The sequence below is a fragment of the Mycobacterium sp. E3251 genome, from assembly GCF_001666835.1.
Classification (GTDB): domain Bacteria; phylum Actinomycetota; class Actinomycetes; order Mycobacteriales; family Mycobacteriaceae; genus Mycobacterium.
The window spans coordinates 1-57342 of sequence record NZ_LZJF01000168.1 but is presented as its reverse complement, the minus strand read 5'-3'; the positions used below and the strand labels follow the sequence as shown (position 1 = coordinate 57342).

The window sequence follows — 57342 nt, the reverse complement described above, 5'->3', positions numbered from 1 at the left end:
TTGGTGCCGCCACCGGTCTTGATCAAATCGCCCAACCGTCCGGTGAACTTGATCCAGCCGTCGTCGTATTCGATGCCGCAATCGCCCGTTCGGTAGTAGCCGTCGGGCGTGAACACGTCCTCGCGCTCACATTTGTGCAGCCGTTGCATCAACGAATACCCGCGAACCCATATTTCGCCGGGCGTGCCATTGGGCGCCGCCTGTCCCGTGTCGGGGTCGACGATCAGGTGGTGCAGCCCTTCGATTGGTGGGCCGCCGGTTTCGGACCGATCGGGCGTTTGCGGCAGATACGGATCGATGCCGAGGTGATTGCCGCACAGCTCGGTCATTCCCAGGCCGCTGGAGCCCTTGGGCTGATGGAGGGGTGGCACCATCGCGGGCATGCTGGTGCGGTGCACCGAACTCAAATCGCGTGCTGAGAAGTCGGGATGCTCGGACAGCGTCTTACCCTGCTGTGGCCAGCCCAGTGCGATGGTCGCGTGGTGTCGCTCCATGAGTTCCAAGGCCCCTGCTGCATCGAACGCGGGCTGAGTGATCAGTGTCGCGCCGTGATGGATTACCGCATGCAATCCTGTGATCAGCCCGCCCACCCAGAAGAAGGGCATGGACGTGAACATCACGTCGTCGCGGGTGACGGCGTACATGAAGGTGAGGTTGTAGGTGTGGCGGACCAGCGTGCCATGGGTGTGCACAGTCCCTTTCGGGTCGCCTGTACTGCCCGAGGTGTAGATGATCATCACCTCGTCGGCCGGTGTCACACACGATTCCACATCGACGAGGAAGTCGGTGTCGGCTGCGGACAGCGCGTCGTCGGCGTTGATCCTCGTCGTCCAGGCCCGATCGGACGGCCCCCACACCGCGACGGTCCGCAGGAACGGCGCCTTGCGCACCATGATGCGACCTGGCCGGTCCTGACCGGCGAGACCCGGCAGCGCATCTTCCAGCCGGGTCAAGAAATCGTGGTTGCGGAACCGCGACCACGTCAGGATCGCTCTTAGGTCAGCATGTCGGGCGGTCCAGGCCAGTTCGGAGGCCTTGTAGAAGGTGTTGAGGGGAACAGCGACCGCGCCGATGCGTGTGGTGGCAAACCACGCCAGTGCCCAGTCGACGCTGTTGGGCATCAGGATTCCGACATGGTCGCCCTTGCTGATGCCATGCGCCAACAAGGCAGTGGCCAGCGCGGCTGAACGCCGGTCGAGGTCGGCATAGGACAAGCTCCGCCCGTCGGCGATGAGGAATGGCCTGTCGCCGAAGCGCGCTGCGCAAAACCTCACCAGTGCAGGGATCGTGGGCAGGATCGTCGGAAAGGGCATAAGCGCAGAATAGTAGCCTTTCCGATAAACGAGAACACGGGTTCTCATTCACCGGCGTCCGCCTACGATATTGCCATGGCCACTGGATCGAAGAGTTCAGCTACCGATGACAGGTTGGACCGAGTGGAGTCGAGTCTCGCGATCAGCCAGCTTCCCATCCGGTATGCAATGGCACTCGATGCCCGTGATCTCGACGCGTTGGTGGCGTTGTTCATCGACGATGTCGATGCCGGGGCCGAGGGTCGCGGCAGGGAAGCGTTGAAGCGTTGGTATGACCGCGTGCTCCGGCGGTTTTACCGCAGCATCCACCTGGTGTGTGGGCACCAGTTCGACTTTATCGACGCCGATCACGCGACCGGAGCCGTTTATTGCCGCGCCGAACACGAGGAAGGCGATGGGTGGTACGTGATCACGATGCGTTACGACGATGTCTACGAGCGTCGCCGGGGCCAATGGTGTTTCGTCAAGCGACGGGAGCACGCCTGGTATTCGGTCGATGTGACGGAGCGTCCGGGTCCGGAATTCATGCGCTGGCCGGGCGACGTCCGGTTGCGTGCGGCCATGCCCCAGCGGATGGCGACCTGGGAGGCCTTTTGGGCCAAGGGAGATCCGGCGCTGCCCGAACGGCTGTCGGCGCGTCCGTGAGCGTTCGCGGCCGGCCACGCCGATGCCATCCCGGTTTACAATCGGTTCTGAAACTGACATTCTCGGACATGCAAATACGCGTTATCGCCATTGCCAACCCGTTAGCGCGCTCGCACCCGTGCACTGTGACCCAATGGAGGCCGTCATTTCCGTCGACAAAGTACTCAGTGGTGTGCGCGTGCTAGAGGTTGCCGCGTGGACCTTCGTACCGTCGGCAGGCGCCGTGCTGGCGGAGTGGGGTGCCGAGGTCATCAAGGTCGAGCCGCGCGAGGGCGGGGACCCGCAGCGTGGCCTCGTGACGATGGGCATCGTGGACGAGGGTGGTGGCCAGGTCAACTACATGATCGAAATTCCGAATCGTGGCAAGAAGTCGATCGGCGTCGACCTGAGCACGCCCGGTGGCCAGGACGTCATCCGCAAGCTCGCGGCCGGCTGCGACGTGTTCCTCACCAGCTATCTGCCCGGCCGTCGTAAGAAGCTGGGCATCGACGTCGACGACATCAGGGCCGCCAATCCGAGCGTCGTCTATGTGCGGGGGTCGGGCCACGGACCGAAGGGACCGGACTCGGACAAGCCCGGCTATGACGGCGTCTCCTACTGGGCCCGCGGCGGCATCGCCACCATGCTCACCGAGGACGGCGACGAGCTGGTGCGCTCACGGCCGGCATTCGGAGACCTGCTTGGGGGCATGGCGATCGCGGGCGGGATCGCGGCCGCGTTGTACAAAAAGGCAACCACCGGACAGGGATCGGTGGTCGACGTCTCCCTGCTCGGGTTGGCGGCCTGGAACCTCAGCCCCGATGTCGCAGTGAGCCAGATCCACGGCGGCACATCCATTCCCAAGTACGGACACGCCGACGCGCCCAACCCCTTGGTCGGGACCTACCGCACCAAGGACGACCGCTACGTTCAGCTGATGATGCTGCAGCTCGACAAGTTCTATCCCGAAACGATGCGCGCCATCGGCCTGCCCGAATTGGTCGAAGATGAGCGTTTCGCCTATCCCGCAGCACGTTTCGCCAACCGGGCGGAACTGATCTCGCTCATGGACGATGCGTTTGCCCAACACACCCTCGCGGAATGGCGTGAGCGGTTGGCATCCGTCTCCGGGGCGTGGGGTGTGGTGCAGACGCCGGCGGAGCTGTGCCAGGACCCGGCGGTGACCGCGAACGGCTATGTCGCGAACACGACGACGATGAACGGCGCGCCGTACTCGTTGCCCACCAACCCCGTCCAATTCGACGAAAAGGCCGTTATCCCTCTGGGCGCGCCCGAGCATGGTCAGCACACCGAGGAGGTGCTGATGGAAGCGGGCCTGGACTGGGACACCATCGAAGCCTACAAAGAGGCCGGAGCGATTCTGTGACTCCTACTACGCCACAACAGGTCTCAGAAGACGATGCCGAATTCGATCCCTTCTCTGAAGATTTCTTCAACGGGGCGTACGACACCTACCGACGCCTGCGCGACGGTGCCCCCGTCTACTACAACCCAAAGTGGGACTTCTGGGCGCTGACCCGCTACGACGACGTGGCGCCCGCCACCAAGGACCACGAAACGTATTCGTCGGCAAAGGGTGCGACGCTGGATATGGTTCAGGCGCACGACGACGCGATACCGGTGCCCAAAGTGATCATCTCGATGGATCCGCCCGAACACCAGAAGATGCGCAGGCTGGTCAGCAACGTGTTCACGCCCCGCGCCATCGCGGCGTTAGAGGACATGGTGCGCGAGAAAGTCTACGAACGCCTTGACGCGCTCGACTCGTCCTCGTTCGACGTGGTGGCCGATTTCTCGGCGCTGTTCCCGAATGAGGTCATCACCACCATGCTGGGAGTGCCCAAGCAAGACCGCGACCAGATCCGCATTTGGCTGGATCTGCTCCTTGAACGCCACCCGGGTGGGATCGCCACCACCGCCGCCGGTCGAGAAGCGTCGATGAAAACCGGGCTCTACTATTACGACCTCGTCCAGCAGCGCCGCGCCGAACCTCGTGACGACATGATCAGCCGGCTCATCGAGACCGAGATCGAGCGGAACGGGCAGGTGGAGAAGCTCACCGACGTCGATATCACCGGATTCGCGACCATGCTTGGGGGAGCGGGCGCCGAGACGGTGACGAAACTCGTCGGCAACGCCATGGTGGCCTTCGCCGACTTTCCGGATCAGTGGCAGAAGCTGCGGAAGGACCGCAGCAAGGTGCCCGCCGCCGTCGAAGAATTGTTGCGCTATGAGGCGCCCTCCCAGTACCAGGTGCGCACCGCCACCCGCGATGTGGCGTTGCATGGCAAGGTGATTCCCGAAGGGGGTGCCGTACTGCTGGTCACCGGTTCGGCGACGCGTGACGAACGGATGTTCCCCGATCCCGACCGGCTGGACATCGACCGGGAGCGCAGGATGGGCTTCAACCTCGCGTTCGGGTATGGCGTGCACAGTTGTTTGGGGGCAGCGCTGGCGAGGATGGAGAGCCGTATCGCGCTCGAAGCGCTGCTCGATCTGCTCCCTGACTACGAAGTCGACCGCGACGGGCTGCGGCGGGTGGCGATGGCCAACGTTTGTGGGTGGTCCAATGTGCCCGTGCGCAGGAAGGGAGAAGCGTGATGTCCGATCGAGTGGCTCGGCACCGAAGGATCGCCCACGCGAAATGGGAGGCCTACGCCCAGGCTCCGGAGACCCAGAAGATCACCTACGGCGAGGAGTGGGTGTACGCCCCGGACGCCGTCATGATGTGTCCCTTGTTCAACGGCGGTACCGACCACGTGATGGCCGACCTCGCATCGGAGCAGGTGCTCGAAGCCATACAGCAGTATGCCCCCGGTGGAGATATGCTCACGTGCGAATTTCGCATGTGGTGGAAGCACATGCCTGACTTTCGAATCGTCACCCCCTTTGACTGCAGGGCCGCCGATTGGGGATTTGCGGTCCGCGACACTTATGCGGGGACGCTGGCCAACGGGACGGTATTAAACCTCCACGAATGGGATTATGTCTGGGTCAACGAAGAGGGGCAGATAACGCGCTGGGATTGGTTCGTTGATTCGGCGGAGTGGTTTCCCTTTCTCGACCTCATTGGCCTACCTCGAAACGGCGTGACTTACCAGGACTACACCGTAAATTTTCTGCGCCAAGGCAGCCTGGTGGGCTGACGTCGGGGCGACCCATCGGCCGCTGGGCCGCGGTTCGTCGCCGCGCGCCAAAGACGTCCTACGACCTCCCGCGCCGATCGCCCAGAAACCCCCGCACCACGTGGTTACGCACGAACTCGGCCACCGCCGCGTCGTCGCCGATGTCGATGTAGGGCGACGGAGTGGTGAACAGCGAAAACAACATTCGCGCGAACCACTCGGTTGCGGAGCGGATGTCGAGGTCACTGCGGACCTCTCCCGTCAGGCGCGCCGCCGAGACATATGGGGCGAAGAACTCGCTGCATTCCTGCAATAGGGTCGCCGCGTTCTTGGTCAACATCAAGTTGACCTCTTCCCGGTCGAAATACGACTCGGGCTCCACCACCCGGCGGGCCTGGGCGACGAAAACGCTTGCGCGAACCAGTTTCTCCTCCAGGGTGCTGCCGCCGTCATTGTCGATCGCCCTGGCCATTTTGCGGTAGAATCGCTGTGACGCCGCCTCCGCGCAGGCCTCGACGATCGTTTCCTTGTCCCGGAAGTACTCGTAGAACGTGCTCCGTGACACCTCTGCGGCGCGTGCGATGTCGACGATCGTGGTCTTCTGTAGCCCGTGCGTACGGAAGCAGGCGAACGCGGCCGAGATGAGCGCCGCGCGGGTGTCGACAGCGGTAGCCTGTGTCATCGGCCTTCCTCGCCCAACGTGTTCAGTGATCGGGAGCGAGGATCAAGCCGCTGGTCGGGACGCCGGTGCCCGACGTGACCAGTACGTGTTCGACGTTGTCCACCTGATTGTGCGACGTGCCGCGCACCTGACGAACACCCTCGGTGATGCCGTTCATGCCGTGGATGTACGCCTCGCCGAGCAGCCCGCCGTTGGTGTTGATCGGCATACGGCCACCGAGTGACAGCTCGTCGACCGAGACAAAGTCCTTGGCCTCGCCCCGGCCGCAGAATCCCAACTCCTCGAGTTGCGTGAACACGAACGGTGTGAAGTGGTCGTAGAGGAACGCCGTCGATATGTCCTGAGGTTTGAGGCCGGAATCCCGCCACAGCTTGTCGCCCACGACTCCCATCTCGGGCAGCCCGGTGATGTCCTCGCGGTAGTAACTCGTCATCACCTCGCCGTCATAGGCGGCGCCCTGAGCGGCGGCTGTGATGACGGCGGGCGGCTTGGCGAGGTCTCGCGCCCGCTCCACGCTCGTCACCACCATCGCAACGCCGCCGTCGCTTTCCTGACAGCAGTCGAGCAGCCTGAGCACCGGTTCGATGATCCACCGTGACTGCTGGTGCTGCTCAAGGGTTATCGGCTTGCCATAGAACCAGGCGTCTGGATTGTTCGCGGCGTGCTTGCGGTCGATGACGGAGATCTTGCCGAAATCGGCGTTGGTGACCCCATAGGTCGTCATGTAACGGTGGGCGTGCAAGGCGACCCAGGCAGCCGGCGTCATGAACCCGAACGGCGCGTAGGGCGCCATCCATAGCGGTGTCACGCCGGGCTGACGGCCAGCGCCGCCGAAGCGGAAGCCGGAGCGCTCGTTGAACGCGCGGTAGCACACCACCGCCGTCGCCGCGCCCGTCGCGACCGCCATGGCGGCCTGCATGACGGTTCCCGCCGCCGCCCCACCGCCGTGCGGGACCCTTGTGAAGAACGTCAGGTCGCGGATGCCGACATTGCGCGCAACCTCGATCTCCTCGTTCTCGTCGACGCTGAAGGTAACCATGCCGTCGATGTCGGCGGGCCGCAGGCCGGCGTCGCGGATCGCGGCGATGACCGCCTCACAGGCGAGCTGCATCTCGGTGCGACCCGATTCCTTGGAGAACTCGGTCTGGCCGATTCCGACGAGCGCCGTCTTACCGCCGATGCCGTCGCTCATGCATCGACACCCTGACGCAAGCTGAGTACTGCGGTCGCCGAGACGTGATCACCCAGGCTGTTGGTGCCCTTGAAGGTGACCTCGACGAGTCCTTCACCGTCGGCCTTGGACTTGTCCGTGACAGAACCCGTGAACCGCAGCGGATCGTTCGGGTAGGCCGGAACGCCGAGGCGGATGGACAATTTCTTGATCATCGCCTCCGGTCCCGCCCAGTCGTGCAGGAATTTCGCGCACAGACCGTTGGTCGTGAGGATGTTCAGGAAGATGTCCTTGGATCCTTGGGAATTCGCAAAATCCCGGTCGTGGTGGACCGGCATGTAGTCGCGGGATGCGATGGCCCCGGCGACGATCAGAGTGGTGGTAACCGGAACATCCAGCGGGGTTACTTCGTCGCCCACGTTGATGGAATCCCACGCCAGCGTGGTGGTGCGATCGACGGTGGAGGTCATCTGCTTCCTTCCGGGTAGGTCGCGCCCAGGCGGGCGAGTTGCTGGGGGGCCGCGCCGAGGGACAGCTCGATCTGCTTGGCCCACAAGAAATATCGGTGAAGCGGGTAGGTGATGTCGATGCCTATGCCGCCATGGACTTGTTGGGCCGACGCGACGACCCGCGCTCCGGCCTCAGCCGCCCAGAACTTCGCGATGGCCGCCTCGCGCGCCGCGGGCCGGCCCTCGGCGATCAGCCAAGCGGCGTGCCAGGTGGTCCAGCGGATTGCCTCGACGTCGATGAACGCGTCGGCCAGTCGTTGCTGCACGGCCTGGAACGAGCCAATCGGCCGGCCGAACTGCTCGCGCTCGCTGGTGTAGGAAGCGGCGATCTTCAGCGCCCGTTCGGTAACACCGATCTGCATCGCGCACAGCCCGATCAAGGCCCTGGTATGCAGCAAACCCACCGCGTCCGCGGCGCCGGACCCGTTCAGTCGGTGGCCGAGAGCACCGGCGAGTTCGACGTCGGCGTGGGGCTCGGCATTGGTGGTGCTTGCGGGCGTGATCGTGAGGCCGTTGGTCGCAGTCTCGACAACAAACAGGGCCGGGCCGTCGTCGGCCTGGGCCGAAACCACGATCGCGTCGGCCAGCTGCGCCGCGGGTACGAGTTCCTTGCTGCCGTCCAAGACCCAAGCGTCGCCGTCGGCGCGCGCGATCGTGCGTGGCGCCGTCGGGTCGGAGTTACCCGCTTCGGCGAGGGCGGCGGTCAGAATCGCACCGCCGTCCGCGACCTTCGGCAGGTATCGCTGCTGAATAGCGGAGTCACCGTGGCGTGCAATGGTATCCGCGCCGAGCACGAGGGTCGCGTAGAGCGGGACCGGCGCGACGCTCCAGCCGGCTTCGGCGAGCAGCACGCCGAGTTCCAGGAATCCGCCGCCGCTGCCGCCAACGGACTCGGGCAACGCGATACCCAGCAAGTCCGACGATGCCAGCTCGCGCCACAGCTCTGGGTCGTAACGAACCTCGCCCGATTCCAGATCGGCGAGATGCTCAGTGGTGCAGCGGTGCTCGAAGAGCTGGCGGGCGACCTTGCCGACCGTCTCTTGTTCTTCGGTAAAGGAGAAATCCATGCTCGCGTGCTGCCTCGTCTGTCAGGGCGCAGGCCGGAACTGGTGCAACACCAGCTCGTCACCGCTCGGGATGGCTTCGAACTTCTCGTAAAAGACCTCGACAGGCAGCCCGACCTTGATGGCGGCGGGCTCGATATCGCACAGGTTCGACACGATGCGTACGCCTTCGTCGAGCTCGATCAGGGCGACCACGTATGGGTACTGGAGGAATGGCAGCGGAGGATACTGCGGCATCACAAAGCTGTAAACCGTTCCGCGTCCGGTCGATTCGACAGAATCCCAATTGAGCGACTGGCAGTTGCCGCACATCGGGCGAGGCGGAACCCGCAACGCCTTGCAGTCTGCGCACCGCTGAATCAGCAGCTTGCGGTCCTTGAGGCCCGACCAGAAGAACTCGGTGTCCGGACTTATCGACGGAGCTAGCCTGGTCGCCATCAGTCCCCAGCCGTTCCGGCGGGGGCCCCACCCGTCTTGAATCGCAGCGTGCGGAACCACTGGCGGCCGATAACTTCGCCATTCTGATCGCGATAGGTGGTCACCCACGTGACGAAGAATCCGTTGCCCATTGCCGTCGTCTTCTCGTCCGAAATCGAGTCGAAAACGGTCTCACCGGTGATCTCGTCACCGACGCGGGGATAGCGTTCGATTTCGAACTCCGAGTTCGTCGCGATGATGCCCGTGTAGCCCGCGTCGGAGAGAAATTGCAGCGGATTCTTCTTGATTTCGATCGGCACGCCGCCGCGTTCATGGATACCTGCGAGCTTGGGGGGCGGCATCGTCCAGCTCTGCAGCATCACCGGCGGGGAAACCAGGGCACCGTAGCGGGACTGCTCCGCGAACTCGGGATCGAGGTAGGCGGGATTCATGTCGTCCAACGCGTACGCCCAATGCCGAATCATCGCGGCGTTCACCGGATCGGGGGCGCGGGCGGGCTTGCCGACTCCGTCGGTGGGCGTCCCGATCAGCGCGTCGAGGCGCTCGCGCAGTTCGTCTTTGGCTAGCTCTGTCATGCAGATTTCCCCTTTTCGGATGCGCGCACTTCCCGGGGCGCGCGGGGCATCCCGAGACCGGCCATAGCGATGATGTCGCGTTGGAGCTCGTTTGCTCCGCCGCCGAACGTGTTGATGACGGCCAAGCGGTACGCACTCTCCAGCTCGCCCTTGAGCGGGCCCGCCGGGCCCTTGCGCACACCGGTCTGTCCCACCACCTCAAGCAGTTCCCGCGCGACCTGTTGGGTGAGTTCCGTGCCGAATACCTTTGCCGCGGAGGCCTCGCCCATGCCGAGTGCGCCGGCGCTCATCGTCGCGTTGACGCGCAGGTTGAGCAGCCGGTAGGCCGCGACTTGCGCTTCCACCCGCGCCAGGGCCTGCTGAACCCAGGGTTGGTCGATGACGGTGCCGTCGTCGAGCGCTGTCGTCGACGCCCATTTGAGCGTCTTGTCGAAAAGCGGTTCCAGGGCACCAAGATTGCCGAGCGCTGCGCGTTCCAGGTTGAGCTGGTTTGTTACCAACGTCCAGCCCTGGTTCTCGCCGAGCACGACGGCGCTCGCGGGTACCCGGACGTCGTCGTAGAAGGTGTAGTAGGTAGATACGCCCGGCATGGTGCGCAGCGGCTTCCAGGAAAACCCCGGCGAGTCGGTCGGCACGATGAAAAGTGTTATGCCCTTGTGTTTCTTGGCGTTCGGGTCGGTACGTGCCGCCAGCCAGATGTAGTCGGCGAACTCGGCACCGCTGGTGAACATCTTCGAACCGTTGATGACGAACCCATCCCCGTCACGCACCGCCGTGGTACGCAGCGACGCTAGATCGCTGCCGGCCCCCGGCTCCGAATAGCCGATCGCGAACTCAACGGTGCCCTTGAGGATGGCGGGCAGGAACTTGGCCTTCTGCTCTTCGGTGCCGTACTGAATCAGCGTGGGGCCCACGGTGTTGAGGGTGATCATTGGCAGCGGGGCGTTCACCCTGCGCGCTTCTTCCGAGAAGATGGACTGCTCGAGCGCGGTCAACCCGCCGCCCCCGTACTCCACCGGCCAGGCAACTCCGAGCAGGCCGGCCTCGCCGAGAGCGCGCCGACATTCGGCGATCGCGGCGCCTCCCTCGGCGAGATTGGCGACGGCGGCGCGGCGCTCCGGGGTCATCACCGCCTCAAGGCGGGTCCGGTAGTCCTTGCGGAGCTGCTCTTGTTCGGGCGTGTAGTCGAAGTTCATCAGCGGGCGGCTCCGAGGCGAACCGGCATGCGTTTGACACCGGGCACCATCGTCGCGCGAAGCCGCGACACGTCACCGGTAAGTTCGATGGTCGGGAAGGCGCCCAACAGAACCTCGAACATGACCCTGGCCTCCAAACGGGCGAGCTGCGCGCCCAGGCAGGCGTGCTCGCCGGCACCGAATGCGATGTGCGGGTTGGGGTTACGGGTGATGTCGAACTCTTCGCTGGTGGGCCCGAAAATTTCCTCGTCGCGGTTGGCGGAGCCGTAGAGCATGACGACGGTGTCGCCGGCCTTGATCTGCTGGCCGCGGATCTCGACGTCCTCGGTGGCTTGCCGGGCCATGTGCGTGACCGGGCTGGTGAATCGCAGCATCTCTTCGACCGCGCAAGGTAGCAGCGATGGGTCCGATCGCAGCAGGGCGAACTGCTCGGGGTAGTCAATCAGCGCCAATGTCCCCAGGGCGATGAGGTTGCGGGTGGTTTCGTTGCCCGCAACCAACAGCAGGAAGGAGAAGTTGAGCAGGTCCTCGTCGCTAAGGCGTTCGCCGTCGACCTCGGCCGCGGCCAGGATACTGAGCAGGTCGTCTTGGCCGGTGACTTCGCCAGAACGCCGGGCGGCAATGAGCTTGGTGAAGTACTCGTACAGCTCGGTGAGCGCGACCACTGAGTCCAATTCGATGTCGGGGTCGGCGGTGCCCACCGCGGCGTCCGACCAGGCCCGGAATTGCTCCCAGTCTTCGGGCGGTGCTCCCAGCATCTCGGCGATCATCCGGGTGGGTAGCGGAGCGGCGATTTCGTCCGCGAACTCGTAGTCCCGCGACGGGTCCACACCGTCGACGATGCCCTTGACGATCTGTCGCACCTTGGGCTCGAGCAACTGCACCTGGCGGCGGGTGAACCCCGAGTTGATGAGCTTGCGAAGCTGCCGGTGGCGCGGGGGATCGGTGAAAATCAGATTCCCCTCCTGGACGGGCTCGGGCTGGGCCGGGTCCGGGATCGAAATGCCCTTTGTGGACGAGAAGGTCAGTGGGTGGCCCGAGACATAGCGAATGTCCTCGTATTTCAACAGCGCCCAGAAGTTGGTGACATCGTTCCACACGACGGGCGTTGTGTTGCGAAGCTCTCGGTAGGCCGGGTATGGGTCACCGGCGTAGAAATCGGGCGAGTGCAAGGGAACAGTGGTTGTGGGCACGCCACGCCTTCCTCGACGCTGAGAGCTGGTCCGACAGATCAGAAAAGAATGTCCGTTTCCATGGTGTCTACCGTAGACCGGAGCTGTCTGTCAATCGGCACGTATATGCCGGAAAAATAGCGTTAATTGGCGGTTGGCCCGCCCTGACGGGTTGTGTACACGCAGTCAAAGTATGTAAGTTCTCGGGAGGCGTCGCCCGCGCCGCGCTGCGGGCAAGCAGTCAGGGAAGGCAGGCGGATGATGGCTGGGTCTCGGTCCCTCCTCGACGCTGAGGGGCACTACATCGGCGGACAGTGGACCGACCCGGACAGCGGGCGTTACGACGTCATCAACCCCGCGACCGAAGCGGTGATCGGAACGGCGCCCGATGCCAGCGTGGCGCAGGTGGGGCAAGCGATCGCCGCCGCGAGGACTGCCTTCGACACGGGTCCGTGGCCGGCGGCCGAGCCCGCCGAGCGCGCGCGATGCCTGCAGCAGCTCAGCGACGCACTACTGGCCAGAGGCGAAGAGATCTACGCCCTGGCCCAGGCCGAGTGGGGCTGTTCGGCAAACGAGCGGCTGATTCACGTGGACGGTCCGGTCTTCATGGTTGGTCATGCCGCTGAGCTGGCGGTCGAACCCGCCGAGGCGCCGTTGGATGCCTGGGGTGCCGCGGGCACCACGCTGTTACGCTACGAACCGCTCGGCGTGGTGGCGGCGATGACCCCGTGGAACTTCCCACACACCCTCAACGTCATGAAATTGGGAGCGGCGCTGGCGGCCGGAAACACGCTCGTGCTCAAGCCGTCACCGCTGACGCCGCTCGCGGGGCTCGCCCTCGCCCGAATCATCCACGAGGACACGGACATCCCGCCGGGTGTGGTCAACGTAGTGACACCGACCAGCGTCGAGGCCAGCCGAAGTCTGACCCTGGACCCGAGGGTCGACATGGTCAGTTTCACCGGCAGCTCGGTCGTCGGCCGCGATGTGATGGCGGGCGCGGCGACCACCATGAAGCGCGTCCTGCTTGAGTGCGGCGGAAAATCGGCGACCATCCTGCTTCCCGACGTCGACGTCGGCGACGAATTGATGGAGCGGCTGCTGTTCGAGGGCTGCACGATGCACGCCGGTCAGGCCTGCATCCTCAACAGCAGACTTTTGCTGCCGGATGCCATCCACGACGAGGTGGTGGACCGACTCGCCGCGCTGGCCCGTGCGGTCGTGATCGGCGACCCCGTCGATCCGGCGGTCACCATGGGACCGTTGATCAGCCGCGAGCACCTCGATCGCGTCGAGGGCTTCGTCAAACGCGCTGAAGCCGATGGCGCAACCGTGGTGGTAGGGGGATCCCGCCCCAAGAATCTGAACAAGGGCTTCTACTTCGAGCCGACGATACTCACCGACGTTTCGGCCGAGTCCCACATCGCACAGGAGGAGGTGTTCGGACCGGTCTTGACGGTGCTGCGGTACCGCGATGACGACGACGCTGTGGCCATCGCCAACAACTCCGCCTACGGGCTCGGGGGTGCGGTGTGGGGAAGCGACATCGACCGTGCGGTGGGCATCGCCCGCCGGATCCGGACCGGGCAGGTGTCGATCAACGGCACAATTCCCGGGGACGCGCCGTTCGGTGGCTTCAAGCAGAGTGGGATCGGCCGGGAGGGCGGTGTGATGGGACTGCGGGCCTACATGGAGCCAAAGGCTATCGGGATACCCGCGTGAACCGGCCGCTGACGGGATTGCGCGTCGTCGAACTTGCCTCCGAGATCGCGGGGCCCTATTGCACGAAGCTGCTCGTGGACCTCGGCGCCGACGTATGCAAGATCGAGCCGCCGGCGGGCGACCCATTGCGCCGGTGGGGCCCGTTCCCCTCAGCGCTTCCGGATCCGGACCGATGCGGGCTGTTCGACTACCTCAACGCGGGAAAGCGCGGGGCAGCAGTCGATTTCGGTCAGCAAAGCGCGCGCGCGACCCTCGCCGAATTGATCTCGACGGCGGATGTGCTTGTCGAGGACTTGGCCGCAGACTCGAGTGCACGCTTCGAGCTGGGCTTGGACGTGGAGTCTCTGGGCCGGATCAACCCCAAACTTGTCGTCGTCCGAATCTCGAGCTTCGGCCAGGAAGGCCCGCTGCGCGATCGGGTGACGACACCATTGACCCTCCAGGCCGCCGCAGGCTGGGTCAATGTGCGCGATCCTGGGCGGGCTCCGGTGCAGGGGGGTGCCCGCATCCCGGAATACATTGCGGGCGGCTACGCGGCCCTCGGCGCGCTGACGGGATTGCGAATCGCCGCCGCCGGAACGAACAGGCCAGTCGAGGTGGACGTCTCGGTGTTCGAGTCGTTGCTGTCGACGCTGCCTTACCCCATGCTGATGGCGGCTCGATTGAAAAGCCTTGGCCTGCCGACCAACTCCAAAGCAGCACCGATGCTGGGAATCGTGCGGGCCGCCGATGGCTGGATCGGCATCAACTGCCTCACCGGCCAGCACTGGCTGGACGTGTGCGCCATGGTCGGGTTGCCGGAGTTCGGCGAGCATCAACTCGCGGTCATGCTCGGTGGGCCCGAGCGCGGCGAGTTTTTTGCCAAGGCGCAGCCGTTTCTCGATTCGATGACCGTCGCCGATCTGGTCGACCTGAGTCAGGCCATGCGGATACCCGCCGCGCCGGTCACCGAAGGCGACACCATCCTTGCGTGCCCGCAGTATGCCGAGCGAGGGTTCTTCATCAAGGCGGCCGACGCATCGCAATTCACCAGACCGGGAGCGCCATTTCGGTTTTCGAAGACACCGGTCCCGCCACCGCTGCCCGCTCCAGTCCTGGGACGAGACGCGCAGGCCGCCTGGGGCGAGCGCGGCGCACGCCGCCGGGACAACGACGTCCCAAATGTCGCCCTGCCCTTCGCCGGGTTGAAGGTCTTCGACCTGAGCACCTTCTGGGCGGGTGCCTACCTGACGTGCTACCTCGGCGCGTTCGGGGCGGACGTGGTCAAGGTCGAATCCATCCAACGCCCCGACGGCCACCGCTACTCCGGCTCGTTGCTGCGCGAAGGGGACGACTGGTACGAACGCGGGCCGCTTTGGCAGGGAACGAATCTCAACAAGCGCGACATCACCCTCGATCTCACTTCTGCCGCTGGCCGTGAGTTGGCCCTGCAGCTGGCCGGTCAAGCCGACGTCGTGGTGGAGAACTTCTCGCCGCGCGTGGTCGAGCAGTTCGGACTCGACTATGAGTCCGTCGCGAAGATCAATCCCGACGTGATCATGGTGCGGATGCCCGGATTCGGCCTACAGGGGCCGTGGCGCGACTACGTGGGTTGGGCGCTGAACATCGAACAGGTGTCCGGAATGTCGGCCATGACCGGTTACCCGGATGGCCCGCCGTGCAACCTGCAGGGCCCCGCCGACCCGATCGCCGGCGTACACGCGTGTGTGGCGTTGTTGGCTGCGCTCGAGCACAGGCGGTCGACCGGCGAGGGGCAGCTCATCGAGGTCGCGCAGATCGAGGTTGGTGCCGCGGTGACCGCCGAACCAGTGATCGAGTACTCGCTGACGGGCACGGTGCGGCCGCGCGAGGGAAACCGACACCGCGTATACGCCCAAGGCGTCTATCCGACGGCCCTCACCGACGAGTGGGTCGCGATCTCCGTGCGCGACGACGCCGACTGGTGTGCGCTGCTGGAAGCCGTGGGCCGCGACGAGCTGCGACACGACCCGAGGTTCGTGACCGCGGAAGCTCGTCGGCAACATCATGACGAATTCGACGAGGTCCTCGCGAGCTGGACGTGCAGGCGACCCGCCGGGGAGCTGGTGGCAACCCTGGCCCGGCACCGCGTCCCGGCCGAGCGATTGCTTTCGGCCGACGAGATGTATGACATCGAACAGCTCGATGCGCGCGGTTTCTATCAGGATGTGACGCATCCGATCACCGGGCGACAGCGATTTCCCGGCTGGCCATTTCAGATTTCGCCGGGCCCGGCACACCATCACCGCACCGCCGCACCGACGCTGGGGCAGCACAACGCCGAGATCCTTGGAGCGCTTGGACTGTCCGATGCGGAAATCGACGCGTTGCGCGAGCAACGCGTCATAGGGCAACGCCTGCTCAACGCATAGCGATGGGTTGCCGCCCGACCCTCGATCGCTTGCGTCGTAGGGTCAGGCGTCGACCATCGCCGCGATGGTGTCTACGACACATGCCGGCCGGTCGTTTCCTTCGACTTCGACCGTGACACGCACCGTGGCTCGTCCGCCCTTGTCGGTGCGTTCGACCTTCAGCAGCTCCGCGCCGGCCCGGATCCGTGAGTCGACCGGTACCGGTGCGGGGAACCGTAGCTTGTCCGAGCCGTAGTTCACCTGCATCGCCAGCCCCGTCACCTTGTAGATCTGTTGCACCAGGATGGGCACCAGCGACAACGTCAGGTAGCCGTGTGCGATGGTCTTGCCGTATGGCCCGGTGGCCGCCCTCTGCGGGTCGACATGGATCCACTGATGGTCGCCCGTCGCCTCGGCGAACAGGTCGATCTCTTTCTGCGTGACCTGGCGCCAGTCGCTGTAGCCGAGGTGTTCGCCCACGTGCGCCTCGAAGTCGGCGATCCCGTCGTACACCTTCGGATACGTGGGCGCCTGGGTCATGCCGCGACCTTGAGCTTCAAATGCTCAATGGCGTTGCCGCCCATGATCTTCGCCTTGGCCGACTCCGACACGCCGTCAAGCCGGTCGACGAAGCTCAGCGGGTCGCCGATGCCCTCGGGGTGGGGGAAGTCGGAGCCGAACATCACGTGGTCCTCGCCCATGATGTCGACGATGCCCTTGATGTCGTCTTCGAGGAATGGGTGGATGTAGATGTTGCGCTTGAACACCTCGACGGGATGCTCGTCGAACTCCTTGGGCATGATCTTGTAGGCGGTGTTGAGCTGCTCGAGCAGGTTGCGCACCCAGCCGCTGCCGTTCTCGACGCAGAAGATCTTCAAATCCGGGAAACGTGACAGGGCGCCATGGCAGATCATCGCCGCCAGGGTGTCCTCGATGGCCCGATGGCCCATCACGACCTCGCGCAGCGCGCTCGGCTTGAAGGACAGGTACTCGTCGCCGCCCTCCCACTCCATCAGGTGCTTCTGGTAGCCACTGTCGGAGGCGTGCATGGTCACCGGGATGCCGGCGTTGACGACCTCTTCCCAAAATGGATCGAACTCGGGCAGGCCCATGGACCGCGAGCCTCCGAAGCGGCTGGGCACCGGTGCGGGCCGGACCAGGAATGTCTTCATACCCCGCTCGAGTCCCCAGTGCAGCTCTCTGATCGCCTCGTCCACCATTGGCAGGCAGATGACGGGAGTGGCGAAGATTCGGTCGTGGTAATTGAACGTCCAGTGTTCGTGCATCCACTCGTTGAGCGCGTGGATGATGGCGTGGGTCAGCACGACGTCGTCGGTGGTGCGTTCCTCGATGAGGCTGGCGAGGGTCGGGTACATCACGCACTGGTCGAGGCCCAGCTCGTCCATCAGCTCCAGTCGTGGGGCGGGCGACTGGTAGGCGGGGATGACATCCATTGCCTCACCGATGAATTCGCGGAAGTTCAGACCCTCGGGGTTCTTTCCCAGGAAGTAGTCCTCGGCGCTGCCCGGCCTGGCCACCCGCGCGAACGTCGGGTTGGGGATCATGTGGCTGATGCGGTCCTTGACGACGAGCTTGGGCCGGCCATTGACCTCGACGTAACCGACCTTTCCGCGGTGTTCCTTCGGGAGGTACTTGGTGAGCGCGTCCGTCGTCTCATACATGTGGTTGTCGATGTCGAAAACCGGATAGGGCAAGGAACGGGGAGACACGGGACTTTCCTCCTGAGCAGCGAATATGATCATTTACGCTAGACGAGAATGACGTTATCATCCCCGCCGCTTAACATCCAGGCAGGGGTGGTGTTATCGGTCAGGTCAACGCATTCCACACGTCGATAACCGCACCGGACGTGGTTACCGTGGCCAGCAGGGACAGCGTGTTGTCGATGACCGCATCTGCGTACTCTCGCGGGAATCCACTGACCGCATCGCGCGGCAACACGAATTGGTAACCGCGGTTGACCGCGTCCATGACAAAATTCGTGATGGCCACGTTGACCGAAACGCCCACCCCCACAATCGTCTTGACGCCCAGGTTGCGCAGCACAGAGTCGAGATCGGTCCCGCCCATCGGGCCGAGGCCATGGATGCGAGTGAGCACGAGGTCGGTATCGGCGGGACCCAACTCGGGCAGCACCGATGCCCCGGCACTGCCGGGCGTGAGGTCGACGGGGAAGGACTTGCCGGCCGCGAACAACCGGGCGTTCGTGTTGGAGCCGCGACCGTCCGCGCGCCGCTGGGTGAGACAGTGCACGACTGCGACGCCGGCCGTCCTGGCGGCCTCGACCAAGTTGACGATGTTGGGCACGGCCTCGCGTTGGGCTTCTTCGGCGAGCAGCGGCAGGCCGGCCTGCGGCCCTATCACCCCGCCCTGGCATTCCTGGGTGACCAGCACTGTGGTGGCAGGATCGATCAGGTCTTTCAGGCTTGGTTGCGGCATGAGAATAGACGTTATCGTGTCGCGGACGGGAATTTTCGACAGGAGGACCGATGGAGGCGTGGGAGCTCGAGGTTCGGGAGTCGGTGCGGCAGACGTTGGCTGACTACACCGCGGCCACAGATCGATTCGATCTTCGCGCCCTGGCGGCGTGCTTCGGCGACAATGGCGTGCTGGAGTTCACCGGAGGCGCTAAGCCGCTGAGGGGACCCTCGGAGATCGAGGCGGGTCTCGGCGCCGCTGTGACCCAGTCGGGAGAACCCGGGCGGCTGGCGCCGACTCATGTCCGCCACCACCTCTCCAGCATCCGGTTCGGGTCGGTGGCGCGCGACAGGGTGGAAGTCAGCAGTTACTTTGCCGTCCACACCGACATCGGGCTCGACCACTGGGGGCGCTACCGCGACGTACTGACACCCGTCAACGGTCGGTGGTTGTTTGCCCATCGCCGGATCATGGTGGACGCCTTCGCCACCGGCAGTCTGATGGCCTGACAACGCGTCACCCCGCGATGAACTCGTCGGCGAAGGCGCGGGAGCGGTCGATGAGTTCGGACCGGTCGGCGCCGGCCGGTGCGATGGTCAGCCAGGTGACCCCGGCCGCCTCGAGCCGTGCGATGGTCGCGTGGCGCTCGTCGGCCGACTTGCCGTCGTCCAGCAGGTTGCCCGCCGAGAAGCAGATGTCCAGCGGTGTGGTGCGGCCGATCTCGCCCGCGTATTGCTTGGCCCAGTCGATGGCGAGTTCCAAGTCGTCGATTGTGGAGATCTCCGCGGTGCGCGACGCCGCCGCATAGCCAAATGTGTTGAACGGGGCCCAGCCCTGTGCGCGTGACACCGCCCGGCGAACCGCCGCCTTGCTGTTGCCGCCGACCCACACCGGGGGTGGAGTCGCGGGCAGCGGGCGCAGCCGTACACCGCGGGCACCGAACGACGTCCCGTCGTAGGCGAGGTCCTCGCCGGTGAGCACCTTGTCCAGCACATCGAGCGCCTCGTCGAGGAGTGCGCCCCGTTTGTCGAAATCGACTCCCAGGGCCTTGAATTCGGGCTTCAGGTAGCCCGCGGCGGTGCCTAGGATCAGCCGCCCCCCGGAGAGCACAGCGAGGCTTTGGATCGATTTGGCGCCGAGGAACGGGTTGCGGTAGGCGGCGATGTAGACGTTGGTCAGAAGTTTGACACGACTCGTGGCGGCGGCGGCGAACGCCAACGCCACGAACGGATCAAGGGCGTGGTGCCCGCCGTGGTCAAGCCACTTTGCGTCCGGCGCGGGGTGGTCGGTGACGTGGACCGCGCCGAACCCGCATGCCTCGGCTGCGCGCGCGATGTCGGCGATCGCATCAGCGGTCACGAACTGGTCGACCGCCTCGACGCGTTGGGTGGGCAATTCGAGGGAGAATGAAACGGTCACAACGGTCCTTTCGGTGCGGGGACGAGCGTGGCCAGGCGTTGGGCGTGATAATCGGGGTCGCCGAAGATCAACTGGGTGGCCTTGGCGCGCCTGACGAAGAGGTGGGCGTCGTGTTCCCAGGTGAAACCGATACCGCCGTGGATGCGCATGTTGTCGAGCGCGACGTGCAGGAAGGCCTCTGAACAGACGAGTTTGGCAACCGATGCTGCGGTCGGCAGGTCGTCGGTGTGAGCCACATCGGCCGCATGCTCAACGGCCGACCGTGCACCCTCCACCTCGACCAGCATGTCCGCGCAGCGGTGCTTGATCGCCTGGAAACTGCCGATCGGCCGACCGAATTGAATTCGGTGCTTGGCATAGTCGACGCCCATATCCAGGCAGCGTTGCGCTGCGCCAACCTGTTCGGCCGTCAGCGCAACGATCGCCAAGTCCGATGTGCGTGCCAGGAAATCCGCAGCGCCGCCGTCGGTGCCGATCAACGTCGCTTGCGCACCGGCGAATTCGAGCCTGGCGAGCTTACGGGTGCGGTCGAGGCCGGCCAGCGGCGTGCGATGGACCCCCTCTCGCCCGGTCCGAATGGCGACCAGAGAGACGCCGGTGTCGGTGTTGGCCGCGGCAAGGATGATGTCCGCGGTGTGGCCATCGATCACGAGCGGTGCCTCACCGTGGATCCGGTAGTCCGGTCCGGCCCCCTCGGCCCGCAATGTCACGGCGGCGGGGTCCCAGGCGCCAAGGCGGCCGTTGAGGATCAGCGTCGCGGTGGCAGAGCCGTCAACGAAGCCGGGGATGAACTCTTCGGCCGCGGCATCATCGCCGCTGGAGAGAATGGCCTGGGTGGCCATGGCTAGGGTGGCGAAGAAGGGGGAGCACAGCAACGCGCGCCCCATTTCCTGGAAGACGACCGCCAGTTCGGCCATGCCCGCACCCGCCCCACCCCATTGCTCGGGAACCCCGATGCCGTGCAACCCCAACTCGCCGGCCATCTGGCGCCACGATGCCTCGTCGTAGCCGGTTTCCGTCGCCATCAACTTGCGCACGGTCTCGCTGGGCGATGTGGCCGTCAGGTAGTCCCGAACGACGTTGCGGAGCTGATCGAGTTCACTCGTGGGCATGCGCAGCCTCCCGATGCAGCCGCGTCACGGAATCAGAACGAACCCGTATGCGCGTGGGCGCCGGTTCGATCGTGTTGTCCGCCAGCGATTGTGAAGGTGCCATGTCTCCTCTGCGCGGTCGCACTCGAGTTGGTGGGCCTGTGCGCAAGCGCTCCGGCCGGCCAGCCGGGATGGCCATTGCCGAATCAGGATAGTATGTTTCTTGAGATTAGAGAATTTGTATTCTCGCTAAGGAGCGAAGCGGTGACGACGACGAAACTGGATTACGGCATCTTTGACTGTGACACCCACTGCTACGAGACGCGCGACGCGTTCACCCGCTATCTGCCGGAGGAATTCCGGGATCGGGCGATCACCACCGTGCGGGGAGCCGACGGCGTCGAGGTAATCCTGGCGGGGCACCGCGTGGCCACCTTCAACAGCGAGGGCGGTCTGGGACTTGACGTCGCTTACCGGCCCGGCTCGCTCAAGGAGATGCTCAAGCAAATGGGATCGGGCAACCCCGAGGAGTCTTACGAGCCGCAGCCCATGCAACCGGAATTCATCGAGCGTGCGGCACGCCTGGCCGTCATGGCGGACCAGAACATCGAGCGTATGGTCATCTACCCAAGCGGTATGGCGCTGGCGGCCGAGCACTATGTCAATGACACACCCGCGCTCTATGCCAATCTGCGCTCGTTCAACCGATGGTTTGATGAGGAGTGGGGTTTCAACTACGAAGATAGGATCTACGCCACGGCGCTGATGTCGTTGCGCGACTTGGATTCTGCGATCGCAGAGACGGAGGCGATCATCGCGCAGGGCGCAAAGTTCGTGTTGCTGCCGACCGGGCCGGCCTACGGCCGGTCCCCGGGCGACCCTTACTTCGACCCCGTCTACGCGCGGTTGGAGGAGGCCGGCTGCGTCCTGGTCTTCCACATCATGCCGTTCTGGTATTTCGACGCGATCTCACCCGCATGGGGACAAAACCCCGATCCGGCCTCGTGGCACATGTCGGCGTGGCAGTGGATGAACATCTACGGGCAACGGCCCATCGAGGAGACGTTGTCCGCGCTCATCTTCGACAACCTCTTCGGTCGTTTCCCCCGTCTGAACGTCCTCGTCGCCGAACACGGCGCGGAATGGGTGCCGTTCTTCGTCAGGCACATGGACAAGAGCCGCGGCATGGGCCGTAACGGTCCATGGATCGGCGGAAAGTTGACGGAGCGGCCGTCAGCGATCTTCCGCCGTCATGTCCGCGTAGTGCCGTATCCCGAGGACGACATCCCGGCGGTCGTCGCGGGGCTCGGATACGACGACTGCCTGGTCATGGGGTCCGATTACCCGCACGCCGAAGGCCTCGCCGAGCCGGCCGAATTCGCCAGACTGCTCGATCCCCTCGACGACGCCGCCAAGCGGCGGATCATGCGCGACAACGCCCACCAACTGCTCACCCCCAGTTAATAGCGCGATGGCGGACGAGGACGTCGACCTCGAGCTGTTGAGAGCGTCGGCGCGGGACTTCCTGGCCGAGCGCGGCGAGAGGGGAACGGTCAAGGACCTCGCGGCGATGGATTGGACCGGTCTGCTCGTCGATGAGGCGATGGGCGGCGCCGGCTGGCGTCCGGTCGAGGCCTGCGTGGTGGCCGAGGAGCTCGGGCGAGCGCAGGACGGGTCGGCGTGGTTCGGAACCACGATGGGCGCCGCGGCGCTTGCCACCGCGCCCGAGGACGTCAGGGAACAGTGGTTGCCCGGGCTGCTCACCGGCACGGCGACGGGCGGCTTCGCGACCCTCGACGAGCCCGCGCGGGTGATCCGCGGTGATGAGGCGGACGCCGTATTCTTGGTGGGAAGCAACGGAATTCACCTACTGCGTGACCTGGATCGGGCCCGGTTCGAACGGGACGTGGATCTGCTCGACGTCACCAGAACGGTGTGGCGTGTCGACCTCACCGACGTGCGCAGTGCTGTGATCGGATCCCCCGACCGGGCCGACGAACTGGTCGCCGTCGCTCGTCTGTTGGTTGCCGCCGACTCCGTGGGCGCGGTGTCGATGACCCTTGAGCGGCTGACGGCATACCTCAAGGAGCGCGTCGCGTTCGGAGCACCGATCGCGAGTTTTCAAGCGGTTCAGCACCGGCTCGTGGAGCTACTGGTCTTCGAGGTCAAGGCGCGCGCCATCGTCATGCGGGCCGCGCGGGCAGTCGCTGCGGCCGACGAACGGGCGTCAGTGCTGACGGCGGCGGCGCATGCGTTCGTCGCCGGCCACGCAACCGCCGCCGTCGACGAGTGCATGCAACTCTCGGGCGGTATCGGATTCACCTGGGAGTACCCACTGCATTACGAGCTGCGTCGCGTGTTCGACAACGGTCATCTGATCGGCACGGCGCGATCGAGCCGCGCGCTGCTGGCGGAGGTGTCGGGTTGGTGAGCGTATTCGGGAGCCGGCCCAGCGATGCGCAGCTGGCCGACTTCAGGGACCGGGTCAGGGCGCACATCGCCCAACATGCACCGCCGATCGAAGCGCGGGAAGGCCACCGGGCGCCAGAGACTCCCGAACAAGAAGCCCTGCTGCGCACCTGGTTCGCCAGCCTCTTCGAGGCGGGGCTAGCGGGCGCGGACTGGCCGGTCGAATACGGCGGTCGCGACGACCACCACCCGCTGCACGACCGCATCGTGAGCGAGGAGGTCCTCCGCGCCAGGGCGCCACGCCCGGTGGACCAAGTGAACCTCGCCGCGCACGTCCTCCTGCACTTTGGATCCGACGAGCAGAAGCAACGGCTGTTGCCGCCCATTCGGCGCAGCGAGCACGTCTGGTGCCAACTGCTCAGTGAACCCGATGCGGGCAGCGATATCGCCGCAGTGCGCAGCCGCGGCGTGCAGCAAGCCGATGGCGATTGGCTCATCGACGGGCAGAAGACGTGGATTACCGACGGGCACTGGGCCGACATGGGTCTCGCCCTGATCCGCACCGACCCGGCCTCGTCGCGGCATCACGGCCTGTCGGTTTTCGCCGTGCCGCTGTCCGCAGAGGGTATCGAGATTCGCCCGATCCGGACGATCGGCGACGCGATCGAGGTCAACGAGGTCTTCCTGACTGGAGTCACGCTTGGGGCGGACAGCCTGATCGGCGAAGCAGGCCAGGGCTGGTCGATCATCATGGCGGGCCTGGACTTTGAACGGTTCGGCATCGGCGGGAACGTCATCCTGCTCGAACTGTTGATCGACGATCTGGTCACCGCGGCCAATTACTCGCTCATCGACGGCGCGCCAGCGCTGGACTCGGGTGACATCCGCCAGCAGGTCGCCGAGTTGGCCGTCGAGGTCGAAGTGGCCAAGGCGTTCATCGACGACCACGTGGACCGGCTGACATCGGGTGACGAACAGCCTGGAGACGGCTCGATAGCGAAGTTGAGCTTTGCCGAGACCTATCACCGGGTCGCGGCGTACGGCGCTCGGCTGGCGGCGTCTGCGACGGTCGTCGCGGCCGCAGACGACGATGTGCGGGAGGCGAAAGAACGCTTGCGCGAATGCTGGCTGTGGTCGCGCGCGTACACGATATCGGGTGGCAGCTCGGAGATGATGCGCAACATCCTCGCCAAGCGCAGACTGCACTTGCCGAGCCGGTGACCGTCCATCCCGTCGCGCAGACCTACTGGTCGCTGATCGAGGCCGCAGCTCAGGCGCATCCCGGACGGGTGGTCCTCGCCGACGATCACGGGCGAAAGCTGTCCTGCGCACAGCTGCGGGAGGCCGCCGTGACGTGCGCGGCGGCCTTGGCGGAGCGCGGTATCGGTGCCGGCACCGTGGTGTCATGGCAGCTGCCGAGCACGCTGGAGACGATGGTCGTCATGGCGGCACTGGCGCGGCTAGGTGCGGTTCAGAACCCGGTGCTGCCGATCTGGCGCGAGAGCGAATTACAGTTCGTGATAACGCAACTCGGTACAGAGGTGCTGATCGTGCCGGGATTGTGGCGTAACTTCGACCACACGTCGCTCGCGCACCGCCTCGCCCGTGAGAGGCGAATGTCGGTCATAGTCTTCGACCACGACGCGCCCATCACCGGCGGGCTTCGGCTGCCGGCGGGCGATCCGCGGGTGCTGCCTCCGCCGCCGACCGGCACCGAGAATCCGCGGTGGATCTACTATTCGTCGGGCACGACGGCCGCACCGAAAGGCGCACGACACTGCGACCGCTCGGTCATCGCGGGTTCGGCCGGGGTGGTCGGCATCGTCGGGGCGTCCAGCAGGGACGTCAACCCCATCGCGTTTCCGGTTTCGCACATCGGCGGCGCCGCCATGCTCGCCGCGGCTCTGCGCACCGGCATGCGACTCGTGCTGTTCGACGCATTCGATCCCGTTGAGACCCCGTTCGCCATCGCGGCGCATCGCCCGACTCTGCTGGGCAGCGCGACCCCGTTCTTCGTTGCGTTCATGGCGGCACAGCGCGCACACGGTGCCGAGCCGCTCTATCCCGATCTGCGAGGATGTGTCGGCGGCGGTGCGCCCATCACCCCCAAGCTTGGTCGCGAAGTGCGGCAGCTGTTTTCAGTCGACGGCGTGGCTAATTCTTGGGGCCTGACCGAGTTCCCGGTCGCCACTTCGCAGGCGCCCAACGGGCCTGCGGAGCTGCTGGATCACACCGTCGGCAAACCGGTTCCCGGCGTTGTGGTACGCGTTGTCGACGCGTCAGAGCGACAAGTCACGCGCGGCGTCGAAGGGGAACTGCGGCTCAAGGGGCCACCGTGTTTCCTGGGCTACGTCGACTCCTCCATGGATGCCCAGGCGTTCGACGACGACGGCTGGTTCCGCACAGGCGATCTCGGTCGCATCGATGACGACGGCAATGTCGTCGTCACCGGGCGGATCAAGGACGCGATCATCCGCAACGCCGAGAACATTTCGGCACTGGAGATCGAGGGCGTGCTGGCCAGCCACCCGTCGGTGGCGGACGTCGCGGTGATCGGCGTGCCCGACGAGCGAACCGGAGAACGCGTCTGCGCGGTTGTCGTCGCGCACCCCGGCGCGGAGGTGACGCTGTCATCGATCTTCGAACATTGTCAAGCTCAAGGATTGAGCAAGCACAAGACGCCGGAACAACTGGAAATCGTTGACGCGCTTCCTCGCAACGTTACCGGCAAGTTGCTCAAGACGGAGTTACGGGGTCGGTACGGTAGTCGGTAAGTGATTGGCCCACCTAATGGGCGGTATCCGCGCGGATGTCGCCCCGGAAGCCGAAGCGCTCGAAGGAACGCGGCTAGAGGCCGATGAGTTCCTTGAGGTTGGCTCCCATCACTCGCGCCGTGGTGGGCGCGGGAAGGGTCTCGAGTTCCTTGACGAAGTCGGCGGGCTCGGCGAGTCCCTCCGGATGCGGATAGTCTGATCCGAACATCACCCGATCTGCACCGAGAATGTCGATCAGGTGCGACATGTCTTCCTCGTGAAAGGGGTTTACCCACACGTGCCTGCGGAAGACGTCACAGGGGTGCTCGCTGAACTCGCGCGGCTTCTTGCGGTACACCCGATCGAACACATCCATCAGGCGCTGGGCCCATGACCCGCCGTTCTCGACCACACCGATGCGCAGTCCGGGGAACCGCTCGAACACCCCGTGGGCGATGAACGCCGCTAGCGTGTCGAAGATGTGGCGGCTCTCTTCATAGATGAAGCCGCGGAACTTGGTCAGCTGAAAGCCCTGGAATTCCTCGCCGCTCTCCCAGTCGGACAGGTAGCGGTCGTACCCGGAGTCGGAGTTGTGCATCTGCACGGAGATGCCCGAGGACTCAACCAGCCGCCAGAATTCGTCGAATTCCGGCAGGGCGGCTGACCGCGACGTGCCGTCCTCCCGGGGAACCGGCGCCGGCCGGATCAGCACCGTCTTGGCGCCGTTTTCCAGGCACCACTCGAGTTCCGCGACGCCCTTCGCGGGATCGTTGAGCGAGATCGCGGGGACCGGGTAGATGCGGTCCTTGAAGTTGAACGTCCAGTCGTCGAGCAGCCAGCGGTTGAATGCGTGGGTGACCGCATGGGTGAGCTCCGTGTCGGATTTCGTCCGCTCCTCGAGCATGCCCGCCGTCGTCGGAAACATCAGCGCGCCGTCGACGCCTTGGCGGTCCATCAAAGCCAAACGCAGGTCCGGGCGTCGGAACTCGTCCGGGCAGCGGATCGGCTCGGCAAGTTCGCGCAGGCTCTTACCCTCCGGGTTGATCCCGCGGTAGTAGTCGGCCCATGCACCTGGGGTGGGAATCACTTCGTAGGTCGGGTTCGGAATGGTCTCGGTGATCACGCCGAGGATCTGGAGTTTCGTGCGGCCATTGACGTCGACGAATTTCAGCGCCTCGGAGTACTTCTCCGGCAAATACCGCGTGTAGGCGTCGATCGTCTCGTACATGTGATTGTCCGCATCCCACACTTCGAACGCCTTGGGGTGGGGCATCGTGGTTCCTTTCGAGACGCTGTCAAACCGGCCAAAATCGCCTTGCGCTTCATCGATGTTCCATCAAGCGATAGGCGGGGCGTCGATTGGTAACGCCACTACCAATCAGCGAGAGTAGGCGTTCTCGCATTGAAAGCTATCGTAGAACGGCCGCCGGTCGCAAGGTCGGTGACATGATGGAGCGCCGATGAGGTGCGCGGCTTTACCCAGAACGAGACCGATTTCAACGACGTCCTAGAGGTTGGTGAAGTGCCCGCCGTCGACCCCGATGGTCTGTCCGGTGAGGTATCGGGCGCGCGGACCCACGAGAAAAGTGACGGCCGAACCGATGTCGATCTGCGGATCGCCGATGCGGCCGAGTGGGATGCGTCGCGCAAGCCGCTCCTCCATTGCGGGGTCTGCTTCGATGGCTGCGGTCATAGCGGGTGAATATGCAAGCGGTGAAATGACGTTGACGGTGATGCCATGAGATCCCCATTCGCGCGCCAGGCTTTTCGCAAAGCCCCGCAGTGCGCCCTTCATGGAGGCGTATAGCGGCAGCGTGGCGCTGCCCTCGATACCTGCGGGCGAGGTCATCACCAAGAAGGTCCCTCCGCGTTCGCGCAGTGCCTCGAAGGCCGCGCTTGCGCAGTGATAGGCGCCGGTCACCGAGACGCCGATGTGGTCCTGCCACAACGCCTCATCGACGTCCTCAAGGTGGTGCGGCTGGCTGGATGCGTTGCATGTGGCGTTGTGGATGAGCGCATCGAGACGCCCGGTGTCATTCACCGCGGCCTCGACGGCGCCGACAACGGACTCTCTGACGGTGACATCACAGCGGACCCAGCCCGCTCGATGACCGCCCTCGACGATCTCGGTGGCGACGGACCTTCCGTTCTCCGATCGGGTGGCGACGAAGACGTGCGCGCCGTCGATCGCCAGCGCGCGGGCGATGCCGCGCCCCACACCGCCACCGGCTCCGGTGACCAGCACGGTGTAACCGTTGAGGGTCATGGGAGCATCACGGCTCCGCCGTCGACGATGACGGTTTCGCCCACGAGGCCCGCGACCTCGTGCTTGAGCAGGAATCGTGCCGTCTCGACTATCGATTCGATGAGCGCGTCATCGTCCTGGAGCGCGGCCGCGGTCACGTGGCCGGCCGATGCGCTCAGTCGGGGCTCGAAAAGATGTAGCGGGGCGGCAACCATATTGACGATCACGTGTTGAGAAGCCCATTGGCGGGCGGCGGACTTGGCCATCGCGCGGATGCCCTCGAGCGCGGTGGTGTACGGGACGAGGTATGGTGCCCCGGTCATTCCGATGGACGGCATCACCAGGACGATCCGTCCGCCGTTCTGGTGCATCGAGGAATACGACCGTTGTAACGCATTCAGCACTTGACGCATCGGACGTTCGGCGAATCGGCGCCAATCGGTCGCACTCAAAGTGCCGACGTGAGTTGGTTCGAGCAATGGATCGACTCCGGCAACGATGACGACGTTGTCCGACTCCGGCTGAGTCGATTCGTCGATGTCGTGGACCACTGATTTGAGACTCGCTGCGATCGCCCACGAGACGGCATCGCTGCGCCCGATGACGTGCGGGGCTGTCATGTTCGCACTGACCTACGGTTTTGGCGCCGAAGGCGCCTTCGCTTGCCGTGCGATCCGCTCATCGTGGATCGTCACCAGTTCGCGGAAGCCGATTCGGTTGTACCGCGGGTGGGGTTGTACTCCCCAGTCGTCCTTCGCGGTGTGCTGCCCAGCCGCTTCGGGGGCGCCGCCGAACGGCGGCCCGCCGATGGGGTAGGGCTGCGTGCACTCGAGTGTGTCGTCGGAGTAGCGCACCTTCAGCAATTCGCTGCAGATTTGCGTGAGCGAAAGCGTGGGCCAGCCATACCAGACCGCGATCACCGGAACGGTGAGCGACCCCTCGATCACCAACCCGAACAGGCAGACGAACAGGCCTCGCTTGAGCCACTTATGCATCCGCGCCCAGGTCGAGGTCGTGCCGGGAGGCAGCGATTCGGCCGATGCGCTCGCTTGCACGGTTGATTCAGACACCATTGGCCCTTTCCGGATCACTCAGTCCGAGAAGATTTCCCGATTCACGGTGTGCAGGTAGGGGATCGCAAGGAACGGCGTGATGTAAAAGACGTTGTAGGCCCACCAGGCCAGCACCGGCAGGCCCACCGCCGCGTAGCGGACATCGGCATACAACGTCATGTTGAAGATGTAGCCGGTCCACACCACCACGCCGAACCAGCACGTCACAATCATCCACTGGTGGCCCCACCGCTTCATCTGCAGGAAGCCGATCGCCGCGGCCATCCGCATGGGAAAGGCGATGAGCACGCACACGAGGACCCACGCCTTCTCCCCAGGCGCACCCGCACCTCCGATCCAAAGTTCGTTGTAGTGCCAGAAATATCCCCCATCCATCAGATTCCCCCACGCGGTGAACACGGTGCGGGTGATCAGGGCGTGATTGGCGAACAAGTCGAGCGCCCAGCCGATGCTGTTCAGCGCCGCGTCCAGGATGATGACGTAGCCGATGAGCGTGACCATCAGCGGACGCACCGACAGCCCTTCGCGTTGGGCATTGCGCAACAGGTACAAGCCGCGCAAGAAGAGGGGGAGCCCGACGACGCCGAGCACGAGGGTGCCCATCAGTGCCGTGCCCGCTATCAGCCAGAGATCCGCCCGTCGTTGTGCCCGACGGCTCTGAAGGTCATGTTCGTCCAAAGGCGATGAAGCGAAGTGGGGTTCACCGCGAGATGACTTCGCAGAGGGCGATCGCATGGGCTACCAATCTCTGGTGAGCAACATCGAAAGCTGGATGAGAAACATCGTCAGCAGCACGCCGTATATCCAGACCTGGAAGACGATGAGCCCGCGTCGACGCCGACGATCCTGTTCGTCCACCGCGCTGATTCCTCCTTGCTGGTCAAATGCGGGTGAGGCCATGCGCACCTCGGCGATCTCGCGCAAGCGCTGTCCGCACTGCCGGAGGGATCCGGGAGGGGCCCACCGCTGCGGTCAGAACGTGCCGATGTTCGACAACATCCAGTAAAAGAAGGCGACCAGTGCGCACATGACACCCCAGGTGACCGCCATCCGCACCAATTCCTCGATCACATCCCTGGCTCCTGACTCCGGCGGTCGCTGGGTTCGAACGCAAACCTTCCTAGAATGTTAGCAGCATTCTCAATTTAGAGAATCCGGATTATCTAAATGTGTGATTTGCCGGTTCAGGTTCACGCATTGGCCATGGCGGCGAGCTCACGCTTGACCACCTTGCCGACGTCGTTGCGCGGCAGCCGATCGACGAACACGAATCGCACAGGCACGCGGTACGGCGTCAATCGATCCCGGCACCACTCGGTGAGGCTCTCTTCTGTCACGGCCTGATCACGTCGCACGACGAATGCCCAAGGCACCTCGCCGAGCCGCTCATCGGGGATGCCCACGACGGCGGCATCCCGCACCCCGCCGGCGGCGAGGATGACGTCTTCGACGGTGCCCGGAAAAACCTTGAGACCGCCGCGGTTGATCATGTCGGACACCCGGCCGTCGAGCCAGAGGAACCCGTCGTCGTCGAACCAGCCCAAATCGCCGGTGTGAAACCAGCCGTCATCCGTGAGCCGGTCGAGGAACGCCGGATCGATGTTGCGCGCCGCCGTCGTCGGCGTGCGCACCATCACCTCGTCATCGGCAATGGTGACGTCGATGCCGGGCAGAGGCCGCCCCACCGAGCCGAGTTTGGTCTCTCCCCACTCGCGGGCATCGGCTGCCGACCAGCCCACCACTTCACCGCCGAGTTCCGTTTGGCCGTAGGAGTTCAGCACGATCACCCCGAACTTGTCCCTGAAGCGGGCAGCTTGAACGGGTGACAGGGGAGCGGTGATCGACCGCACGATCTTCAGCGGCGACAAGTCGGTGACCGAGTCGTCGTGCAACACCATGGTGAGCGCCGCAGGCGGCAGTACCGTGGATCGCAATTGGTGCCGCCGAACCAGCGCGGCGAAGTCCGACGGGGAGAATCGCTCCATCAGCACCACGCCCGAACCCGCCCGGAACGCGAACAGCACCTGGTAGATACCCGCCCACAACGACAACGACAACGGCACGAGGTTCGGCATCGGCGGACGCTTCGGTGCGTCGGTAGTGGCTTTCGTCCCACGAAGTTTCGCCAACAGCCGGTCGATCAGGTCGAGCACCGTGGTGTGCCGAAGCGGCACCGGCTTCGGCGGGCCCGTGGTGCCGGAGGTGAACTGCAACAGTGCCACATCGCCGTCGTAGGGCCGTGCCGCTGCCGGTTGGTCGCACTTTCGCGTAATGGCCCAGGCCAATGCATCGCCGGTGATGACCGAGATGTCAAAGGTCGAGAAACGTTGCGCGAGGGCGGGCGTCGTGATGACGGCAACGGGACGCAATGTCTTCAGCTGGGCTGCGAGCTCGGCGTCGGCCGCCCTCGGGTTCAGCGGTGTGTACACCCCGGCGGCCAGCCACGTGCCGAAGAGCGCGGCGACGGTGATCGCGTCGTTGGGCAGCATGGCGGCCACGACCTGGCCCTGCGTCAGTCCGCACTCGGTGAGCAGCGCGCCCAGCTGGTCGGCACTGGTGACCAGATCGTCACGCGACACGGCGTTCTTGTCGGCACCCAGCACGTGCACGGCGACCTCCGGCAGGCCGTTCAACAGGTCGGCGAGACTCACGAATCAGCCTCCAACGGAGCCCAATTCGGAGTTCGCCTGTCCGCGAAGGCAAGGGGGCCCTCGTTCTGGTCGGGATGGCCCCACATCGATGTCAGGTGCTTCGCACCTTCCCGGCACGCATCGGTCAGGCCGTATTCGAGTGCGCCCCACAGCGCACGCTTGGTGGCGCGCATCGCGGCGGGCGAGTTTCTGGCGATCTTCTCGGCCAGCTCCTGGGCGACGTCGCGCAGCTTTTCGGGCGGATCCACGACCTGGCTGATCATGCCGAGCTGGTACGCGCGTTGGGCGCTGAGCCGTTCGTGGCTGCCTACCAGAGCCATCCGCAGCACGGCCTCGGCCGGCATCTTGCGCATCAGCGCGATGGTTTCCAAGGCGCTGACCTGACCGATCGACACGTGCGGATCGACGAAGCTCGCATCCGACGACGCGATGACGACGTCGGCGTCGGCCACCCAGTGCAGCCCGCCGCCGGCGCACACCCCGTTGACGGCAGTGATGACCGGCTTCTCGACATTGCAGTGCCACGCCGTCAACTTGAGGTCCAGTGTGCGCATGGTCTCCTGAAACTGCAGCACGGCCTCGCCGTCGAGCTCCTCGACGTCGGCGCCCACCTGGAACGCCCGCCCGTTGCCGGTGTGCACGATCACGCGAACATCGGGGTCGGCGTTCAGTTCCGCCCACGCCCTGGGGAATTCCTCGCGCATCACGGCGTCGTAGGCGTTGAGCCGTTCCGGCCGGTCGTTGATGATCCAGCCGACCGGCCCGCGCCGCTCGACGACCAACCTTTGGTATGTCATGACGCTTCCACCGTGTCCGACAACGGGTGCCACCGCGGCGTGCGCTTCTCGCGCCATGCCCTGGCGCCCTCGCCGTGATCCGGGTGATTGCGGAGCTGCCAGATCCGCTCGGCGGCCTCCCCACGGGCCTGCGTCATGCCGACGTCCAGGGAACGCCACAACGCCTTCTTGGTGGCGCGCAAAGCGGTCGGCGAATTTTCGGCGATCGCGGTGGCGAGCCGCCCCGCCGCGGCGCGGAGGCGATCGGCGGCTACCACCTCGGACACGATGCCCAACTCGTAGGCGCGGTGTGCCGAGATGCGTTCGCCATTGCCGCTCAACGCCATTCGAGTAATTGCTTCCATCGGTGACTTGCGAAGCAGCGTGATCGCCTCATAGGCGACGGCCTGGCCGAGCGACACGTGCGGGTCGACGAACGACGCCTGCTCGGCCGCGATCACGATGTCGGCGTCGGCCACCAGATGCAGACCGCCGCCCGCGCAAACACCGTTGACGGCCGCGATCACCGGCTTCCACACTCCGCAGTGCCACGACGAAATCTTGAGCTCCGCGTCCCGGGTCCGACGTGAATGCCGGCGCATCGCCTCCTTGTTGCGCGCAACCTGCACCACGTCCATGCCGGTGCAGAACGCCTTGCCGTTGGCCGTGTTGACGATCACCCGGACACCGGGATCGGCATCCAGGTCGGCCCAGGCGATCTCCAGTTCGTCGAGCATCAACGAATCGAAGGCGTTGCCCGCGTCCGGCCTGTTCAGGATGAGCCAGCCGATCCCATCGGACTTCTCCACGATCAACCGCTGGTAAGTGCTCACGAGCGCGGAATATCCTTCCAAGGCTTGCCCTTCCAGGGGTCGGGCTCCCTGGGAAGCCCGAGCACACGCTCGCCCAGGATGTTCTTGTTGATGTCGGTGGTGCCTCCCTCGGTCCCGTTCGCGAGGCTGCGCAGCATGCCGTGAACATCGCGGGGCAGGGAGTCCGGGTCGTCGGTCGCCGGCCAAGCGACCGCGTCGGTTCCCAGCAAATCCACCATGAGGTCCTGGATTTGTTGGTTCAGCGTGGCCTGGTGCACTTTGCCGATCGATGATGCGGCTCCCGGGGACTGGCCGGCCGAAAGCGCCGCCCTGACGAGGTCATTGGTCCAGCCACGGATCTGCTCCTGGGCCCACAACCGCATGATCTTGTCCCGGACGACCGGATCGCTCCATCGGCCGGTCTCGCGCGCCAGGACGATCAGGCGGTCGGCGCCGGAGCCACCGAGCCGGCCCATGCCCCCAGAGCCGGAGCCCGAAACCATCTGTCGCTCGCTGGACAACGTCGACGCGCTGACCCGCCAGCCGTCGTTGACCTCGCCTACCCGGTGCGCGTCAGGGATCCGGGCATTGTCGATGAAGACCTCGTTGAACTCCGCCTCGCCGGTGATCTGGCGTAGCGGTCGGACCTCGACGCCGGGTTGATGCATGTCGAGCAGGAAGTATGTGATGCCCTTGTGTTTGGGCGCCTCCGGATCGGTTCTCGCGAGCAGGATCGCGAAGGCGGCCTCGTCGGCCCACGTAGTCCAAACCTTTTGGCCCGAAATCACCCACTCGTCCGCGTCCCGAACCGCCCGCGTTGCCAACGATGCGAGGTCCGACCCGGCGCCCGGCTCGCTGAAGAGCTGACACCATTTCTCCTCGTTGCGCACGATCGGCGGCAGGAAGCGCAGCCGTTGCTCTTCGGTGCCGTGGCTGAACAGCGCTGCCGCAGCATTGTTGAGCCCCAACGGGTTCAGCCGGGACAGCCGCAGCGGGCGCAATACCTGATCGATCGCCCGGGCGACCTCATTGCCGATACCCAGACCGCCGTATTCCCGCGCCCAGGTCGGCACGACAAGACCGGACGCGGCGAAGACCGGATACCACTGTCGATACTCTGTGGCGCTACGCACCGCACGCAGAGCAGCTGGACCCTCGGCGGCTGCCCTGCGCCAGGAGGCGGGTACCTCCCTGTCGACCCATTGCTCGACCGCGGCGACCGCATCTGCGGCGCTGGTCGTCTCACTGATCGGCAGCGGGCTCATGATCGTCTAACGCCCTTGGAACTTCGCGTCACGTCTGTCGCGAAAGGCGGCCAGCCCCTCTTTGAAATCCTCGCTGCGGCTCGACAACTCGAGCGCCATCGCCTCGTTCTGCAGGTGCCGGTCGAGGTCGAGGCCGTTGCCGCTGTGCAGCAGCCACTTGGTGAGGCCCAGCGCCACCGTGGGCGCATCACCAAGGCCGGCAATCAGTTCGCTTGCCGCGGCCTCCAATTCGTCGACCGGGGCGGCGGCGTGGATGATGTTCCACTCGGCAGCGGTGGTTCCGGTGATCTCCTTGCCCAGCATCAGCAGCTGCCGGGTGCGGACCAGGCCGATCAGACGTGGCAGCAGCCAGGCCGCGCCGCTGTCGGGGGTGAAACCGCGGGCCATGAACGGTTCCCAGAACCGCGCATCCTCGGCGGCGACACAGAAGTCGGAGGCCAGTGCGATGTGGAATCCGAGCCCGGCGGCCCAGCCCCGCACTACGGACACGATGGGCACCTGAGTCTCGAGCATCAACGGGATCAACCGGTTCGCTTTGTTGGGCAGCCGGCGCTGTGTGCTGCCCACCCTGGGCTTTCGCTCGGAGCGGGTGTTGTTGGCGATCAGGTCGGACCCGGCGCAGAAGTCGGGTCCCGCGGCGTCGATCCTGATGACGCGGACGGACTCGTCGATACCCGCGGCGGCGAAATGCGCGATCATCGCGTCGAGCATGACGTCGTTGACTGCGTTGCGGCGATCCTCGCGGTCCAACCTCAATTGCAAGACCGCACCGTGTTGTTCCGCCTTGAGACCGGGCACGCTGTCGTAAGTCATGGGCTCAGGTTTCGGCGAATCGTGCGGCCACGGCGGTGAGCAGGTCCGCGAGGTTGGTCGCCCGCCCAGGGGGATCGGGTAGTCGGACGGGTCCGTGTTCGCGGCTGGGGAGCAGAATCGTGGCCGTGCCCGGCGCCGTGATCTGGCCACGATGATTCGTCGCCGCCAACTCGAGATCGACGGCCGGACGATCGTCCTCGGCGAGGTACTTGCGGACCACCGTCCCGGTGATGGTGTGCAGATCGCCGACGTAGTTGAAGAGCCGGAATTCGCAGGCGAGCTTCCACAGCCAGCCGTCGTCACCCATCCAGTCGGTGCACAGATGAATGAGCCACGTCTCGCGCATCCGGCCGTAGTCGAAGGTGGTGGGGTTACCCGCATTGCGGGCTGCCTCCGGTTCCCAGTGCACGCGCTGCTGCGCATCCGGCACACCGTATTCGTTGGGCGTGTAGAAACGGGGGATGCGCTGCCGATTGCGCCATGCCAGTCGCAGGGGCCGCACCCCATACATGCCGGTCCCCATGCCGACGTGCCAGCAGACCATGTCGGTGACCGTCAGCGGTCCCTTTGTCAGGGCGCCGATGTCGTCACCCTCGGCAACGTCCTCCCACCATCGCGGTTCGGCGCCACGCGGGGTTTCGCGCGCGTATCTCTCGTCCAATTCCGCGATCTCGTCCGGCGTCCACGACTTCAGTTCGACGGCCTCGTACTTCTTGCGGCCGCGTGCCTTGCTGCGTTCGGTGCGGATCATGTTGCGGTACTGCGCACCCAAGATGACGTCTTCGTCGTCTCGAAACACCTGTGCCGACCACTCGTGGATGGCCCGATCGGCGAATTCGCTGCTCTTGTCCAGGGCCGCGACCAGAGCGTTGCGCCGGAAAACGCGATGATTGGCCCGCAGCGGCGCCCACCACTCACGCGACGAGGACGCGTAGAAGGCGTGAACGCCGCGCAAGGGGTCACCCTTGGTCAGCGCGCGGTCTTCGTCGGAGAGCGTGGTCACCTCGTCCTCACCTATCAAGGTGTCGCCCCCGACGAGCGCGGGTGGCGCGATCGACTCGCCCCATACGGATTTGGCGGCGTACTCCGCGTCGGTCCACAACGGGTTGGCGTCGCCGTAGCTCTCCGCCACGTGGCGGAAGCAGTCTTCGTTCGGTCTGAAGTAGTGCGGCGGCTGAGTGTGCGGAACTGTGATCCCGATGGTGGCCCGCAACCGGGCCAACCCCTCGTCGGTAATCTGACCGGTTTCCGGCATGGAAATTAAGATACCCGAAAAGCGGAAACGCCGTTAACGCAGGGATGAGGATATGAGCGAGCAAACATCGGGCATCCTGGTGGCCGTCGGCGACGACGGGGTACTACGAATCACCATCGACCGCGCTGATGCCGGAAATTCGTTGTCGCCCTTCGCACGTCAGGCGCTCAACGATGCTTTCACCCTGGCCCATGACCGGTCTGACGTGCGTGCCGTGCTGCTGAGCGCAACGGGTGACCGGCATTTCTGTACCGGCGCCGGTTTGCCGTCACAGACGGCAAGCGCTGATCCGCAATCGAAACCCATAGCGGACAAGCGGCCCGGTGACATCGCTCGCATGCTCCAGCAAGGCTGGCAGCGATTGATTTCCTCGATGCTGGATTGCGACAAACCTGTCGTGGCCGCCGTCAACGGTACGGCGGCGGGCGCCGGCGCCAGCTTGGTAATGGCATCCGATCTGGTGGTGATGTCGGCGCAGGCCAGGCTCGTTGAGGCGTTTGTGCACCGCGGCATCCTGCCCGATTCGGGGGCCATCCACCTCCTGACGAGAATCGTCGGTCTGCGCAAGGCCACCGAACTCTTGATGCTCGGTGAACCGGTCGATGCCGCCACCTGCGAGAAGCTCGGGCTGGTCAATCGCGTGACCGCACCGGAAGACACCCGCGCGGTCGCCGAGGAATTCGCGGTACGGCTGGCGGCGGGCCCGACGGTGATGCTGGCCCTGACCAAACGGCTGTTGTCGGTGTCGTCGGAGTCGGATCGACACCGCGCATTCGAGCAGGAGGCCTGGGCCCAGGAGGTGGTGTCGCACACCGCCGACCTCCAAGAGGGCCTCGCCTCGTTCGCGGAACGTCGAGAGCCCAAGTTTCTCGGTCGCTGACCGGCTCCCGCTAGGCGGCGGTGGGTCCGCCCCGAATGGTGAACGTGGCGCTGTCGTCGATCTCGTCGATCGACGACGCCACGGACTCGGCGGTCAAGGCGGTGTCTTCGATTCCCTTGGTGACGCCGATGAACACCCGTGACACCTTCCCGGCGCCGACCGAGTAGATGTGCGCGGTTCGGTCGCACGTCGGATGGCACAGGTAGACCACCACAGGGGTGACAAGCTCGGGATGCATGGCCTTGCCGGCCTCACCCATGATGTCCTCGGTCATCCGCGTTCGCGCGATGGGGGCGATCGCGTTGATCGCGATGCCATTGCGGGCACCCTCGATGGCGAGGACGTGCATCATGCCGACGAGGCCCATCTTCGCGGCGCCGTAGTTTGCCTGGCCGAAATTGCCGAAAAGCCCAGTGCCAGAAGTGGTCTGAACGATTCGTCCGTAATTCTGCGCCCGCATGATCGGCCACACCGCCCGTGTCACGTTGAAGGCGCCGGCCAGGTGTACCGCTATGACCGCGTCGACCTGCTCGGCGGTCATGTTCTTGAACGCTGCGTCGCGCAGAATTCCCGCATTGTTGACCAGAATGTCCACCTGACCGAAGGCGTCCATCGCCGCCGCGACGATCGCCGCGCCGCCCTCCTCGGTGGCCACCGAGTCACCGTTGGCGATCGCGCTGCCACCCGCGGCCGTGATCTCGTCGACGACGGATTGGGCCGCCGACGTCGACGCGCCGCTGCCGTCCACACTGCTGCCCAGGTCGTTCACCACGACTCGGGCGCCACGCCGGGCCAGCTCGAGGGCGTGACAGCGGCCAAGCCCGCCACCGGCACCGGTGACGATGGCCACCTGATTATCGAAAGTCATTGACTCCATGCGTGAGAGGTTACATTTACTGAATCGAGAGCAGTAATTTGCATCGGAAGGACATCCATGACCGGCCCCACTGAATTGCTGCGGCGTGCGCAGCGGCGTGCCGAAGCGCTGCGGCACCGCTACCGCGCGGCCGGCTTCTGGACCGGGGACCCGGTTGACATGGTGCGGTCCGCTGCCGCGCGGCATCCGGGCCGCCCCGCCGTGGTGGACCGAGGCGCCGAGCTCACTTACGGTGAGCTGGACAAGCGCATCGATTCCGCCGCCCTGGCCATGGCCGACGCCGGCGCCGTCCGGGGCGGCGCGATCGTCTTGGTGGTCGGTAACGACGTGGACTCGGTGGTCGCGGTCCACGCGGCACTGCGGGTGGACGCGCTGGTCCTGCTCGTGCCGCGCAGCGCCGGGCCAAAGCAACTCGCCGACATCATCGCCCGCACCCGAGCGCCGGTCGGCGCGGCGCCCAACTGGACCACGATCAGCCAGCCCGAACTATCCGGGCTTTGTCGTTGGATCGAACTTGGCGACGGTGACCGCGTGGGCGCCGAATCGCCGCGCCCTGCGCGGCCCGCCGACGAACCATCCATCGTGCTCTACACCTCGGGTACGACGTCTCGACCCAAGGGCGTGATCCACTCGCTGAGCACATTGGCCAAGGCTTCGGCGAACTACGTCGCGGCAGCAGGTCTGGGCGCAGAAGACCGGATCTTTTTGATCAGCCCGCTCGCCTCGGTCACCGGGGTAGTGCAAGCGTTGTTCATCGGTCCGATGCTCGCGATACCGGTGATCCTCGAGGACCGTTGGGACCCGTCGGCGACGTGTGACCTGCTGGTCACTTCGGGTGCGACCTGGTACGGCGGCCCCGACCGGCTGCTCGACCGCCTACTCGACGAGGCCGCCGCGCGCGATGCCGCGGTCCCGCTGCGCGCGGTCTATCTCGGTGGCACGACTTTGGATCGGCGGATCGTCGAACGCGTCGAACGCGATTTCGGCATCGTCGTCATGCGTGCGTACGGGTCCTCGGAGGTGCCGGTCAGCACGTCCGGTCTGCGGGGCGAACCGCGGATCGTGCGCCATGCCGATGACGGACTGCCGCTCGACGACGTCGACGTCCGCATCGGATCCGAAGCCGAACCCACCGATTGCTGCATCAAGGGTCCGCACACTTTCCTCGGTTATACCGATGCCGCCGACGACGAGCTGGCGTTCGACGGCGAGTGGTTCCGCACCGGCGATGTGGCGGAGATTGTCGGCGGGCGGGTGCGCATCGTCGGCCGGATCAAGGACATCGTGATCCGCAACGGGCTGAAGATCCCGGCCGCCGAAGTGGAGGAGGCGGTGTCGCGGATAGCTGGGGTCCGCGAATGTGCCGCCTATGCGGTCGCCGACGACACCACAGGCGAGCGGCTGACTATGGCAATCGTCCTCGAGCCCGACGTCGAGATGACACTGGCCGAGGTCGCCGAAGCTCTCCTCTCCGAGGGCCTGCCGAAATACAAACTGCCAGAAGAGCTGGTGTTGTGGGACGAGCCGCTGCCCGTCAATGCCAACGGCAAGATCGACCGGACCAAGCTCGACGCGCGCTCGGCCGGGCGACGGCGGCTGATCGCCGACCGTCTCGCCACTACGGGTTGACGGGCGCGGTCACCGGATTCTAGGCGGTTTCGGGCCGGAAAACCGGCACGACGAATCCGTCGTCGTCTTCGCGGAAAGCGAGCACCAGATCCATGTCTGCGCGCAGGTCTTCGACAGCGCAGTCCTCCACGACCGTCATGAGCCGTGGTCCTTCCTCGAGGTCCACCATGGCCAGTACGTAGGGAGTGCGGGTGTCGAAGGGCGCGGCGTTCTGGCGGATGACGCTCCAGGTGTACAGCCGCGCGCGCCCGGTGGCCGACGTCAGCTCGACGTCCTCGCACCAACAGTGCGGGCAGAAGGGTCGTGCGTACAGCGAGACCCGGCCGCATGAGCGGCAATGGTTGACCATCAGCCTGCGGCCTTGCGTGGCGGTCCACCAGGCTTGGCCGTCGGTGTCGATCGTGGGCCGATCGGGCGCGGTCATCACTGCCTCCCGAGAATCATCGTGGCGCTGTGGGTGAAGAAGCCGCCCATCGCGTGGACGCAGGCCAAATTGGCCCCGCTCACTTGGCGCGGTCCGCATTCGCCCCGCAACTGCCGGACCGCCTCGACCATGAGGAACATCCCGCGCATACCGGGATGGCAGGAGGCGAGCCCGCCTCCGTCGGTGTTGGTTGGCAGCGCCCCGCCCGGGCGCAGCGCACCGGACGCGATGAATGGTCCACCTTCGCCCTTGGCGCAGAAGCCGAGATCCTCCACGGTCAGCAGCACAGTGGACGTGAAGGAGTCGTAGAGCTGGCACACATCGATGTCAGCCGGAGCGACACCCGCCTGCGCGAATGCCCGAGGGCCCGAGCGGGCGGCTGCCGACGTCGTGAAATCGGGCCATTGGCTCATGCTCACGTGGGATGTCGCGTCGGCCGACCCGAGAATCCAGATCGGCTCTTTCGCACAATCCTTCGCCACCCGTTCACTCGCGAGGACGACCGCGCCACCACCGTCGGTGCGCAGACACACATGCTTGGAGGTGAACGGGTCGGCCAGCATCGGTGCGGCCTCGACGTCCGCGACAGTGATGCGGTCGCGCTCAAACGCGATCTCGTTCATGGCGGCCCACTCGTGGGCGGCGACGGCGACTTCCGCCAATTGTTCGCCGGTCGTGCCGAATTCGATCATGTGGCGCCTGGCTGCCATGGCGTACTTGGCGATCAACGTCGCCCCGTAAGGCGCCTCATACTGCAGGGCGCCGCCGGTGCCCATCACGGCGGCGGACGCGCGCACTCGGCGCTTGACGTCCGAGCGCGCGGTGGACCCGTAGGTCAGCAAGGCGACCTCGATTTCGCCCGCCGCGATCGCGGCCGCGGCGTGGCTCGCCATCACTTCCCACGAGGATCCTCCGACATTGGTCGCGTCGACCCAGTCGGGTTGTAGGCCGAGATACTCGCTGACTTCGACCGGCGGAAGTAACGCCCCATGAGCGCCGAACCCTTCGATGTCTTGCTTCGTCAGGCCGGCATCGATAACCGCACGCCGCGAGGACTGCGCCATCAGCGCCATGGCGGTCTTGTCGGGAACGCGGCCGCAGTCGGAAAGGGCTGCGCCCACGATGGCGACGCGATTCGACGGCATAGCTCATGGTTATCACACCGTCGTCCGCTCGATAACGGCAGTTCGCAGAAATATGGAAACCACATTCTCGGTCGGCTACCGTGAGCCTATGACGACGGCGCTGCGGGACGCCCTACGGGGGCAATCGCTTGTGCTGTGCCTGGCTCTGCTCAACTCACGCACCCCCGATGTTCCCGCGGTCGCGGCGGCATGCGGGTACGACGCCGTGTATGTCGATCTCGAACACACATCCACGTCGTTGGAAAGCGCGCAAATGCTTTGCATGAGCGCACTCGGAGCGGGGATCTCCGGTTTGGTGCGGGTGCCGTCGCACGACCCTACTGTCATTGCACGAGTATTGGATGGTGGGGCGGTTGGAGTCATTGTCCCGCATGTAAATTCAAAATCCGAGGCCGAATCCATCGTCCACGCCGCGCGGTTCCCACCGATCGGCCATCGGTCGATCTCGGGCCCCAATGCGGTCAGCGGATTCCAGCAGCGCGCGGCGCCGCAACTGGTGGAGGTGCTCGAACAACGCACGGTCGTGGCCGTGATGATCGAGACGCCGGAGGCCGTCGGTGCAGCCGAATCCATTGCCTCGGTCGAAGGCATCGACATGATCCTCGTCGGACCGAGCGATCTAACGGCCGAAATGGGCATCCACGGGCAGTATGAGAATGAACATTTCCAGTGTGCAGTAGAATCGGTGGCGGCGGCTTGTCGTAGTCACGGCGTGGCGCTCGGGATGGCCGGAATAAAGTCCCTTGAACTGCTCAGGCGGTTCGTGGGACTGGGATTGCGATTCATCTCGGCGGGGACTGACATCGGGATGATGACGGAGGCGGCCACAACGCGCGCAGAGGCGCTCCGCAGCTTGGACAAGTCACCGCGGGAACCGATTTGACGAGACGAAACCACTAACCGAGCCAATCCATCAGGAGGACCGGATGCCGACAGCCATCTATACCGAACCCGTCACTGACACGATGGCGTGGACCGGAGCCGACTTCACGAGCAAGGAGGACTTCGCCTTCGACCTGTCGGCCCGCAACGTGGCTGCGCTGGAATCGATCCTGGCCAAGACGGCACACAAGGACCGGGATGACATCACGCCCGAGGACGCTCGGCACCCGGACCTCGATGACGATCTGGCCCGGCTCTACCGGGATGTGATGTTCGGCAAGGGCCTGGCCTGCGTCCGCGGGTTTCCTGTCGAACAGCACTCGATAGAGGAACTCGAACGAATCTACTGGGCCTTCTGTACCCACCTCGGCTATCTCGTGTCGAACAACTCCTTCGGTCACCGGATGGTGCGCGTGCAGGAGGAAATCCTGCCGGGCGGCGTGCAACCCGCCCGTGGAACCAAGTCTCGGGCCGAGTTGGCCATGCACAACGATGCCGCCGACATCCTTTCGCTGCTGTGCGTGTATCCGGCGGCGCAGGGCGGCGAGAGCCAGTTCGCCAGCGGCCCCGCGGCACACAACCGGGTTCTCGCGGAACGGCCGGATCTGCTCGACGTGCTCTACCGGGGCTTCCCGCATCATCGGCGCAGCGAACAGCCCGACGACCAGCCCGACGTGACGCCCTACGATGTGCCCGTCTTCTCCCAAATCGACGGACGGATATGCATCAACTTCACCTACAGCAGCATCCTGCCCGCGATGCACGCCCTGGGCCGTGAGTTCACGCCGCAGGAGGTCGAAGCGGTGGATCTACTGCGCAACATCCTGGTCGAGCAGCAGGTCGAATTCCGACTGGAATCCGGCGAGGCCGCGGTGGCCAACAACTTCGCGATGTGCCATTCGCGGTCCGACTTCGTCAGCAGCAATGACCCGAAGAAGGCACGCTGCTTCCTGCGGGCGTGGATGGAAGTACCGCGCGAAGACCGCCGACTGCCGATCGGCCGTGAATATTTCCACATGGAGAACAAGGACCTGCGCCTCGGGTACGACGTCGTCGAGGGCCGCGACGGCGCCATCGCCCGCAACGACTACAAGAACGTCAACGCCGAACTGGCCGACATGTTCAAGGCGGCGCAGGCGAAACCCAAAGTCAAGAACACGTGAGCGCTCGTCCGCGCCTGGTTTACGAGCGGTGGACGGATCCCGTCGCCGGGGAGATTCTCGAAAGCGCTGACATCGATCTGGTCAGGCTCGACTTGACGGCGGCCGAGACGGACAGCTGGGCCGTCCTGGAATCCGCACACGGATACCAGGTCGCCACCCGCACGGACGTGGCTGGCTACGCCGGCGGTTCGCAGTGGCTGGCCGGGCCGGCTTTGCTGCGGCGGTGCGAGAAGCTTCTCGCCGTGTGCTCGGCAGGCGCAGGGTACGACGTCATCGATGTGGACGCGTGCACGCGCGCCGGAATTGCGGTGTGCAACAACTCCGGGCCGGGCGCGGAGGCGGTCGCCGAGCACGCGCTGGGCTTCATGCTCGACCTGGCCAAGAAGATCACGGCGGCCGACCGGATGCTGCGAGCCGGCCCCCTGAGAGACCGAATGGCGTTGCGGGGCAGTCAGTTGACGGGGAAAACACTTGGCGTCGTCGGGCTCGGGGCAATCGGCGGTCGCCTGGTTGAGCTGTGCGCGCCGTTCGACATGGAGGTCCTGGTCTTCGACCCCTACCTCGACGAGGCGAGCGCGCGAGCACGTGGGGTGCGAGTCGTCGCGCTTGCCGAACTCCTCGAGCGCTCCGACTTCGTCCAGGTGACCTGCCCGCTGACCAGCGAGACCGAGGGGCTCATCGGCAGGACGCAGTTCGCGGCGATGAAGCCGACCGCGTTCTTCATCACGACAGCGCGTGGACCCGTCCATGACGAAACCGCGCTGCTCGAGGCGCTCACCAGTGGAGGCATCGCCGGGGCGGGCCTGGATGTGTTCCATCAGGAACCGCCGCGTCAGGACAATCCGCTGCTGCATCTTGACAACGTGGTCGCGACACCACATACGGCGGGGATCACGGTCGAGGCAGCCCGCGATATCGCTGTCGCCACGGCCACGCAGTGGAAGACGATCTTCGACGGCGGTATGCCACCGCGCCTGTTGAATCCCGACGTCTGGCCACGCTTCTGCGATCGATTTCAGGACATATTTGGATTTCGGCCAACCGCCACAACCGTTTTGGAGAGTGGGGGGCGCATCAGGTGAGGCACTACGAAACGATTGGCGTCGAGGTGCGGGGTCACACCGCTTGTGTGACCCTCAACCGTCCTGAGGTCCTCAATGCGATCAACGACGAGATGATCGCCGAATTGTCCGACGCCTACTCCGAAATCGAACGTTCCCAGGACATCTGGACGGTGATCCTCACCGGCGCCGGACGCGCCCTGTGCGTCGGAGCGGACGTCAATAAGGCGGCCGACCACGACATGGAGAATGCCGCCGGTATCGACAATCAGGGCGAGCCCATCCTCGCCTCGATGCGGCAGTGGGACGCACCCCAAGAGGCGACGCCGCCGTGGCTGCAGATGACCAAGCCAATCATCTGCGCCGTCAACGGCATCGCCTGCGGAGCGGGACTGGACCTGGTGACGACCGCGGACATCACCGTCGCGTCGGAGCGCGCAACGTTGATGGATCCGCATGTCAGCATCGGAGTGACGTCCGGGCGCGAAGGGGTGCGGCTTGCCCGGATCCTGCCGCTCCCGGTTGCGATGCGCTTGATCTTGATGGGCAAGCACGAACGACTCGAGGCCCAGCGCGCCTACGACCTGGGTATCTTCACCGAGGTAGTCGCGCACGACTCATTGATGACCCGAGCGTGGGAGATCGCCGACATCGTCAATTCCAATGCGCCACTGGCGGTGCGAGGTTCACGGATGGCCGTGCGCAAGGGCCTCACGCTGCCGATCTATGAGGCCGAACTGCTCGCCGAAAACTATCGCATGAAGGTCGCGCTGACCAAGGACGCCGTCGAGGGGCCGCGGGCCTTCCTCGAGAAGCGCAGACCCGATTGGAAGGCCTTGTAAAGCCCGGCTTGAAGGTCGCGGGCCGGGCTGTCACACCATGCCGAAGAACGTTTTGGCGTTGGTGGACAACACCTTCCGCTTCGTCTCCTCGTCCAGACCCTCCGTCGCCTTGCTGGCGACCTCTTGACTCCTCGGCCAGTTCGTGTCGTTGTGCGGGTAGTCGGTCTCGAACATCAGCTGGTCTGGACCGACGAGATCGAGGATGCGGAACGCGACCGGGTCACCGAAGGTGGAGAAGTAGACGCGCCCGGGCACCTGGCTGCTCGGCGGTTCGGTCAGCAGCGGATGGATGCCACCCCAGGCCCGACGGTCTTCCCACACCTCGTCGACGCGCTGCAGGTAGTAGGGGATCCAGCCGGCCTGCGCCTCGGCGAACGCGATTTTGAGGTCCGGAAACTGGACGAGCTTGGCGGAGAACAGCCAGTCGACCAAGGCGATGGTGCAGTTAACCGCCATGAGCGCGCTGGTGACCACGTGCGGAGAGTCGGGTGAGGACTTCGTGAGCGAAGAACTCGAGCCGATGTGCAACATGATGCCCACTTGGTTGCGCTCACAGGCGGCGAAGAACGGGTCCCAGTAGCCGCTGTGGATGGACGGCAGATCGAGACGGCTGGGTAGCTCGGAGAAACACACGGCGCGCATTCCTTTGGCGGCAACCCTTTCGACCTCCTTCGCGGCGAGTTCGACGTCCCAAAGGGGGATGATGCCAAGTGGGATCAGCCGCCCGTTCGAACTGCCGCCCCATTCGTCGATCTGGAAGTCGTTGTACGCCTCGACGCACAATCTGGCGAGTTCCTTGTCCTTGCCGTACAGAAACCGTTGGCCGCAGAAGCGGACCAGCGTGTTGGGGAAGCAGGCCGACGCTTCGATGCCGGCAATGTCCATGTCCGCGAGCCGGTCCGCTGGACGGAAGCAGCCCGGGCGCATCTCGTCGTAGGTGATCGGGTCGGTGCTGAGCTCGTCGAGGTCGTAGCCGGCGGCAGCGCTGATCAGTGGGATCGGGATGACGGCGTCCTCATAGCGCCAGATATCCGCGTCGCGGCCGTCGGCATCCTCGACGAATGCGACATCAGAAGTGACGCTGGGATCCATGCGTCCCTTGGTGCGAACGATCCGCGGCCCGATGTCGCGATAGCGCTCCGGCAACCTGCTTGTCCACAGATCGGCCGGCTCCACCAAGTGGTCGTCCGGCGAAACGATCAGAATGTCTGCACTCAACGCTGCACTCCTTCGACGGCCTGTGGCTCAATTACGGCGCACTGATTCGCAGATGAGAATCACCGTTTCCACGGTACCGCACGCGATTCGATACCAGTACCCGGGATGCGCGGAGGGGTTGAACCTGCGTGAAGCCCCGGGCTCCGGCGGGCTTCCGCAAGCATCCGCGCCGGGCGGCCGGGGCCATCGGCAAACGCAGCAGAGCCTGGAAACCAGCAATTACGTAAAGTGACAATCAACATACACGTGTATGTAGGTCGCACATTTTCTCCGGCAGGCGGGTATTCTTGTGCGCACTATGCCTACGAAGAAGCCTGCCAGCCGCGAGATCGAAACCGGCTTGGAACTGGTTGACAACGATGTTGAGCTGGCCGGTACGTGGCAGCAGCGCACGATCGAGCGGCGCCTGAGCACGGCGCGGGCCCGCGCCCTGGCCCGCAGTTCGCGGTTTCTGGCCACCGCGCTGGAGTTGGTGGAGGAGTCGGGTAAGGCCGACTTCACGATCCAGACGCTTATCGACAGGTCGAACCTGAGCCTGCGAGCGTTCTACCAACACTTCGCGGGTAAAGAAGAACTCTTGTTGGCGCTTTACGAGAACGTCACGAGTCAGTTCACCGAGGACATCCGGCAGGAGGTCGCCGCGGCCGACGGCCCGATGGAGCAACTCGAGGCCTTTTGCCGAGGGGTGCTGTCTCGCGCCGAGTCTTCGGAAGCGGTCGGCGGCCGGGTCATGACGATCTACAACCTGAGCCTCGAGATCGAGCGGCCGGACGACTTTGCCAAAGTGTGGGAGCCCCACCAGAAGTTGCTGACGAAGATCATCACCTCGTGTGCCCGCGCGGGATTGGTCCGCACGGACATGACCCCCGCGCAGTTGACCACATTGCTGAACACCACGCTCACCGCACTGGCGCAGATTGGCGTCTTCCACCTGGGCGGCGGCAAGGGCCCCAAGCTAACGGAGGACCAGTTGTGGGCGTGGTGCAAACAGGCCGTCACGCCGCCCATCGCCGGCGTCAAGGCCAGACCTGCACGCAAGGCCGGGCCACGGACGGCCCCGACGCGCCGGGTCAAGAAGTTAACGGGGTAGGCCGAGCCCTCGCTGCGCGATGATCGACCGCTGGATCTCGCTGGTGCCCGCGTAGATCGTGGTGCCTAGCGAGAAACGCAGCGAGTGTTCGAACCGCCCGTGCTCTGGCGCAGTGGGCTCGAGGTAGCTACGCAGGCCGTCAGCGCCGACCAATTCGACCACGTCTTGGCTGGCGCGCTCGAGCGCCTCGGTGCTGAACACCTTGGACATCGGGCCCTCGGCCACCGGTATGTCGCCCTGCTCGTGGATCCACACGCACCGCCGCTGGAGTAGCATCGACACCTCAGTTTCCATGGCGACTCGGGCAAGCCGGCGCCGGACGTCGGCACTGGCGATCGGCGGTGCGCCATCCTCGGACCGGGTGGTGGTGGCCCAGTGTTCGGCATGGTCCAACAGTCGAATCAGGTGCGGGCCCCACCCGGATGCGTGCTCGTATCGTAACGAAAGCCCCAGCACCTCCCAACCGCCGTCGATGTCGCCAATCCGCCACTCGTCTCCAATGCGGACGTCGCTGTAGAAAGTGATGTTGGTGCGCTCTCCGGAAAGGGTCCAGACCGCTTGTGCCTCAAAGCCATCCGACGCGCAAGGCACGAGAAACATCGTGAGCCCCTTGTGCTTGGGCTTGTCGGGGCTGGTGCGTGCGAGCAGGAATATGAAATCGGCGATGTGACCGTTGGTGGTGAACATCTTGGAGCCGTTGATCACCCAGTCGGCGTCCTCTCCCGATCCAGCGCGGACGGCCCTGGTGGCAGCCGCCGCGACGTCCGACCCGCATTCGGGTTCGGTGAAGCCGAGCGCGATGGTGATGTCACCGTTGATGGCTCCGGCCAGGATGCGATCCTTCAACTCGGGAGTGCCGATTTCGCGGATGATCGACGCCACCATCCTGGTCGTTTCGGACAGGTACATCGGCGCGTCACAGCGCATGAGCTCTTCTTTGACAACCTGCTCGTCCCATGCGTTGCGGTTCTGGCCGCCGAGTTCGCCGGGCCAGCCCGGTGCGAAATACCCTTTGTCGACGAGACCTTTGGCGAACCCGTCGTCGTGTGCGACGCCGGTCCGATAGATGCGCTCCTCGAACTCCGGGCTCAACACATCCCGAAGGTGAGCTCGGACCCCATCGCGGAAGCTCGCCGTGTCGGCGTCGAGCTGAAAATGCATATGCCTAGGCCAATCTCTCGTCGCACGCATCCCCGTGCGGTGCGCGGGGTAATGCTAATCTCAATTCTGAGAGTAACCATATCCGCACGTGAGGGAATGACTTTCGTGGACCTGACGTTAACGAGCGAACAGAGGCAACTGGCGGATTCGTTCGCCGCACTGTTCACGCGCGAGTCGACCTCCGAGCGCATCCGGGCGGCTGAGCCGTCGGGCTTCGATCTCAAGCTGTGGAAGGCGCTGCTAGAGATAGGTGCCGTTGAGATGGCGGTCGATGAGGCTGCCGGAGGATGGGGCGCCTCGGTGCTGGACCTTGGGTTGATCGCCGAACAATGCGGCCGCGCACTCGCCTCCGCACCGGTTATCGAAGCGCAGGTCGCCGCCTGGACGCTCGCCGAGTCCGGTGAGACCGGCGCCGGGTTGCTGGGCGCGGTTCTCGCAGGCGAACGACTGGTTACGTTCGCGCCTCGCAATGCATGCGCCCGGCGGTTGGGGCTGGTGCCCGGAGGGGCGGTGGCAGACCACGTCATTGCCCTTTCGGAGGGACGGTTGCTGGCAGTGCCGGTCGGTGACAACCGCATCTCGGTGACAAACCTCGCATCAATGCCGTTGGCTGACATCACCATTGGGGATGAGCCCGTCGTGCTGGCCGACGGAGCCGGGGCGAGCGAGCTATTCTCGCGCGCGCTCGACCTGTGGCTGGCAATGACCGCGCTCGCGTTGGCCGGCGCGGCGAAGCGGGCGGTTGAGATCGGCGTTGACTACGCCAAACAACGACACGCCTTCGGCGCCGCAATCGGTTCCTTCCAAGCCGTGTCTCACCCGCTGGCCGACAGCGCCACCGCCGCCGATGGGGCTCGGTTGCTCGGCCTGAAGGCGGCCTGCGCCTTCACCGACGAGCCCGACCGCGTACGCGAACTGGCCGCCATGGCCTTCGCCTTCGCCTATGAGACGGCGCGGGACGCGACGCGACATAGCCTGCACACCCACGGCGGATACGGATTCGGTATGGAGGGTGACATCCAGCTGTACTACCGTCGGGTCCGCGGCTGGGCAATGGTTTTCGGCGATCCCGCGACCGCATTGGACCGCGTCGCCGATGCGCGTTACGGGGTGGCCGCCGGCTGACCGGGACCGCGGGACGCCAGGATTGCGAAACTCAGTGTCGCCCGCGCCGCGAGGCGGTCTCGTCCCACGTCCCACACGTCGACACCGACCACGATCATCCGCTTCCCTGCGCGCAGCAGTGTGGCGCTCGCACGCGCGGGGCCCTCGACGATCGGTGCCAGGAAATGGATCGACATGTCGGCGGTGCCCGCACCGCCACCGTCACCGGCATGCTTGACGGCAAGTCGGCCCCCGGCCACGTCGATGAGCGTGGCGACCAACCCCCCTGCAGCGCCCCGCGGTAGTTCACCAGGTCCGGTCGGTTGTGCAGGTCGACGATGACGGACTCGGGTGTGTCGACGACGTCGTAGAACGGCAGCTGGCCAAATAGGTGGCCGGGGATGGTCACCCCCATCGGTTGTGGCGCCGGTTGGTCGGACAAAGACGGGGAGGTCACGCCTCGGACCGGACCTGGTCCTTGACCGCCAGGACAACCGGGGGAGCGGTCCGCCAGTTCGGTACCCCTTGAGCCTCGCCAGCGGTCGGAAGCTTGTCTTCGCGGATCTGCGCCCAATGCGAGTGATTCAGTTGGTGCAACGAGAAACATGATTGCAGCGCGTTGTAGAAGCCCATGTTGTCGACGGACTGGTTCACCGATTCCTTGATCAGCAGGGCCGCCATAGTGGGCACTTTGGTGATGCGTCTTGCCAGCTCGAGTGTGCGCTCGGGCAGTTCGTCGCGTTGGAAGATCTTGCTGACCATGCCGAGGCGATAGGCCTCTTCGATCCCGATCGCGTCGCCGGTCAGCATGAGCTCCTTGGTGCGCCGCGGCCCGAACTCCCAGGGATGGCCGAAGTACTCCATCCCGCACATACCCAACCGGGTACCGACCACATCGGCGAAGCGCACCTCTTCGCTTCCGACGATGAGGTCACATGCCCATATCAGCATGAGTCCCGCCGAGAAGACGTCGCCGCGCACCTGCGCGATGGTGATTTTTCGGAGGTTGCGCCAGCGGAGGTTGTTCTGAAAGAAGTAGTGCCATTCCTGCAGCATGGTCCTTTCCGCACCGTCGCGCGTCCCGCCATTGATGGTCACGGTGGGGTGCTGGGCCGGGCCGGGGCTGAACTCGGCGCGCGCTTGCTTGGAACCGATGTCGTGACCCGATGAGAACATCGGGCCTTCGCCGGCGAGGATGACGACACGGACGGCGTCGTCGGCCTCCGCCCGCGTGAATGCGTCATCGAGTTCGACCAGCATGCCGCGGTTCTGGGCGTTGCGTTGCTCGGGGCGGTTCAGCGAAATCCGGACGATCATGCCGTCATCGAAGGTGTCCCACTTCAAGAATTCGTAATCGTGCAGCACTGGCCCCGCTCCTCATCAAGTCCGGTAATGGTGTTATCTCTCTATGAGAAGATATGTTCTCACGATTTGGGTCGATGACGGCCGGAAGGGGTGCCGATGGCGGCCGATCAACGAAAGCCTCGAGTGATTCTTTGGGGTCCGGGTCAGGTGGGTGTCGGCGCGCTGCGCGCCCTCATCGCGCACCCGGGGCTGGAGTTGGCCGCCGTGGTCGTCCACGCCGAAGTCAAGGACGGCAGGGATGCGGGTGACCTGTGCGGAATGCCGGCGACCGGTGTCATCGCCACGCGGGACGTCGGTGCCGCACTGTCGACGGACGCCGACGTGGTCGCGTATTTCGCCTCCGGAGACTATCGCTACCACGAGGCGGCACAGGACATTGCGCGCTGCCTGCGCTCGGGCAAGGATGTGGTGTGCACCTCGCTGGTGCCGATGTGCTACCCGCCCGCCGCAGACAAGGAAACGGTCAGACTCCTCGAGGAGGCGTGCGCCGAGGGCGGCGCCAGCTTCTTCAACAGCGGTGTCGACCCCGGATGGGCCAACGACGTGATTGCGCTGACCATGACGGGCTTCAGCAGCCGCGTCGACGGCATCACCATGCTCGAGATACTGGACTATGGGCCCATCAACCAACCCGACATCATGTTCGATTTCATGGGTTTCGGTTGCCACCCGGACCATCCGGCGCCGCTGTTCGAGACCGAGCGCCTGGCCGCATTGTGGGCACCAACTGTGCATCTCGTTGCCGACGGCATCGGCCTGCCACTTGATTTCGTCGACACGACCATTGAAAAATGGTTGGCCACAACACGATACGAGGTCGCGTCGGGATGGATCGAACCCGGGACCGTGGGAGGAATGCGATTCAGGCTGGCCGGAATGGTGGGCGGTGAGGAGCGCGTAACCCTCGAACACGTCACTCGCATGGGCGAAGGCGCCGCGCCGGACTGGCCGCGGCACCCCTCACCGCACGGTGGTTACCGAGTCATCGTCGACGGCATGCCGACCTACACCGTCGACATCGAAATGCATGGCCGCGGGAATAACATGCGCGGCCTGACCTACGCGACCGTCATGCGTGAGCTGAACGCGATTCCCGCCGTGATGGTCGCGCCGCCAGGCTTGCTGTCTACCCTTGATCTGCCACTGGTGACCGGCCCGGTGCGCGGCGGAACCTGGCGGGGCGTGCTGCCCGCGAAGGGGGCGCCGTGAGCGAGCGGGACATCGCGCGGACGTCAACCGACGTCTGGGAGGTGATGCGCACCGCGTCGGCGGTCCGGCGCTACCGCGACGAACCCGTCTCCGATGAGGTGATCGAGAGCTGCCTGCGGGCGGCGAGCTGGGCGCCGTCCGGAGGCAATCAGCAGCCGTGGAAGTTCGTCGTGCTGCGATCGAGCAGCTTGCGCGACGTCATCACGGCGGCGGCCCGCAACACGTGGGAAATAATGACCGACTTCTACAGCATTTCCCTGCCCGACGACCGGGCCGACGACCCCAAATCGCGCGTGCTGCGAACGATGGCCGAACACATGACCGTTGGGGGCGCAGCACCCGTTCTAGTGCTGTTCTGTGTCCAGCCGCAGCGTGGAACCACCGAACTCCAGCAGGGCGGGTCCATTTTTCCCGCCGTGCAGAACTTCCTGCTCGCGGCGCGCGCGCAGGGCCTCGGCGCCGCCATCACCCTGTGGCACGGGTCGTGCGAGGATCAATTGCGGTCAATGGTCGGAATCCCCGACGACTGGAAGGTCGCTACCCTGCTGACGGTCGGTTGGCCCAAGGGCGGGCATCATGCGGTGCGGCGAAAGTCGCTGAAAGAGGTTGCGGCGATCGATCGTTGGGACCGGCCTTGGAGTAAGGCAAGGGAGTGACGTTGCGCTATCCGGAAATCTCGCTGTACTTGCGGACCTTTACCGATGGCCCGCAGCATGATTGGCGCCTCACGCTGGCATCGGCACGGGCAATGGATATTGCGGGCATCGACCGTGTCGTCGTCTCCGACCATGTGGTGTTCGGCGAGAACCTGGAGGCATACGCCGATCCCTCGGTGGGCGGTGCGTCCGGCGGCCGCCAACCCACCGGGCCCGACGGCAGCTGGCTGGAACCGCTCATCGTCCTCACGGCGATCGCTGCCACCACCGAGCGCATCCGACTCGGGACATCGATACTGCTGGCCGCCCTGCGGCGGCCCGCGGTCCTGGCCAAACAGCTGGCGACATTGGACGTGCTCTCCGGCGGTCGCGTCGATCTCGGCGTCGGGGTGGGTTGGCAACGAGAGGAATACGAGGCCGCCGGACTGTCATTCGCTCACCGCGGGCGGCTGCTGGATCACACGTTGGAAGTCTGCAAGACGCTGTGGACCGAACGACGCGCGTCCTATGATTCGCCCGAACTGTCCTTCGACGCGATCCACCAAATGCCGAAGCCGGTGCAACCCGGTGGCGTGCCGTGTTGGATCAGCGGGACGGTGAACGACGCGGTCGCCCGGCGAATCGCGCGCTTCGGCAGCGGTTGGATTCCCTGGGGTTCGGCATTTGCCGACCTCCCCGCGGCGATAACGACAATGAAGGACCGGGTATCCGCATTCGGCGGCGAGGTCGGCAATTTACAAGTTCAAGGCGTCGCGCGCGCCGTGCAGGGCGACGGCGGATCGATCGACTACGCCGCATCGGTCGCGTCGATACCGGCACTGGTCGCGGCAGGTGTGACCGACGTCCGCTTCACGGTGGCGGTGCCGGAGGACAGAGAGCAAGCAGTCGAGGTCCTGTCGCCGCTCGTGAAGGCGTTCCACGACATCACGCGCTGATGCACCGACGCCGCCGGATCGAGCGGGAATCGATGGTCCTCCATGCAGTTACGTGATTACGCCGGATCCGCGAAACCCGCTGTGATCCTCTATCCTTCGGGGGCGTTCGTCAGCTTCGCAGACCTCGAAGCCGGAGCGAACAGACTCGCGCACTTCCTGCGACGATCGGGGTTGATCGCCGGGGACACCGTCGCGATCCTGATGGAGAATAACGAGCACGTCCACACAGCGATGTGGGCGGCCAAGCGCAGCGGACTGTACTACACGCTGGTCAACACCAACCTGGGCCACTCCGAGATCGCCTACGTCATGGCAGACAGTGGCGCAAAGGCCATCATCTCCTCGCGGGCGATGCGCGATGTATGCCAGCAGCTGTCCGACCAGCTCCGGGATGGCCTGCCAGCCGTCGCGTTGATCGCCGATGATGATCTCCACGGGTGGCGGCGTTACCCGGACTGCGTGGCCGCCGAACCTTCGACGCCGATCGCCGACGAGTGTGACGGCCAGCTGTTGCAGTATTCCGCCGGCAGCACCGGCCGTCCCAAGGGGATCCGCAGGCCGCTGAAATCGCCGAATTCCGGCGTTTCGAGTTTGTCGACACCCGTCTTCGAGGCGCTTGGCGTAAGCCGTGACTCGGTCTACTTGAGCCCCGCCCCCACCTACCACACGGCGCCGGCCATGTGGACTATGGCCGCCCAAGCCATCGGCGCGACAACGGTTCTCATGCAGAAGTTCGACGCCGAGGGGGCCCTGGAATGCATACAACGTCATGGCGTCACGCATGCGCAATTTGTGCCGACGATGTTCGTCCGGATGCTGCGCCTACCCCAAGAGATCAGGGCGCGTTACAACACATCCACGTTGCGCCGCGTCGTCCATGCCGCCGCGCCATGCCCACCCGAGATCAAGCGACAGATGATCGACTGGTGGGGCCCGATCGTGGACGAGTACTACGGGTCATCCGAAGGCGCGGGCATCTCCTTCATCCGCGCTGACGACTGGCTTGCCCACCCGGGATCGGTCGGCAAGCCGGTGCTCGGCACGCCGCACATCCTCGACGAGGAGGGTCGTGAGCTCGGACCCGGCCAGGTCGGTGAGATCTATTACGAGGGTGGTTATCCGTTCGAGTACCTCAACGATGAAGCGCAGACGGCCGCGGCGCGCAGCGCGCAGGGGTGGGTCACCGTGGGCGATGTCGGCTATCTCGATGAAGAGGGCTACCTATATCTCACCGATCGCCGCAACCACATGATCATCTCCGGCGGGGTGAACATCTACCCTCAAGAGACCGAGAACCATCTCATCAGCCATCCGCTCGTCGTCGATGCCGCCGTGTTCGGTCTGCCCGACCCGGTGATGGGGCAAAAGGTGACCGCCGTGGTGCAACTGTCGGATCCCGCTCTGGCTTCCACGAGACTCGCCGAGGAACTGATCACCTGGCTGCGGAATCGCCTGGCGCACTACAAGTGTCCACGCGGGCTGTACTTCGAGGCGCACCTACCGCGCACTGATGCCGGCAAGCTGTATAAGCGAGAGCTGATCGAGAAGTACACGGCTGTCCCCGAAGAATAGCTTCTGCGTCATGGGCTTACGAAGGTGAAGCACAAGTTTTTCATCTGCGCCGCTGCTATGGGCTGAGAAGCGGCGTTCTGATTTAACGGGAATAATTGTTCTCTTTGAAGAGAGCGGATATTCGCATACAATTGCCCCCGGCGCTGGGCGGGTCGCCGGGAGTCGTCGTTGACCCGCCGCCGCTTCAGTGGCTGCGGGGACAGATCGAATGGGGGCGCCGAATGGTTTCGACACCCCGGTGCCCGCTCAGCCGCTCGATTACCGTGTTGATATCAACTGCGACGTGTTCGCTGTTGAGGGCATATCCGGGCTCTATCGGCTCAGGCGCGGAGCGCTCTGGGGCGATCAGATGCACATACTTCGTGCCTCAACCGTTGTTGAGGCTACGTCAACTCGAACGTTCCCCGGGATGAGGTGCACCTGAGCCGGATCCATCGCGAGATGAATCGCAGCCGTGCCATCCGGGCGGCTCTCGATCGACGCGACCTTGCCAACCTGGATGCCGTGCAGCTCGACCTTCGCATCAGGGTTCATCACCAGACCGGCCCGGTCTGAAATCACCACCAGCGGAACGCTATCGGTGAATTCTCCACGAAACAGGCCAACCGCAACGGAAATAGTGCAGCCAATCGCCGCGACCGTGGCCAATCCAGCGAGCGGACGCGAGGCGCGGCGGATAGACCAACCCAGGTGGACGGTAGCCGCTTCGTCACGCGCTGTGCCGGCGGCATGGCGCGAGTTGCGCACCCTGGCGCGTTGCCTCAAAGCTGCTCCCCCTGCCACATCGCTCTACGAAGCCGCCGATCTTCTTCGGTCCGACCAGCGTTGGCGGCGACCGTCATACCGACGCACGTCTTCTCGCGGCAAGGCGGCCGCGAACTGAGCGTCGTTCGTCAACACGCCGGCGATCCTGCGCGCCAACTTCTCGGGGTGACTGTCAATGAGCACTGCGCACCGTCGACATGCCGTGTTCCTTCCGCACTGTGGCCAGATTGCAGACATTCTACATTCTGTACTGCCAGCGGCTAGAGCAGAGGCCGGTGCATCTGATCCCGGCGAGCGCACGTGTGGACGCGGCCTCAACAACGGTTGAGGCACGAAGTATGTGCATCTGATCGCCCCAGAGCGCTCCGCGCCTGAGCCGATA

The 57342-nt window shown here is 65.0% G+C and carries 55 protein-coding genes and 2 pseudogenes (1 of these 57 only partly in view); 23 read left to right on the top strand and 34 right to left on the bottom strand.

Going from position 1 to position 57342, the window contains the following annotated elements; all coding sequences use genetic code 11:
• Positions 1–1313, bottom strand: the 5' portion of a protein-coding gene (locus tag A5697_RS21180; protein ID WP_068011942.1) for a class I adenylate-forming enzyme family protein. 307 nt of this gene lie to the left of the window's left edge; 1313 of the gene's 1620 nt are visible here — the first part of the coding sequence; it begins with the start codon at positions 1311–1313; its stop codon lies off the left edge, out of view.
• A 114-nt stretch (positions 1314–1427) separates the two neighbouring features.
• On the opposite strand from A5697_RS21180, the gene A5697_RS21175 reads away from it, so the two are divergent.
• The 4 genes from A5697_RS21175 to A5697_RS21160 all read left to right on the top strand — a co-directional run bounded on the left by A5697_RS21175 (position 1428) and on the right by A5697_RS21160 (position 5104).
• A complete protein-coding gene (locus A5697_RS21175; protein WP_082953521.1) occupies positions 1428–1958 on the top strand; it encodes a nuclear transport factor 2 family protein in 531 nt (176 codons plus the stop codon).
• 133 nt (positions 1959–2091) lie between these two features.
• Positions 2092–3324 carry a CaiB/BaiF CoA-transferase family protein gene (locus tag A5697_RS21170; RefSeq protein WP_068011940.1) on the top strand — a complete coding sequence of 411 codons (1233 nt, stop codon included), beginning with the start codon at positions 2092–2094 and terminating at the stop codon, positions 3322–3324.
• Positions 3321–4559: a cytochrome P450 gene (locus A5697_RS21165; RefSeq protein ID WP_068011939.1), complete on the top strand. Its 1239-nt coding sequence runs from the start codon at positions 3321–3323 to the stop codon at positions 4557–4559. The genes A5697_RS21170 and A5697_RS21165 overlap by 4 nt, the downstream gene beginning before the upstream one ends.
• Positions 4559–5104, top strand: coding sequence for a hypothetical protein (locus tag A5697_RS21160; protein ID WP_068011938.1), 546 nt, complete (start codon positions 4559–4561; stop codon positions 5102–5104). Before A5697_RS21165 ends, A5697_RS21160 begins: the two co-directional genes overlap by 1 nt.
• A 58-nt stretch (positions 5105–5162) precedes the next feature.
• Here the strand turns inward: A5697_RS21160 and A5697_RS21155 are convergent, their stop codons facing one another.
• The 8 genes from A5697_RS21155 to A5697_RS21120 are packed head-to-tail and all read right to left on the bottom strand — an operon-like array spanning position 5163 to position 11890.
• A complete protein-coding gene (locus tag A5697_RS21155) occupies positions 5163–5765 on the bottom strand; it encodes a TetR/AcrR family transcriptional regulator (protein ID WP_068011937.1) in 603 nt (200 codons plus the stop codon).
• A gap of 22 nt (positions 5766–5787) precedes the next feature.
• Positions 5788–6957: a lipid-transfer protein gene (locus A5697_RS21150; protein WP_068011936.1), complete on the bottom strand. Its 1170-nt coding sequence runs from the start codon at positions 6955–6957 to the stop codon at positions 5788–5790.
• Positions 6954–7406 carry a MaoC family dehydratase gene (locus A5697_RS21145; RefSeq protein WP_068011935.1) on the bottom strand — a complete coding sequence of 151 codons (453 nt, stop codon included), beginning with the start codon at positions 7404–7406 and terminating at the stop codon, positions 6954–6956. Before A5697_RS21145 ends, A5697_RS21150 begins: the two co-directional genes overlap by 4 nt.
• The gene (locus tag A5697_RS21140; protein ID WP_068011934.1) at positions 7403–8512 is read right to left on the bottom strand and encodes an acyl-CoA dehydrogenase family protein; all 1110 of its coding nucleotides are present in this window, start codon (positions 8510–8512) and stop codon (positions 7403–7405) included. The genes A5697_RS21145 and A5697_RS21140 overlap by 4 nt, the downstream gene beginning before the upstream one ends.
• Positions 8513–8533: 21 nt before the next feature.
• Positions 8534–8947 (bottom strand): Zn-ribbon domain-containing OB-fold protein, encoded by a 414-nt coding sequence (locus tag A5697_RS21135; protein ID WP_068011933.1) that lies wholly within the window; start codon positions 8945–8947, stop codon positions 8534–8536.
• A complete protein-coding gene (locus A5697_RS21130) occupies positions 8947–9522 on the bottom strand; it encodes a MaoC family dehydratase N-terminal domain-containing protein (protein WP_068011932.1) in 576 nt (191 codons plus the stop codon). Before A5697_RS21130 ends, A5697_RS21135 begins: the two co-directional genes overlap by 1 nt.
• A complete protein-coding gene (locus A5697_RS21125; protein WP_068011931.1) occupies positions 9519–10718 on the bottom strand; it encodes an acyl-CoA dehydrogenase family protein in 1200 nt (399 codons plus the stop codon). The genes A5697_RS21130 and A5697_RS21125 overlap by 4 nt, the downstream gene beginning before the upstream one ends.
• Positions 10718–11890: a cytochrome P450 gene (locus A5697_RS21120; RefSeq protein ID WP_068011930.1), complete on the bottom strand. Its 1173-nt coding sequence runs from the start codon at positions 11888–11890 to the stop codon at positions 10718–10720. The genes A5697_RS21125 and A5697_RS21120 overlap by 1 nt, the downstream gene beginning before the upstream one ends.
• Positions 11891–12151: 261 nt before the next feature.
• Between A5697_RS21120 and A5697_RS21115 the strand changes: the two genes are divergently transcribed.
• Positions 12152–13612 (top strand): aldehyde dehydrogenase family protein, encoded by a 1461-nt coding sequence (locus A5697_RS21115; protein WP_068011953.1) that lies wholly within the window; start codon positions 12152–12154, stop codon positions 13610–13612.
• Positions 13609–16002 (top strand): CaiB/BaiF CoA-transferase family protein, encoded by a 2394-nt coding sequence (locus A5697_RS21110; protein ID WP_068011929.1) that lies wholly within the window; start codon positions 13609–13611, stop codon positions 16000–16002. The genes A5697_RS21115 and A5697_RS21110 overlap by 4 nt, the downstream gene beginning before the upstream one ends.
• A gap of 42 nt (positions 16003–16044) precedes the next feature.
• Here A5697_RS21110 and A5697_RS21105 read toward each other — a convergent pair whose 3' ends face one another.
• From A5697_RS21105 to A5697_RS21095, 3 genes are all read right to left on the bottom strand, one after another.
• Positions 16045–16521 (bottom strand): MaoC family dehydratase, encoded by a 477-nt coding sequence (locus A5697_RS21105; RefSeq protein WP_068011928.1) that lies wholly within the window; start codon positions 16519–16521, stop codon positions 16045–16047.
• Complete coding sequence (locus A5697_RS21100; protein ID WP_068011927.1) at positions 16518–17711, bottom strand: amidohydrolase family protein; 1194 nt, start codon at positions 17709–17711, stop codon at positions 16518–16520. Before A5697_RS21100 ends, A5697_RS21105 begins: the two co-directional genes overlap by 4 nt.
• Before the next feature lie 100 nt (positions 17712–17811).
• Positions 17812–18441, bottom strand: a complete 630-nt coding sequence (locus A5697_RS21095; protein WP_068011926.1) for a cysteine hydrolase — start codon at positions 18439–18441, stop codon at positions 17812–17814.
• A gap of 50 nt (positions 18442–18491) precedes the next feature.
• Here A5697_RS21095 and A5697_RS21090 point away from each other — a divergent pair, with 50 nt between their 5' ends.
• Complete coding sequence (locus tag A5697_RS21090; protein ID WP_068011925.1) at positions 18492–18929, top strand: nuclear transport factor 2 family protein; 438 nt, start codon at positions 18492–18494, stop codon at positions 18927–18929.
• A 7-nt stretch (positions 18930–18936) separates the two neighbouring features.
• Here the strand turns inward: A5697_RS21090 and A5697_RS21085 are convergent, their stop codons facing one another.
• A complete protein-coding gene (locus A5697_RS21085) occupies positions 18937–19839 on the bottom strand; it encodes a TIGR03619 family F420-dependent LLM class oxidoreductase (RefSeq protein WP_068011924.1) in 903 nt (300 codons plus the stop codon).
• The gene (locus tag A5697_RS21080) at positions 19836–20951 is read right to left on the bottom strand and encodes an acyl-CoA dehydrogenase family protein (protein WP_068011923.1); all 1116 of its coding nucleotides are present in this window, start codon (positions 20949–20951) and stop codon (positions 19836–19838) included. Before A5697_RS21080 ends, A5697_RS21085 begins: the two co-directional genes overlap by 4 nt.
• 243 nt (positions 20952–21194) lie before the next feature.
• On the opposite strand from A5697_RS21080, the gene A5697_RS21075 reads away from it, so the two are divergent.
• Genes A5697_RS21075 through A5697_RS21060 form a run of 4 tightly spaced genes read left to right on the top strand, consistent with a single transcriptional unit; the run spans position 21195 to position 26113 of the window.
• Positions 21195–22394, top strand: coding sequence for an amidohydrolase family protein (locus A5697_RS21075; RefSeq protein ID WP_369806139.1), 1200 nt, complete (start codon positions 21195–21197; stop codon positions 22392–22394).
• Between the two features lie 7 nt (positions 22395–22401).
• Positions 22402–23361 (top strand): acyl-CoA dehydrogenase family protein, encoded by a 960-nt coding sequence (locus A5697_RS21070; RefSeq protein WP_068011921.1) that lies wholly within the window; start codon positions 22402–22404, stop codon positions 23359–23361.
• On the top strand, positions 23358–24560 hold the full coding sequence (locus A5697_RS21065; RefSeq protein WP_068011920.1) for an acyl-CoA dehydrogenase family protein: 1203 nt from the start codon (positions 23358–23360) through the stop codon (positions 24558–24560). The genes A5697_RS21070 and A5697_RS21065 overlap by 4 nt, the downstream gene beginning before the upstream one ends.
• The gene (locus A5697_RS21060) at positions 24557–26113 is read left to right on the top strand and encodes a class I adenylate-forming enzyme family protein (RefSeq protein WP_068011919.1); all 1557 of its coding nucleotides are present in this window, start codon (positions 24557–24559) and stop codon (positions 26111–26113) included. Before A5697_RS21065 ends, A5697_RS21060 begins: the two co-directional genes overlap by 4 nt.
• A 73-nt stretch (positions 26114–26186) precedes the next feature.
• Here the strand turns inward: A5697_RS21060 and A5697_RS21055 are convergent, their stop codons facing one another.
• From A5697_RS21055 to A5697_RS21000, 12 genes are all read right to left on the bottom strand, one after another.
• A complete protein-coding gene (locus A5697_RS21055; RefSeq protein ID WP_068011918.1) occupies positions 26187–27365 on the bottom strand; it encodes an amidohydrolase family protein in 1179 nt (392 codons plus the stop codon).
• A gap of 234 nt (positions 27366–27599) precedes the next feature.
• Positions 27600–28358: an SDR family NAD(P)-dependent oxidoreductase gene (locus A5697_RS21050; protein WP_068011917.1), complete on the bottom strand. Its 759-nt coding sequence runs from the start codon at positions 28356–28358 to the stop codon at positions 27600–27602.
• Entirely contained in the window at positions 28355–28957 is a 603-nt protein-coding gene (locus tag A5697_RS21045) for an SDR family oxidoreductase (protein WP_068011916.1), read from the bottom strand. Before A5697_RS21045 ends, A5697_RS21050 begins: the two co-directional genes overlap by 4 nt.
• A gap of 12 nt (positions 28958–28969) precedes the next feature.
• Complete coding sequence (locus tag A5697_RS21040) at positions 28970–29410, bottom strand: hypothetical protein (RefSeq protein ID WP_068011915.1); 441 nt, start codon at positions 29408–29410, stop codon at positions 28970–28972.
• Positions 29411–29428: 18 nt separating this feature from the next.
• Positions 29429–30088, bottom strand: a complete 660-nt coding sequence (locus tag A5697_RS21035; RefSeq protein ID WP_068011914.1) for a hypothetical protein — start codon at positions 30086–30088, stop codon at positions 29429–29431.
• 60 nt (positions 30089–30148) lie between these two features.
• Positions 30149–30334, bottom strand: coding sequence for a hypothetical protein (locus A5697_RS21030; RefSeq protein ID WP_068011913.1), 186 nt, complete (start codon positions 30332–30334; stop codon positions 30149–30151).
• Positions 30335–30600: 266 nt separating this feature from the next.
• A complete protein-coding gene (locus A5697_RS21025; RefSeq protein ID WP_068011912.1) occupies positions 30601–32061 on the bottom strand; it encodes a class I adenylate-forming enzyme family protein in 1461 nt (486 codons plus the stop codon).
• A complete protein-coding gene (locus A5697_RS21020; protein WP_068011911.1) occupies positions 32058–32858 on the bottom strand; it encodes an enoyl-CoA hydratase/isomerase family protein in 801 nt (266 codons plus the stop codon). Before A5697_RS21020 ends, A5697_RS21025 begins: the two co-directional genes overlap by 4 nt.
• Positions 32855–33670 (bottom strand): enoyl-CoA hydratase/isomerase family protein, encoded by an 816-nt coding sequence (locus A5697_RS21015; protein ID WP_068011910.1) that lies wholly within the window; start codon positions 33668–33670, stop codon positions 32855–32857. The genes A5697_RS21020 and A5697_RS21015 overlap by 4 nt, the downstream gene beginning before the upstream one ends.
• On the bottom strand, positions 33667–34914 hold the full coding sequence (locus tag A5697_RS21010; RefSeq protein ID WP_068011909.1) for an acyl-CoA dehydrogenase family protein: 1248 nt from the start codon (positions 34912–34914) through the stop codon (positions 33667–33669). The genes A5697_RS21015 and A5697_RS21010 overlap by 4 nt, the downstream gene beginning before the upstream one ends.
• A 6-nt stretch (positions 34915–34920) precedes the next feature.
• Complete coding sequence (locus A5697_RS21005; protein WP_068011908.1) at positions 34921–35727, bottom strand: enoyl-CoA hydratase/isomerase family protein; 807 nt, start codon at positions 35725–35727, stop codon at positions 34921–34923.
• 4 nt (positions 35728–35731) lie between these two features.
• On the bottom strand, positions 35732–36982 hold the full coding sequence (locus tag A5697_RS21000; protein ID WP_068011907.1) for a hypothetical protein: 1251 nt from the start codon (positions 36980–36982) through the stop codon (positions 35732–35734).
• A gap of 52 nt (positions 36983–37034) precedes the next feature.
• On the opposite strand from A5697_RS21000, the gene A5697_RS20995 reads away from it, so the two are divergent.
• A complete protein-coding gene (locus tag A5697_RS20995; RefSeq protein ID WP_068011906.1) occupies positions 37035–37862 on the top strand; it encodes an enoyl-CoA hydratase/isomerase family protein in 828 nt (275 codons plus the stop codon).
• A gap of 10 nt (positions 37863–37872) precedes the next feature.
• On the opposite strand, the gene A5697_RS20990 is transcribed toward A5697_RS20995, so the two are convergent.
• Positions 37873–38739, bottom strand: a complete 867-nt coding sequence (locus tag A5697_RS20990; RefSeq protein WP_068011905.1) for an SDR family NAD(P)-dependent oxidoreductase — start codon at positions 38737–38739, stop codon at positions 37873–37875.
• A gap of 108 nt (positions 38740–38847) precedes the next feature.
• Here A5697_RS20990 and A5697_RS20985 point away from each other — a divergent pair, with 108 nt between their 5' ends.
• Positions 38848–40368, top strand: coding sequence for a class I adenylate-forming enzyme family protein (locus tag A5697_RS20985; protein ID WP_082953524.1), 1521 nt, complete (start codon positions 38848–38850; stop codon positions 40366–40368).
• A gap of 19 nt (positions 40369–40387) precedes the next feature.
• Here A5697_RS20985 and A5697_RS20980 read toward each other — a convergent pair whose 3' ends face one another.
• Positions 40388–40792, bottom strand: a complete 405-nt coding sequence (locus A5697_RS20980) for a Zn-ribbon domain-containing OB-fold protein (RefSeq protein ID WP_068011903.1) — start codon at positions 40790–40792, stop codon at positions 40388–40390.
• The gene (locus tag A5697_RS20975; RefSeq protein ID WP_068011902.1) at positions 40792–41937 is read right to left on the bottom strand and encodes an acetyl-CoA acetyltransferase; all 1146 of its coding nucleotides are present in this window, start codon (positions 41935–41937) and stop codon (positions 40792–40794) included. Before A5697_RS20975 ends, A5697_RS20980 begins: the two co-directional genes overlap by 1 nt.
• 52 nt (positions 41938–41989) lie before the next feature.
• Here A5697_RS20975 and A5697_RS20970 point away from each other — a divergent pair, with 52 nt between their 5' ends.
• The 4 genes from A5697_RS20970 to A5697_RS20955 are packed head-to-tail and all read left to right on the top strand — an operon-like array spanning position 41990 to position 45885.
• Complete coding sequence (locus A5697_RS20970; protein WP_068011901.1) at positions 41990–42820, top strand: HpcH/HpaI aldolase/citrate lyase family protein; 831 nt, start codon at positions 41990–41992, stop codon at positions 42818–42820.
• Between the two features lie 43 nt (positions 42821–42863).
• Positions 42864–43982, top strand: coding sequence for a TauD/TfdA family dioxygenase (locus A5697_RS20965; RefSeq protein ID WP_068011900.1), 1119 nt, complete (start codon positions 42864–42866; stop codon positions 43980–43982).
• Positions 43979–45064, top strand: a complete 1086-nt coding sequence (locus A5697_RS20960; protein WP_068011899.1) for a hydroxyacid dehydrogenase — start codon at positions 43979–43981, stop codon at positions 45062–45064. Before A5697_RS20965 ends, A5697_RS20960 begins: the two co-directional genes overlap by 4 nt.
• Positions 45061–45885, top strand: a complete 825-nt coding sequence (locus A5697_RS20955) for an enoyl-CoA hydratase/isomerase family protein (RefSeq protein ID WP_068011898.1) — start codon at positions 45061–45063, stop codon at positions 45883–45885. Before A5697_RS20960 ends, A5697_RS20955 begins: the two co-directional genes overlap by 4 nt.
• A gap of 30 nt (positions 45886–45915) precedes the next feature.
• Here A5697_RS20955 and A5697_RS20950 read toward each other — a convergent pair whose 3' ends face one another.
• Positions 45916–47103 (bottom strand): amidohydrolase family protein, encoded by a 1188-nt coding sequence (locus A5697_RS20950; RefSeq protein ID WP_068011897.1) that lies wholly within the window; start codon positions 47101–47103, stop codon positions 45916–45918.
• 298 nt (positions 47104–47401) lie between these two features.
• Here A5697_RS20950 and A5697_RS20945 point away from each other — a divergent pair, with 298 nt between their 5' ends.
• Positions 47402–48193, top strand: a complete 792-nt coding sequence (locus A5697_RS20945; RefSeq protein WP_068011896.1) for a TetR/AcrR family transcriptional regulator — start codon at positions 47402–47404, stop codon at positions 48191–48193.
• Here A5697_RS20945 and A5697_RS20940 read toward each other — a convergent pair.
• Positions 48182–49354: an acyl-CoA dehydrogenase family protein gene (locus tag A5697_RS20940; RefSeq protein ID WP_068011895.1), complete on the bottom strand. Its 1173-nt coding sequence runs from the start codon at positions 49352–49354 to the stop codon at positions 48182–48184. The genes A5697_RS20945 and A5697_RS20940 overlap by 12 nt on opposite strands.
• Positions 49355–49459: 105 nt before the next feature.
• Between A5697_RS20940 and A5697_RS20935 the strand changes: the two genes are divergently transcribed.
• Positions 49460–50479, top strand: a complete 1020-nt coding sequence (locus tag A5697_RS20935; RefSeq protein WP_068011952.1) for an acyl-CoA dehydrogenase family protein — start codon at positions 49460–49462, stop codon at positions 50477–50479.
• Here A5697_RS20935 and A5697_RS20930 read toward each other — a convergent pair.
• A pseudogene (locus tag A5697_RS20930) lies at positions 50458–50873 on the bottom strand (PaaI family thioesterase). The gene A5697_RS20935 and the pseudogene A5697_RS20930 sit on opposite strands and share 22 nt — an antisense overlap.
• A 38-nt stretch (positions 50874–50911) precedes the next feature.
• Positions 50912–51820: an enoyl-CoA hydratase gene (locus A5697_RS20925; RefSeq protein WP_068011951.1), complete on the bottom strand. Its 909-nt coding sequence runs from the start codon at positions 51818–51820 to the stop codon at positions 50912–50914.
• A 126-nt stretch (positions 51821–51946) separates the two neighbouring features.
• On the opposite strand from A5697_RS20925, the gene A5697_RS20920 reads away from it, so the two are divergent.
• Genes A5697_RS20920 through fadD4 form a run of 4 tightly spaced genes read left to right on the top strand, consistent with a single transcriptional unit; the run spans position 51947 to position 56195 of the window.
• Positions 51947–53032, top strand: coding sequence for a dihydrodipicolinate reductase (locus A5697_RS20920; protein ID WP_068011950.1), 1086 nt, complete (start codon positions 51947–51949; stop codon positions 53030–53032).
• Positions 53033–53076: 44 nt separating this feature from the next.
• Entirely contained in the window at positions 53077–53688 is a 612-nt protein-coding gene (locus A5697_RS20915) for a nitroreductase family protein (RefSeq protein ID WP_068011949.1), read from the top strand.
• Positions 53685–54623, top strand: a complete 939-nt coding sequence (locus A5697_RS20910; RefSeq protein ID WP_068011894.1) for a TIGR03619 family F420-dependent LLM class oxidoreductase — start codon at positions 53685–53687, stop codon at positions 54621–54623. The genes A5697_RS20915 and A5697_RS20910 overlap by 4 nt, the downstream gene beginning before the upstream one ends.
• Positions 54624–54665: 42 nt before the next feature.
• The gene (gene fadD4, locus A5697_RS20905; protein ID WP_068011893.1) at positions 54666–56195 is read left to right on the top strand and encodes a fatty-acid--CoA ligase FadD4; all 1530 of its coding nucleotides are present in this window, start codon (positions 54666–54668) and stop codon (positions 56193–56195) included.
• A gap of 357 nt (positions 56196–56552) precedes the next feature.
• On the opposite strand, the pseudogene A5697_RS27390 reads toward fadD4, so the two are convergent.
• Positions 56553–56885 (bottom strand): annotated as a pseudogene (locus tag A5697_RS27390) (MlaD family protein); the annotation flags it as partial.
• Between the last annotated feature and the right edge of the window lie 457 nt (positions 56886–57342).

Excerpts from the sequence above, each read along its gene's own strand:
- A5697_RS20970 (WP_068011901.1), top strand. The coding sequence starts at position 41,990 with ATGGAAACCACATTCTCGGTCGGCTACCGTGAGCCTATGACGACGGCG.
- A5697_RS21095 (WP_068011926.1), bottom strand. The coding sequence starts at position 18,441 with ATGCCGCAACCAAGCCTGAAAGACCTGATCGATCCTGCCACCACAGTG.
- A5697_RS20990 (WP_068011905.1), bottom strand. The coding sequence starts at position 38,739 with ATGGAGTCAATGACTTTCGATAATCAGGTGGCCATCGTCACCGGTGCC.
- A5697_RS20980 (WP_068011903.1), bottom strand. The coding sequence starts at position 40,792 with ATGACCGCGCCCGATCGGCCCACGATCGACACCGACGGCCAAGCCTGG.
- A5697_RS21130 (WP_068011932.1), bottom strand. The coding sequence starts at position 9,522 with ATGACAGAGCTAGCCAAAGACGAACTGCGCGAGCGCCTCGACGCGCTG.
- A5697_RS21140 (WP_068011934.1), bottom strand. The coding sequence starts at position 8,512 with ATGGATTTCTCCTTTACCGAAGAACAAGAGACGGTCGGCAAGGTCGCC.
- A5697_RS21135 (WP_068011933.1), bottom strand. The coding sequence starts at position 8,947 with ATGGCGACCAGGCTAGCTCCGTCGATAAGTCCGGACACCGAGTTCTTC.
- A5697_RS21045 (WP_068011916.1), bottom strand. The coding sequence starts at position 28,957 with ATGACAGCCCCGCACGTCATCGGGCGCAGCGATGCCGTCTCGTGGGCG.
- A5697_RS20940 (WP_068011895.1), bottom strand. The coding sequence starts at position 49,354 with ATGCATTTTCAGCTCGACGCCGACACGGCGAGCTTCCGCGATGGGGTC.
- A5697_RS21010 (WP_068011909.1), bottom strand. The coding sequence starts at position 34,914 with ATGAGCCCGCTGCCGATCAGTGAGACGACCAGCGCCGCAGATGCGGTC.
- A5697_RS20915 (WP_068011949.1), top strand. The coding sequence starts at position 53,077 with ATGCGCACCGCGTCGGCGGTCCGGCGCTACCGCGACGAACCCGTCTCC.
- A5697_RS21160 (WP_068011938.1), top strand. The coding sequence starts at position 4,559 with ATGTCCGATCGAGTGGCTCGGCACCGAAGGATCGCCCACGCGAAATGG.
- A5697_RS21040 (WP_068011915.1), bottom strand. The coding sequence starts at position 29,410 with ATGGTGTCTGAATCAACCGTGCAAGCGAGCGCATCGGCCGAATCGCTG.
- A5697_RS21150 (WP_068011936.1), bottom strand. The coding sequence starts at position 6,957 with ATGAGCGACGGCATCGGCGGTAAGACGGCGCTCGTCGGAATCGGCCAG.
- A5697_RS21000 (WP_068011907.1), bottom strand. The coding sequence starts at position 36,982 with ATGCCGGAAACCGGTCAGATTACCGACGAGGGGTTGGCCCGGTTGCGG.
- A5697_RS20995 (WP_068011906.1), top strand. The coding sequence starts at position 37,035 with ATGAGCGAGCAAACATCGGGCATCCTGGTGGCCGTCGGCGACGACGGG.
- A5697_RS21055 (WP_068011918.1), bottom strand. The coding sequence starts at position 27,365 with ATGCCCCACCCCAAGGCGTTCGAAGTGTGGGATGCGGACAATCACATG.
- A5697_RS21020 (WP_068011911.1), bottom strand. The coding sequence starts at position 32,858 with ATGACATACCAAAGGTTGGTCGTCGAGCGGCGCGGGCCGGTCGGCTGG.
- A5697_RS21005 (WP_068011908.1), bottom strand. The coding sequence starts at position 35,727 with ATGACTTACGACAGCGTGCCCGGTCTCAAGGCGGAACAACACGGTGCG.
- A5697_RS20945 (WP_068011896.1), top strand. The coding sequence starts at position 47,402 with ATGCCTACGAAGAAGCCTGCCAGCCGCGAGATCGAAACCGGCTTGGAA.
- A5697_RS20975 (WP_068011902.1), bottom strand. The coding sequence starts at position 41,937 with ATGCCGTCGAATCGCGTCGCCATCGTGGGCGCAGCCCTTTCCGACTGC.
- A5697_RS21090 (WP_068011925.1), top strand. The coding sequence starts at position 18,492 with ATGGAGGCGTGGGAGCTCGAGGTTCGGGAGTCGGTGCGGCAGACGTTG.
- A5697_RS21155 (WP_068011937.1), bottom strand. The coding sequence starts at position 5,765 with ATGACACAGGCTACCGCTGTCGACACCCGCGCGGCGCTCATCTCGGCC.
- fadD4 (WP_068011893.1), top strand. The coding sequence starts at position 54,666 with ATGCAGTTACGTGATTACGCCGGATCCGCGAAACCCGCTGTGATCCTC.
- A5697_RS21070 (WP_068011921.1), top strand. The coding sequence starts at position 22,402 with ATGGCGGACGAGGACGTCGACCTCGAGCTGTTGAGAGCGTCGGCGCGG.
- A5697_RS21145 (WP_068011935.1), bottom strand. The coding sequence starts at position 7,406 with ATGACCTCCACCGTCGATCGCACCACCACGCTGGCGTGGGATTCCATC.
- A5697_RS21125 (WP_068011931.1), bottom strand. The coding sequence starts at position 10,718 with ATGAACTTCGACTACACGCCCGAACAAGAGCAGCTCCGCAAGGACTAC.
- A5697_RS21050 (WP_068011917.1), bottom strand. The coding sequence starts at position 28,358 with ATGACCCTCAACGGTTACACCGTGCTGGTCACCGGAGCCGGTGGCGGT.
- A5697_RS21080 (WP_068011923.1), bottom strand. The coding sequence starts at position 20,951 with ATGCCCACGAGTGAACTCGATCAGCTCCGCAACGTCGTTCGGGACTAC.
- A5697_RS21105 (WP_068011928.1), bottom strand. The coding sequence starts at position 16,521 with ATGACCCAGGCGCCCACGTATCCGAAGGTGTACGACGGGATCGCCGAC.
- A5697_RS20965 (WP_068011900.1), top strand. The coding sequence starts at position 42,864 with ATGCCGACAGCCATCTATACCGAACCCGTCACTGACACGATGGCGTGG.
- A5697_RS21115 (WP_068011953.1), top strand. The coding sequence starts at position 12,152 with ATGGCTGGGTCTCGGTCCCTCCTCGACGCTGAGGGGCACTACATCGGC.
- A5697_RS21170 (WP_068011940.1), top strand. The coding sequence starts at position 2,092 with ATGGAGGCCGTCATTTCCGTCGACAAAGTACTCAGTGGTGTGCGCGTG.